Below are 55,486 nucleotides of genomic sequence, written 5' to 3'. Positions count from 1 at the left end.
CTGATGGCCAAACCATTGCCTTTATACACCATTTGAAGTCCAACTCCGATCCAGAGTTTCCTCAAGAGGCGATCCATGCCTTATGGATTGGTAATTGTCGTACCGGCAAGGCGCATCAACTGCGAGCGCCAACATCAGCAAACGATATATTCGCTTCTGTCGGTCATCCGGTCTTTTCACTTGAGGGCGGCTATGTGTATGTAAGTTTGGCGCCCGGCGGCGATAGCCTAATCATTCGACAGGTATCGGTATCGACCGGTCAGCAAAAATTCGTGGCGAATGCAGGGCTGGTGGGAGTGTTTCGTAACGGCCCTTATCGCGGTTATCTGCTGGCTACCCAGCACACAGACCTCACGGATGCACATGGTAATCATTTTGGCGGCTACCCTTATTATATTTTCAAACCTAATGGCCAGATAGTGACGCGTATCGCCGACAGTGAGACCTGGGATGATAAGACGCTTAAGGGCTGGCTAAGTCAAAAGGGCTGGCGTATCTGGTAATAATCAACTCTTAGCCTCTTCGATATGCAGGTCTTTTTCTCCGGCCTCGTCCGCACCGTCGCTCTTTTTCAGGCGACTGAAGACGAGCGCCGACAGAATGGTGAAGCCGCCAAGCACGAAGAAGGCCTTGTGCAGCCCGTCGATGATCAGAGCCGGCGCGGCGGTGGCTTCCGTCGGCAGGAAAAACACCGTCGTCAGGCCCGCCGCCGCTACGCCAAAGCTGACAGAAAGCTGCTGCGACGTGCTGGTGATGGTGCTGGCGCCGCTCGATTGGTCACGCGGTACATCGGCATAGGCCAGCGTGTTCATACTGGTGAATTGCAGCGACGTCAGTACGCCGTAACAAAGCGCCTGTACGATGATCAGCCAGATCGGCGTGGCGCGGCTGATGGTGCCGAACAGCATCAGCATGCCGCCGAGCGCCAGGGTGTTGCAGATCAGCACATTTCGGTAGCCGAAGCGCTCCAGCACGCGCGGCAGCAGGAATTTTGTGCTCATGGAGGCGAGCGCCTGCGGCATGATCAGCAGGCCCGATTGCACCGGCGTCAGGCCTAGACCGACCTGATAGAGCAGGGGCAGCAGGAAGGGCGCGCCGCCGATGCCCAGCCGGGTGACGAAACTGCCGCTGACACTGATGGCGAAGGTGCGGATGCGGAAGAGAGTCAGGTTCAGCAGCGGAAAGGCGGTGCGGGCGGCATGAAGGCCGTAGCCGACGATCAAAAGCAGCGAGATGGCCAGAAGTCCCAATATGTCGCCGGTGCCAAGGCGGTGCTCGCCGAAAATTTCCAGCACATAGGACAATAGCGCCACGCCGGAACTGAACAGGATGAGGCCCAGCACATCCAGCGGACGCGCGGCTTTTTCGTGGTAGTCCGGCATATTGAACCAGACGAGCAGAAAGCCCAGGATGCCGACCGGAATATTGACGAAGAAGATGACCCGCCAGTGCAGGTAGTCAACGATCAGGCCGCCGACCAGCGGCCCCAGCATCGGCGCGATCAGGGCGGGCACGGCGACGAAGCTCATGGCGCGCACCAGATCGGATTTGGCGAAGGTCCGTACCATGACCAGACGGCCGACCGGCGTCATCATGGCGCCGCCCATGCCCTGGAGGATGCGGCAGGCCACCAGCATGTGGATATTGGTTGATAGCCCGCACAAAAGCGATCCCAGGGTGAACAGGGCAATGGCGCCGGCGAAGACCCGGCGCGTGCCGAAGCGATCGGCCATCCAGCCGCTGATCGGAATGAAGACGGCGAGGCTAAGGGTGTAGCTCGAGAGCACGGCCTTCATGCTGAGGGCGGTGACATCGAGCGACTTGGCGATGGTCGGCACGCCGGTGTTGAGAATGGTGGTGTCGAGCGCTTCCATGAAGAAGGCGACGGCGACGAGCCAGGGCAGGATACGGCGGGTCGTTTCGGGGAGGCGGTCATCACTGGGTTCGGCAGGTGTCAATCCGGAAGTCCTGTAGTGGTATGCCCCGCGTCACTATGCACCGGCGGCTTTACCCGGGCAAGCCGTTGGGCAATTTTCAGGCAGATTTAAGGGGCAACACGGATGAGACACGGATACATAGGTCGGAAAGCTAAATATAATCGCGCGCAGTGTTGATCCACTCTGGCGCGCGACTTAAGAATAGAATTGTGAGGTTGACCTAACATTTTCACCATGTTAGGTATGCCTCACAATTTAACTACGGTGGGGGTCGGCATGCCAAAAGCGCAAGGGCGATACATCTTTCGAACACTCCTCTTTATGTCTGTCTATGTGGCGCTAAACGTCGCTGCCATTTTGGGCGCGTTCGATCGGCTGGACCCGTTGGGTATGTGGCTCGTTGCGGCTTCAGTTGCGGTCCCCGTCGCGTTGCAGATTTGGGCGGCTTTGGCCCAGATAAAGGAGAGCGACGAATTCATCAGGATGATGCTTATGAAGCAGTTTCTCATAGCTGCGGGCGCCGCGATATCCCTCTCGAGTGCATGGGGGTTTGCTGAAAGTTATGCGCACGCGCCGCACGCGCCTGGATGGTTGGTATACCTTTTATATAATGCCTGTTACGGTCTCACCGCCCCTTTCATCAGATCCACGCGTTTATGAGGAATCGCCTGAGAGAACTAAGGACAGAGCGGGGTTGGACCCAGGAAGAGCTCGGCAACAAGCTAGGCGTTTCGCGATACGCAGTGCTTGCCCTTGAGACCGATAAACACGACCCCTCTTTGGATCTCGCCTATCGCCTGTCATCTGTGTTCCGTCTTCCGTTGGAACAAATCTTCGATAACCCCTATTGGCAGGAATAGGGGGGCGCCGCTCCGGCCCCCTTTCGAACCGTAAGCAAAACCGCCGGTTATTGGTGTTCCCCTCTTTCCTCAATTCTTTCAAAACAAGCTCATCTGCGGATCGCCGCCGCGAAATTGCGAGAAATCCGATGGCACGCGCGGGCCGTCCAGCCCACAGCGCCGGACCGCTGCTGCGAAGCGCCGGTGGATCAGGTCGGCGATCGGGCCGGTGCCGGTCATGCGCGTGTTGAAAGCGGCGTTGTAGAGCTTGCCGCCGCGACACTGGCGGATATGGTTGAGCACCTTGTCGGCGCGATCGGGGAAATGGTTGCGCAGCCATTCCTCGAACAAAACCTGCACCTCGTGCGGCAGCCGGATTAGCACATGGCCAGCCGAGCGCGCGCCGGCCTCGGCCGAGGCCTTCAATATGTTTTCGATCTCATGACAGGTCAGGCCGGGTATAATCGGCGCCGCCATGACGCTGACCGGGATGCCGGCTGCGCTCAGCGCTCGCACCGTATCCAGACGCTTGCCGGGCGTGGCGGCGCGCGGCTCCATCACGCGGGCGAGATCGCGGTCCAGAGTGGTGATTGAGATCGAGGCCTTGAACAGCCGCAGGGCCGCCATCGGCGCCAGAATATCGAGATCGCGCTGGATCAGGGCCGACTTGGTGACGATATGGACCGGATGGCGGAACTCATAGAGCACTTCCAGAAGACTGCGCGTCAGTTTCTCGCTGCGTTCGGTCGGCTGGTAGGCGTCGGTATTGATGCCGAGCGCCAGAGGGGCGGGCTTGTAATTGCGCTCGGAAAGCTCGATGCGCAGTTGGCGGGCGGCATCGGGCTTGCGGAAGATGCGCGTCTCGAAATCCATACCGGGCGACAGGTCAAGATAGGCGTGGGTCGGGCGGGCAAAGCAGTAGATGCAGCCGTGTTCGCAGCCCTTGTAGGGGTTGATCGAGGTGTTGAAACCGACATCAGGCGAGGTATTGCGGCTGATGATCCGCCGCACCGTATCGATGCCCAGAATGGTATCGCGGCGGGCCCTGGCCCATTCGGCGCGTTCGTGATCGCTCCAGCCGTCGTCTATGTCGTAACGGTCGGGGTTTTCAAAACGGTGGCTCGGCCGGTTGGAGACGGCGCCGCGCCCTTTTCGCGGCAGGTCGGGCAGGCCTTCGGAGTCTTTTGTGCGGGTGTTGGGCGGTGGCGCGGGCATGGCCGCTACCGTAATCTCAATCGAGAACAAATCAAGAACATTATGTAAGAATCGCCACGCGGCGAGTCTTGTGTTAAATTACCGTATAAATGGGTGGTTCCATGAAATTTATAAAGCTTATCAAGTATTTGGCTATGGCTCCGATCGTGCTCGGCCTGACACAATGCGATCTGGTAGAAGCCATTCACAATCCGAAGCCCAAGGACGGGCCCTATGCCTACGATCTCATCCTCAAGACCTCGCCTAAGGCTGAGGCGGCGCTGAAAAGCTCTGAGGGCTGGTATGTTGATGCCTATTATTATGGTCACGCCAAGCCGGCCTTTATCAGCGAAGCCGACACGCTTCACCGCATCTATCTGGGTCGGGAAAGGTGGGGTTATGCGGCCACGTCGCGTCGGGTGCATCTGTATGCAGCCAAGATCGACACAAAAAAGCTGCCCCAGACCATCGAAGGCGAGACCTGGGTTGTGGTGACGGTGACTGGCGGTGGGATGGATGGCAAGGTCGTGGACTGCCATGCCTATATTGGCCCTATCCGTGAAGCGCATCAGCGCGCGCCGGAAATGCACTGCGAACTTGAAACAGAAAACTATTGGGAAGAGGTTGCGGCCAGTGCAGCGGAAGCCAGCGCCAGCCAATAGTCCTGATGTCGCGCCCCCTCTGAATATCAGGCGCCATCCAGCAGGAAAGTGATCGTAGCTTCGGCAATGCGGTGCAGGTCCGCATCCGATGCGCCGCCGCGACGTCGCAGATCGAGATTGGTGATGAGCGCCGTGGTCAACTGGCTGAGCGCCTGCGCATCGTGCGTGGCCGACAGGTGTCCCTCATCCTGCGCCCGCCGGAAGCAGGCCTCAAACTGGCTGTCCAGGCCGGTCAGACGGGCGTTGAGATCATCAAAGCCACCGTCCGACTCAATCAGGCGGGTGAAATAGAGCCTCAGCACATGGCCAAGCACAGCGCTGAGCGGCAGGCCCAAGACGGCTGCTCCGTTGTCGGGAAGGGCCTTGCCAATGATATAGGGGGTGAAGTGTGTCATGCGGGGCCTCCTTTGCGCAGGCCCCAATATGCCGGACGGACGGCCCTGCCGCCATACCCAAATCTCGGACCTTCTTGCCTGATCCTCCGGAATGTGGCCTTGCGCCTATGCCCATGCGGCCGCTATGATAGGGGCATATGATTCTCAAAGGTGTTGCCTTGCCTGCTCTCCATCCGTCACATGCGGTCGCCGACACCTGCCGCCAGCTTGGCGACGTCATTGCCTGTTACGCCGGGGCGCGGGGTGGTGACGGCCATTTTGACACGCCCGTGCCCGGCATGGCCTTCACGCAAAACTCGACCCCGCACCATATGGTCGGCAATATCGCCGATCCGGCGCTCGGCATCATCGTGCAGGGCAACAAGCGCGTCATGCTGGGTGACGAGATCTACACCTATGGCGCCGGCCAGCACATAGTCGTCTCGGTTGATCTGCCCCTGTGCGGCGCGGTGATCGACGCCACGGCCGCCAAGCCCTATCTCGGCTTCAAACTCAGTCTCGATCGCACCCTGTTGTGCGATCTGCTGCCGCTCAGCCGGCTGGCCGGCGCGCCAGCGCGGCCTTCCGGGCGCGGCATCTTCACCAGCGGCACCGATCCGCGCCTGCTGGAGAGCGTGCACCGGCTGGTGCGGCTGCTCGATACGCCGGAAGATATCCCGGCCCTGGCGCCGCTGATCATCCGCGAGATTCACTACCTGCTGCTCAATGGCGATCAGGGCGAGGCTGTGCGTCAGATGGCGGTCAACGGCTCGCCCATGAACCGCATCGCCGACGTGCTGCGCACCCTGCGCGAAGATTTCGCCAGGCCCCTGAGCGTGCCGGCCCTGGCCGAACAGGCGCGCATGAGCCCCTCCACCTTCCACCAGCATTTCAAACAGGTCACCAGCCTGAGCCCGCTGCAATACCAGAAGCAGTTACGGCTGGTCGAGGCGCGTCGGCTGATGCTCTCCGGCCATCTGAAGGCCGAAAGTGCTTCCTATACGGTGGGTTATGAAAGCCCGTCGCAGTTCAGCCGCGAATATGCTAGGCTCTTTGGCGCGCCGCCGATCACCGACATGGCCCGCCTGCGCGGCGCCGAGGACGTGTCGCTGGAACAGGTGTGACCCGATCACCAATTGTTAATTGTTAACTTTTGCGGCTGCGCGCCGATGTCCGCCGTGCTAGTGTCGCCAAGGCGTCGCGGTGCGGCAAAATGTCGGGATTGAAAAATTATCCCCAAAAACCACATACCATATGTAGATGTTAATCTGGCCTTAACCACAATTTGTGGTGATATAGGCCTGTCTCTTGGCTTTAGTAACGATTCGGGAATTTTTATGAGCTCACTGATTTTGTCCAAGTCCTCCGCAGGTCTCCTGACCCCGAGCCATTCCTACAAGCCGTTCCGCTATCCGTGGGCCTTTGAGTTCTGGCGCAAGCAGCAGCAGGTCCACTGGATCCCCGAAGAAGTGCCGCTCGGCGAGGATTGCAAGGACTGGGCGACCAAGCTCAGCGATTCCGAGCGCAACCTGCTGACGCAGATTTTTCGCTTCTTCACCCAGTCGGATATTGAGGTCCAGGACAACTATCTGGAACGTTACAGCCACGTCTTCAAGCCGACCGAAGTCAAGATGATGCTGTCGGCCTTCACCAATATGGAAACCGTGCACATCGCCGCCTATGCGCTGCTGCTGGAAACCATCGGCATGCCGGAAAGCGAGTTCGGCGCGTTCATGGATTATCAGGCCATGCGCGACAAGCACGACTATATGGGCACGTTCGGCGTCGAGACCGAAGCCGATGTCTGCCGCACGCTTGCCATGTTCGGCGGCTTCACCGAAGGCCTGCAACTGTTCGCCTCCTTCGCCATGCTGATGAACTTCCCGCGCTTCAACAAGATGAAGGGCATGGGCCAGATCGTGTCGTGGTCGGTGCGTGACGAAAGCCTGCACTGCGAGGGCATCATCAAGCTCTACCATACCTTCAACCGCGAAACGCGCGCCGTCACCAAGTCGGTGGCCGACGACATCATCGATTGCTGCAAGACCGTGGTGACGATGGAGGACAAGTTCATCGATCTGGCCTTCGAGCAGGGTCCGGTTCAGGGCATGACCCCGGAAGATATCAAGGCGTATATCCGCTACATCGCCGACTGGCGTCTGCGCCAACTGGAACTGCCGGAAATCTACGGCGGCGTGAAGGAAAACCCGCTGCCGTGGCTGCAGGTTCTGCTGTCGGGCGTTGAGCACGCCAACTTCTTCGAGGCCCGCGCCACCGAATATTCCAAGGCCGCCACCAAGGGGCAATGGACCGGCGAAGAGGGCGTGTGGGGGGCGTTCGATACCTTGCTCAAGAAGCGGTCGGAAGCGACCAAGGGTCCAATAAACGCTTAAAGTTATCGCGTAAGGAAAAGCCTCCGGAAACGGAGGCTTTTTTATGCCTGACGGGCGGCCGTTGCTGGGGACCGCGCCGCTCTCGCGGCGGGGTGGTGGGGTTTCTGACTTTAAAATGCACACGGGCCTTGCCTGCCCACAATAAGCGGCTGCTCGGCCTGCAGGGAAGAAAGCCATGAACCCCACCACCATGTCGCTTCGCGAAACTGCGTTTCGCTGCGCTCATGGTCCCCCTCCCTGACAAGTCGGGGAGGTATAAAGATGTGACTTTAGCGTTTGAAAGGGCGGATTTCAAACGGATCGGCCATTGTCTCTTTGGGATCACCAGCAGGCGCAGCAATATAGGTATTTCCCCAGCGATCAGAGAACAGACGCCGGCATTTTTCAGGATGCATTTCTGTCGTTACACAAACCATGCCTGAGCGAATGACATAATGTCCGCGAAAGAGCCCAATGCCGTAAAGTTCATAGGCGCCATCGCTATGGAACTGTTCTTCCATATCGCAACATTTGGGGCCGGCATAGACATCAGATAGACGAGCCTTGATTTCTGAATTGGTCAGAGGACGCAACGCATTGATCGGCTTCGCTGATGATTGGGGTTTCGCCTCTGCTGACGGAACAAAAAAGACCCAAAGGCACAACAGAAGGCATTTTTTCATGGCGACGAGCTCCACCGTCATGCGCAAGAGGCGGTGACGTTCACAATAGACTATCACGCAGCGCATTAGGATATGCACCATAAAAAAGAGCGGGTCTTGCGACCCGCTCTTTCCATTTTCAGCAGAAGGCTGAGGGGATGGATTAGAAATCCATACCGCCCATACCGCCCATGCCGCCGCCCATTTGCGGGGCTTGAGCGCCAGCGTCCTTCTTAGGAGCTTCGGCGACAGCGGCTTCCGTGGTGATCAGGATGCCAGCGACCGAAGCGGCGTCTTGCAGCGCCGTGCGGACAACCTTGGCCGGATCGATGACGCCGTCGGCGACCAGATCGACATACTGTTCGGTCTGGGCGTTGAAGCCGAAGGTGGCGCTGTCATTGGCCAGGATGGCGTTGACAACCACCGAGCCTTCAACACCGGAGTTCTCGGCGATCTGGCGCAGCGGCGCTTGAATCGCGCGACGGATGATGTTGATGCCGGCGGTTTGATCCGCATTGGCGCCTTCGATGCCCTTGAGGGCCTTCGAGGCCTTCAGGAGCGCCGTGCCGCCGCCCGGAACGATGCCTTCTTCAACGGCTGCACGCGTGGCGTTCAGCGCGTCGTCGACGCGGTCCTTCTTTTCCTTGACTTCCACTTCGGTGGAGCCACCGACGCGGATAACGGCGACGCCGCCGGCCAGCTTGGCCAGACGTTCTTGCAGCTTTTCCTTGTCGTAGTCGGACGTGGTTTCTTCGATCTGCTTCTTGATCTGGCCGATACGGGCTTCGATATCGGACTTTTCGCCAACGCCATCAACGATGGTGGTGTTTTCCTTGGTGATGGTCACCTTTTTGGCGCGGCCGAGTTGGTCGAGCGAGACGGTTTCCAGCTTGATGCCGAGGTCTTCGGAGATCACTTCGCCCTTGGTCAGGACGGCGATGTCTTCCAGCATGGCCTTGCGGCGATCGCCGAAGCCAGGCGCCTTGACGGCGGCAACGCGCAGGCCGCCACGCAGGCGGTTGACGACGAGGGTGGCAAGCGCTTCGCCTTCCACGTCTTCAGCGATGATCAGCAGCGGACGGCCCGATTGCACAACGGCTTCGAGGATCGGCAGCATGGGCTGGAGCGACGAGATCTTCTTGTCGAACACCAGGATGTAAGGGTCTTCGAGAACCACTTCCATCTTGTCGGGGTTGGTGATGAAGTAAGGCGACAGGTAGCCGCGGTCGAACTGCATGCCTTCGACGACGTCGAGTTCGGTTTCGGCGGTCTTGGCTTCTTCAACCGTGATGACGCCTTCATTGCCGACCTTTTCCATGGCCTTGGCGATCATTTCGCCGACTTCGGCGTCGCCGTTGGCGGAGATGGTGCCGACCTGGGCGATTTCAGCGTTGGTGGTGACCTTCTTCGACGACGCCTTGATTTCGGCGACGACGATGTGGACGGCCTTGTCGATGCCGCGCTTCAGGTCCATCGGGTTCATGCCGGCGGCAACCGACTTGAGGCCTTCCTGAACGATGGCTTGCGCCAGCACAGTGGCGGTGGTGGTGCCGTCACCGGCCTTGTCGTTGGTCTTGGAGGCGACTTCGCGGATCATCTGCGCGCCCATGTTTTCGAACTTGTCTTCCAGTTCGATTTCCTTGGCGACGGAGACGCCGTCCTTGGTCGAGCGCGGGGCGCCGAAGGACTTGTCGAGCACGACGTTGCGGCCCTTGGGGCCGAGGGTCACTTTTACAGCGTTGGCGAGGATGTTCACGCCGCGCAGCATTTTTTCGCGCGCGTCGGAACCGAACAGAACTTGTTTGGCAGCCATGATATGTAGTCCTATCTTTTGGCGTTAATTGGAAAGGTATTAGAGATGGGTGCTTGACCCGAAGCAAGATACCCCAACGCCGCATCTAGCCGCTTCGCGGCGTCGTGCGGTCCCCCTCCCCGGCAAGCGGGGAGGTACAGGTGGGGCAGACATTACTTCGTGATGACGCCCAGAACGTCGGATTCCTTCAGGATCAACAGGTCTTCGCCGTCGATCTTGACTTCCGTGCCGCCCCACTTGCCGAACAGGATGCGGTCGCCGGCCTTGACGTCGAGAGCGACTTGCTCGCCCTTGTCATTGCGCGCGCCGGGGCCGACCGAGACGACTTCGCCTTCTTGCGGCTTTTCCTTGGCGGTGTCGGGGATGATGATGCCACCCTTGGTCTTGGCTTCTTCTTCAACTCTCTTGACCAGAACGCGGTCGCCTAACGGGCGAAAGCTCATGGGATGTCTCCATTTCGTTAGATTGATTGCTTTGTTAGCAGTCTCACCGTGTGAGTGCCAATAGCGCGCTTGAAGTAGTGCCGGGGAGGGCTGGAGTCAAGGGTGGGCCCTCATGAAAAAATTACAATTCGGCGTGTAAACCACAGCGCTTCCCGACTCCGGACTCCGTAAATTAGCCCTCACATCATCCGTATCCGGAAGAGGACATCCCATGCCGAGCACCGACGCCATCAGCCTTTTGAAAGCCGACCACCGCCTCGTAAAGGACCTGTTTCGCCAGTTTGAAAAAGCTGATAACAAGCGTGACAAGGCCAAGATCGTCAAGGAGGCCGTCACCGAGCTGAAAATCCATACGGTGATCGAGGAAGAGATCTTCTATCCGGTGGTGCGCAAGGCGCTCAACAAGGCCATCGGCAAGAAAGACACCACCGAAATGATGGATGAGGCCGACGAAGAGCATCACGTCGCCAAACTGTTGATCGCCGAGCTTGACACCATGCAGGCGGGGGATGATCATTGGGAAGCCAAGTTCACCGTCCTGTCGGAAAACATCCTGCATCACGTCAAGGAAGAAGAAGGCGAGATGTTCCCGGAAGCCCGCAAGCTCGATATCGACTATGATGCCCTGGGCGCCGAAATGGCCGCGCGCAAGGACGCGCTCAAGGCGATGGCCGCCTTGCCGCCGTTCGCCGAGCAGGACCTGATCGCCAAGGGCGGCATAGCTGACTCGCCGGCCGAAAACGCCAAGACTTTCGCTTAAACCCACCTCGCAAAAAGGGAAATTACCATGTTATCTTCCAAAGCCAAGGCTGCCGCCGACAAGGTCAAATCGTTCGACGAGGAGGACGTCGAGTCCATCTCCGACATGATCCGCCATGAGGTCGAGCACGCCACCCACGTCCTGTCCGAACGCGCCAAGGAGGCTGAGGCCAAGCTGCGCGGTTTCGCCGATCACGCCAGCGATGATGTGAAGCGCTATAGCGGCCAGGCCAAGCACAAGATCGAGGAAAACCCGATCCCCTCGACTCTGATCGCGCTCGGCGTCGGCTTCGTGCTCGGCGCGCTGCTGATCCGCGGCGACCGTCGCTAGTCCTTCGATATAGAGATAGATGATGGGCGCTTCTGACCGGGTCAGGGGCGCCTATTTCTTTGTCAGTTTCACATCGGCGACGATGGGGAAGTGATCCGAGATCACCCGTCCGCCGAAGCTGTCGGTCAGCACGGCGAAGCGCGTCACCTTGAGGGCGCGATCGACAAAGATATGGTCGATGGCGTCCCCGTCGGTCTGGCGGATATCGAAATCGTTGAAGGTTCCGGTGGGCCCAAAGTCGATGGCGGTGCCTTTGCGGGCGTCCTTCAGGTTCAGCCCTGTCTCATCGCTCAGCAGCTTATAGGGGGCGCTGTCGGTGCCTGAGTTGAAATCCCCCATCACCATCACGGCCGCACCCGGCCAGCGCGGCAGGGCCTCGATCTGACGGGCGCAGTTTTCCCGCGCCACCACGCCGATATGATCGAAATGGGCGTTGCGGATATCGAGCAGGCGGCCGCTTTTGCGTTCCCGCAGGATCAGGCGCGTAAAGGTGCGCGGCAGGGCGGCATCGGCGTCCTTGCTGGGCACATCCGGTGTTTTCGAGCACCACTGGGTCTGGGCCTTCACCAGGGTAAAGCGGGCGCTGTTGTAGAACAGGGTGGTGGTTTCGCCGGCCTTGCCGTCGTCGCGGCCGATGCCGTAGTGGCCGTATACCGGCAGGCGGCTGGCGAGGTCAGCCACGGCGGGTTGGGTGGCTTCCTGAACGCCGAAGATATCCGGCCCGGTAAAGGCAATTTGCCTGGCCAATGGATCGCGACGCTCGGCCCAGCGCGGATTATCGCCTTCGACATCGACGCGGATATTGTAGCTCATCAGCCGCACCGTTTCGGCGCCGGCGGAGGTGGCCAGCAGCAACGTCAGGCCGGCGGTTATGGCTATACGCATCAGTCTTCACCCGTATTGAGATCGTTATCGTCCGGATCATATTCCACAATATCGGCCGGCTGGCACTCTAAAATCAGGCAAATCTTCGAGAGCGTCTCGAAACGCATCCCTTTCACCTTGCCGGTGCGCAGCAGGCTGAGCTGGGTTTCGGACAGGCCGATGCGCGCCGCCAGATCTTTGGCGCGCACCTTTCTTTTGGCCAGCATGACATCAAGTGTGACGCGAATGGGCATTAAACGATGTCATCCAGTTCGGAGCGTAATTTTTGGGCATTGGCGGCCAATGCGTTGCCGTTACGCGATATGGCGGCCAGGGCAAAGCCGATAATCATGAAGGGCAGGCCCGCGCCCGAATTGAACGGCAGAATTTCGGTGCCGATAAGCCGGCTTAGGATCGTTTCGAATCCCATGTACATCATGCCGCCGGCCGTCAGAAACAGGCCTGCGAGACGTAAAGGCTGTAAGGCCTTCGGCGTGAAATTGCCGGTCAGTGGGTCACGTCCGGCCATCGTGAAGAGGTTGAGCTGATAGATGGCGATGGCGATGAGCAGGGGCGCCAGACCATACACCAGCAGGATCGGCCGCGGCAGAAGAAGGTCGTAAAAATTGAAATGGTCGTCGGGCTTGGCCGCCATGATTTCGTTGGCCCTGAAGATCAGGGATACGGCAAGGTAGGCCAGGGCGACAAAGCCGGCGAAAAGGTTTTTCATGAGGCGAGGCATACGTGCTTCCTGGGTGCGATGCAGCCTGCTCAGCGGCAGGACAAGTCTCGCGTTAAGAGGTTAAGTTATTTATCTTGTGTGCATATAAATTTAAATAACACTTAAAGTCAAGCGTCCTGTTTCAGCTTTGAAATTGTCGGTTGTCGCTGCCATCTGAGACTGTTATCTGTATACCGTATACATGGAGGGGTTGATGAAAAAGCTTTTCGGTACGGCGTTACTCGCCCTGGCCCTGGCTCTGCCGTTGTCCGTCATGGCTCAGGATCATCCTGCGCCCGACAGCGCGGCGGCGGATGACGCGCCGGTCATTGTTCTTCAGGTCACCGAGGCCGCCAATCTGCGCGCCCTTGCCGATAAGGCCGGATACGATGGCCATTCGGCCGCCAGCTATGCCTTCGTCGTACCTCAGGACAAGAACGTGATGGGCAAACAGGGCGGCGGCACGGCGATTGATACCGGCGAATGGCCGGAGAACGCCTTCATCGCCCTGGTGGTCAAGGGCCACGTCTATGGCGGCGGCGGCAATGGCGCCGATGGTGGCGACACCCCGATGGTGCGCGACGGCGGACGCGGCGGCGATGCGATCTATGTCCGCGCACCTCTGGCCATCGTCATACAGCCGAAGGGCTCGATCAAGGCCGGCGGAGGCGGCGGTGCGGGCGCGGATGGCATCGGTTCGGGTGGCGGCGGTGGTTTCCCCAATGGCAAGGGCGGCGACGGCGGCAGCGCCTTGCAGGGCGACGGCGGCATCATCGTGGCCGGCAATCGCGGCTATTACGGCACCCCCGGCGGCGGCGGCAAGGGTGGTCAGCGCGGCACGCCCGGTGGTGACGGCGGCAATGCCGGTCAGGCAGGCCAATCCTTGTCACGTATGGGCGGCGGTGAGGGCTTCGCCATCCGCACCGACGAAAATCCGGTGACGCTGGATAATAAAGGTCAGCTTGTCGGGCAAGCGGGCTAAGCCATAGCTTATCCTCCCCTGATTTATCGGGGGAGGTGTCGCCGCGTAGTCGGCGACGGAGGGGGCGACCCGGAAGTCATTTAAAGAGGCCCCCTCCGGCGAGACAAGCTCGCCACCTCCCCCGCTTCGCAGGGGAGGATAAGATGCTTTAATCCACGCTCGCGCCAAACCACGCCCCATGCGGCTGGACCTCGACCGGCATGTCGAAAAGCTCGGTCAGGTGGGCGCTGTCGAGCAGGGCGGATTTGTCGCCCTCATGCAGCACGCGGCCATCGCGCAGCATGACGATATGACCGATCTCCGGCAGGATTTCCTCGATATGGTGGGTAACCAGAATAAGCGTCGTCCCGCCTTGAGCCAGTCTGCGCAAACCTTCCAGAAAGACCCGCCGCGCCGCCGGATCGAGTCCGGCGCACGGTTCATCGAGCAGCAGCGCCTTGGGCCGGTGCACCAGCGCCCGCGCGATCAGCACGCGCCGGGCCTCGCCGGTCGATAAGCTCGACATGTCGCGGCCGATCAGATGGCTGGCGCCGGTCTGTTCCAGCGCTTCCCGACTGCGGGCGCGCATATCGTCGCTGACCGCGTGCTGCTTCCAGAGCCCGCGGGCCGCGAAGAAGCCGGAGACGACGCAATCGAAGACCTCTAGCGGCGGATGGGCGTCGAAATCGAGCTGGATCGAGGAGGAGACAATGCCCATCAGGCTGCGCAGGTCGGTGACGTTCCAGCGCGCGTGGCCGAACAGCGACACGTAGCCGCCGGCCAGCGGATAAAGCTGGCGCGTGATCAGCTTGACGAGGGTGGACTTGCCCGAACCGTTGGGGCCGAGAATGGCGGTGTGCTGACCGGTGTTGAGCGTCAGGCTGAGCCCGTCGAGCAGCACGCGCTGACCGCGCACTACATGGGCGTTTCGTATCGTCAGCAGGGGCGGGGCGGTGTCATCGGCTGGCAACATGGCACTTCGCTTAACAAATTGGAGTGTGTTCCAGCAAGCCGATGGTGCACGGAACTCGCAAGAAACCTGGTGGTTGGAGGCGGATCCGAACCGCCGACCTGTGGGTTATGAATCCACCGCTCTAACCAACTGAGCTACCCAACCAAACCAGGGTCTTGTCGTGGCGCCGGCGCTTGAAAAGCGTGGCGCGATCCGCAAGCGTGTCGCGGAGCGCACGCCTATAGCCAATAAGCCGGCGGGGTTCAAGCCTCGGCGGAGAAAATTGCGCAATTTCTCCTGAGCTATCCACGAAACGCTGTTTTAACGCACCGCGCGCGAAGGATTTCGCCTTAAAAAGCGCACACGGCGGACAAATTTGCAGATAGGGATGGAATTTTCGCAAAATGTCGTCACTACTGGCCGCGCGGTGTAATTTCTGGCGTTCCGGGGTAAATTTTGTCTGATCTGATCGATGAGCTCGATGCGCGTATTCTGAACCTGATCCAGGAAGACGCCTCCCTTTCCGTGGCCGATCTGGCCGAGCGCGTGGGGCTGTCGCCTTCACCGTGCTGGCGTCGCATCAAGCGGCTGGAAGACCTAGGCGTGATCCTCAAGCGCGTCACCGTGCTCGATCCTGACCGGCTGGGCCTTGGTTTCGAGGTGTATGTCTCGGTGAAACTCTCCCTGCCGTCGCGCGCCAATCTGGAGGCCTTCGAGGCGCGGCTGGAAAACTGGCCCGAGGTCGTCAGTTGCCAGACCGTCACCGGCCACGAGGACTATATGCTGCGCGTGATGACGCGTGACATGCACGCTTATGATGATTTTCTGCGCGACAAGTTGCTGGCCTCCGATCTGGTGTCCGGAGTTGAATCGCGTATCATCATGCGCAGCGTCCGCCAGACCACGGCGGTGCCGATCAGCCTGGTGCTCGATAAGGACGCGCCAAAAGAGACAAAAGCGGCCGGAGGAAAGTAATGCGTCATGTCGTGAAGCTTGCGCTGGCGGGGCTCTGGCTCGCCTCTGGCGCGCACGCCCAGACGGTCGATCCGGCCTCCGATCTCGGCCAGTTCCGCACCCTGCGGGGTGACGGCATGACCGCGCTGCAGCAGGGCGACGCCGCGAAGGCGCTGGAAATCTTCGACAAGGCGCGCGCTATCCTGCCGGATTCGCCGTCGATCGCGCTGTTGCAGGCGCAGGTCTATATGCAGCAAAAGCGCACCGATGACGCCAAGGCGGTGCTGACTGATTATCTCAAGCGCGGCAATGTGCTCGATCTGGCCAAAAGCAGCGATTTCACCACCCTCTGGGACAGCGCGCTGGAGGACCAGCTTCAGGCCAATGAGGCGCCGTTTGGCGCTATCCGCGTGGCGGCGGCCCTGCCGGATTTCGTCATCGCCGAGGCGCTGGCCTATGAGCCGCACAATGCGCAGGTGGTCTATGTCAGCGGCATCCGCGGCGGCAATATCCTGGCCGAAGCTCCGGGCGGCGAGCGCCAGGTCATCAAATTCCGACCGGGCGTGGCCGCCTTTGGTCTGGGGCTGCATGATGGCAAGCTGTGGGCCTCCACGGCGCAAAGCCGCCAGACCGAAGGTTATGACGCTTCCAAGCCGGTGACGTCGAAGATCGTCGCTATTAATCCGGCCGATGGCGCGGTGATCTCCACGATGACGGACGCCAAGGTGGCACGCGAGTTCGGGCACCTGCTGGCGGGCAAGGACGATCTCTACGTCATCGACAACAACCACGGCGAAGTGCTGCGCCTGACCGGCTATGGCGCAACGCTCGAAGTGCTGGTGCCCGAAGGCTATATGGATTCACCGCAAGGCCTGGCCGAAAACGAGGACGGATCGCTTTTGATTGTCAGCGATTTCACCTCCGGGCTTTACCGCGTCGACCTCAAGGCCGGCAGCATGACGCGCCTGCTGGCGCCGGCCGATGGCAATCTGCTCGGTCTGTCGTCGATCGCGCGTTATGGCCATGACCTGATCGCCATCCAGAACGGCTTCAAGCCCAATCGCGTGCTGCGCATCCGTATGTCAGCGGACTGGACGCAGGCGGAATCGGTCGAGACGCTGCTGCGCTCGGAAAAGCTGCTGGCCCAGCCGTCGCAAGGGCTGGTGGCCGATGATTTCTTTGTGTTCGTCGCCAAGAGCCAGTGGAGCCATCTCGATGATCAGGGCAATCCGCGCGCGGAGACGGTCGAGCCGGCTCTGGTGGGTGTGATCAAGCTGACGCCGTAGGGGGCTTCTCCGCCATGCCCCTCAGGCGCCGCGTCTCTCGCTGATGATTGTAGGTGCCGATCGCCAGACAGATCAGCAGGCCATAGCCGCCCCAGATCCCCAGAACGACCACATAGGCCCACTGGCTGAAGCCGGAAAGGACCTGCGACATGTGCGAGGCGATGGTGTCGAGCTGGCAGGCGGCGGCAAAAAGCGTCCAGGGCTTGCGCGATTGCACCGAGAGATGAACGAGGGCGGCCAGCAGAAGAATGTCGATGATGTCGACCCACACGCCGGGGCCACTGGCTTGATGGGACTGGAAAGCCACCGACAAAAGCCAGGCGGTCAGAATATAGATGGCGCCGCGACGTTCCGCAGGACCGCCGCAACGCCAGGCCCAGACACAGCAAACGATAGCGATAAGGGTGCCGCTGATTTGCCATGCCTGGTTTAGGGTCATACCTTAAGCCGCTGTCCTTGTGCCGCCCACGATGGAAACGTGCGGGGCGGGTTTGCTCTCGCCCTTGTCGAGCGTGCCGGCCGCGACGGCGCCGCAGCCGATCTGGGTTTTCACGCCGTTCAGGTGTTCATGCGCGTCCACCATCTTGCCGCGTGCGTTCGACAACAGCGTAACAGACTCAACCAGGGTGGCAATCGCTTCCTGACCTAAGACCGGGGACAGATTGGAGTCCAGGCGCATCCGGCCAAGCTGGCTCAGCAGGGTGGACACCTCGACAAGCGCCGTTTCAACCGCATTTTCGGCAACAGTAAGCTGTTGGGCGCCATGGCGCACCATTTCGATTCTTTTCATGTTGATATTCCTTGGCCGAACGTGTGGCCGATGATCGCTCGACGGGGACGGTTACCCGGCGGAAGCGTGTAAAGTCTGGAAGACACTGAGCGCGTTCGTAGCGGCCTGGACCAGTATGCCCAGCATCAGCGGGAAAAGTATGCTGACGACGATGATCAGGCCGAGCCACTGCGGCAGGCTGAGTGTCTTTAACCGTCCTGTGAACCCGTCCCATCGTCCGCCAGCCAGGCTGTCGTTACCAGCAAGGTATGCAGCGCCTTCATGGGGCTGCACGATTTGCTCAACAGGCGTACGGTTTCCACCGCGTCCCTGATGTCGTTGTACTTGTTGTGAGTCGCCAGCATTTCCCAGACTGTTTCCAGTTCCTGAAAGCTGATCGTCATGTAATGGTCGCGGGGGAGAAAGGGCTTGTTCATGCCCCCATACAGACGCCTCCGATGGCGATGGCGGCATCCCCATTGCGGGGGGAGGCTCGTCAAGGGGGAGGCCTGCGCCCCCTTCATATTCCGCCAAAAGCCGCGCCGCCTGACGGCTGGTCGGTACGTCGAGACGCCGGCGCGCTTCGTCGGTGTGGGTCTTGACCGTATGCTCGCTGATATTGAGAAGCCGCGCGATTTCCTTGGCCTGGTAGTGCTTCGCCACCAGACGCAGAATTTCCTTCTGTCGATCAGATAACAGCTCGACGCTCTGCAAACCCACCGGCATCATTATTGTCTCCCCCTCAAGATCCGCGACCCGTTTCCAAGGGTAACGAAAATATCGGCAATAGGCCAGAGGCAGGATTTAGGAGGGGCTGCGTTCGTCGGCCAGTATGGCACGGACCAGACTCATAACGCCCTTGCGCTTGGCGGGCGTCAGTTTCACGAAGGCATTGGCCAGCGACTGTCCTTCGACACTGGCGAGGAAAGCGTCGGTATTGCCTTCTTGAAAGGGCGCGCGAACCTCTTCGTCAGAGGACAGGCCATCGAAGAAATAAGCGATGGGTATGTTGAGAAAATGCGCGATCTCATACAGCTTTGACGCCGAAATGCGATTCGAGCCGCGCTCGTATTTTTGAATTTGCTGAAAGGTCAGCCCCACGGCCTTCGCCAGTTCGGCCTGGCTGAATTTCAGTTCCTTGCGGCGCTTCCTGACAACGTCTCCGACGTGCAGGTCTGTGGCATGGGGCATGTTCGCGGTTTTAACGTCTTCATCGGTCATGAAGGAGAATTTACATACCCTTCGCAAAATGACAAGCCCAACGGCATGCTTCTGCGGGTTTTGCTCTGGTTCTTTCTGCTGCTCACAGCCCATCAAGCTATTGTGACGAAATGGCGCTTGCTATTTCGACAATGCGAATTATTCTCAATCAATATAAATTGTGGAGTCGCAGATGGTTTTACTGAGTCTTGGGTCGCAAGCCCTTATCGCCCTGCTGCAAACGGGCTGTACCAGCACGGCCGGCGATCGTCCGCATCCGGCTGCACCAGACCTGTCCTGGCTGTTATATGGCCCGGAAAGCGTTATGCGTCTACCGGCCGACGAGGGGAGCGCTTATGACTTTTCCCCGACTTTACAATCATCTAAATAGTTAACAAAATATTATTGTCATAATCGCCCGCCTGTGGCAATGCTGGCATCGGCCTTGCGTGAAGAGTACGCAAAAGGCGCCAGGATGTCCTGAAAGGACACAACCTCGCCCTTCAAGCCAATATAAGGGTAGGATGATGATGGTACGGGCTTATGTTCTGGGTGTGCTGGGGGCGCTGATCGCGCTGGGTGGTGTGGCGATTTCAACCCTGGCAAATGCCTCGACTCTGACGCCCGATCTCAGCCGGCCTTCCCTGACCGATCAGACCGTCTCGCGCGACGGCGATTTCGATGGCGATGGCCGCCGTGATGACCTTTATCTGGTGAGCGAAGCCGATACCGGGCGCATTGCTGTCCATGTTCACCTCAATACGGTCAATGGCACGCAGGATATCCGCGTCACGGCCTTCGATGGCGGCGACGGCGCGCCGGATCTGCGCGTGGTCAAGGCCGGCCGCTATCAGGCCGAATGCGGCACCTTCACCTCCGATTGCGCCACGGCCGGCATCAGCGCCGCGCATGACAGCCTTATGCTCGGCATGGATGGCGCCACCAGCCTTCTCCTGCACTGGCAGGGCGATCACTTCGAGCAGGATTTCGTGCGCAGCGACGAAGCGGCTATGGTGCACGCTTTCTCGGCGCTTTACGCCCTCAACCGTTAAGCCTTTTTCGTAAGACTTTCTGAAGGTTTTATGCGGCATGACAACGGCTCCCTTGCAGGGATGCGTTTGGGTATTGACGTGCCGCATTAAACTTTTGCAATATCTTGCATTGTGCATATCTTGTTAAAATCTTTTTGCGTAGCCTGCGGATAGTGATGGCGGTCAAAGACCGCTTCGACATAAAAAACAAGAGTGTTACGACGATGGGCCGATCAGCAGACTACAGTAAAGAAAAGTGCGCCATTGCGGCGAGTTTGGATATTATCGGCGAGCCCTGGACGCTCCTGATTATCCGCGACGCCTTCTCGGGCCTTTGCCGCTTCGAACAGTGGCAGGAAGCGCTGGGGCTGGCGCGCAATGTGCTGGCCGCGCGGCTCAAGCACCTGGTGGCGCACGGCGTCTTCGAGCAAAGTCTCTATTGCGAGCGCCCCCGGCGCTATGAATATCTGCTGACCGACAAGGGCCGCGAACTGCGCCCTATGATCCTCTTCATGCAGGACTGGGGCCAGAAGCATGTCTATGGTGAGGAGCGCGCGATTTACGAGACGATCCATACCTGTGGCCATAGTCTGTCGCCGGTGACGCATTGCGCGCACTGCGAGCAGCGCGTGCAGATGGGGGAGCTGGGCGTGCAGGAGAACCCGGACGCCATATCGTTGGCGGAACTGGTCAAGCGCCGGTTTATTGCCGAAGAGGTGGATTAGAGCATGTTACGATCTGCTTGCATCAGATCGGTGTTCTATTTTTTTTGTTTTTAAGCACTTTTCGGGAAGCGCTCTAAGTAAGTTTCCACGCCTCCTCTTTAAAAAGGGGAGGCGTTTCCACATCGGCCAAAAGCACCAGCGGCCACGCCTGATCTCTCAGGCGTGGCCGCTCATGAATCTGGTATCCAGCCCTGCCTTAAGTAAGACTGGTTTAGCGGTAAGACTGGATTCTCGTGGTGCGCAGGCCGGCCATGCCATGATTCTCAATGGCCTTTTGCCAACCCAGGAACTCTTCCGAGGTAATGTTGTAGCGTTCGCACGCATCGTCAAAGGTCAGGAGACCGCCGCGCACGGCTGCCACCACCTCTGCCTTGCGGCGTATGACCCAACGTTCCGTGCCGGCTGGCGGCAGGTCGTTGAGCGTCAGTTTTGCCCCGGTAGGACCAATCACGTATTTTTCGCCTTTGTTATCGCGGCGTTGCTCTTGAAGCATGGCGTTTTGCCTTTGTTACCATCACATACCAGCATCCTATACGCCTTCCTTAAACATCAGCTTAATTGCCATAGTAAATATATGGTAAAATTTGCGATAAGGTATCGTTAATGCTTCGTTTAATATGTGTTAGCTTTTCGCTTTCAAGTTCAGGCCGTATTAATAATTCAGTTATGTTTGAGTATAAAGCGAGGGTGGCCAATAAATACTTAGTTAACTGGCCGGCGTCGCCTTATTAGCGCTTGATGGCCAGAAGTTCCTGCAGCATTTCATCTGCGGTGGTGACAATCTTCGAGGCCGCCGAATAGGCGCGCTGGGTGGTAATGAGGCCGGTGAATTCCTGCGCCAGGTCAACGGTGGAGGCTTCAAGCGTATCGGCTTCCAGGGTGCCGGAGCCGGTCTGGCCAGGCATCTTGAGCAGGAAGGCGCCCGATTCTGTCGACACCGCGTAAGCATTGCCGGTGACGGGCGTCAGGCCGTTGGCGTTCAGGAAGGTGGCCAGGGCCACCTGCGCCAGGGTACGCGAGTTGCCGTTGTTGTAGATCGCCTTGACGATGCCGTCCTTGCCGATCTCGACCTTGGCCAAGGTGCCGAATTCTGTACCGTTGGCCTTGACCGAGTCGGTGGTGGAATCCCCCGTGATCTGGGTCAGCGAGCTGGCATTGTTGGTGACGCTGTTGACATCATAGCCGAAGGTCAGCGACGGCAGGGCCTGAGCCCCGACGCTGTCAGCCCAGCGGACAGTGGCTGCGGTATCACCCGAGGCGCCGACCACATTCAGGGTCGGGTCCATCAGGCCGCCGGTTGAGGGCGACGCGACGCTGTTGGCCGCGTCGCCGATATCAAGCGTGCCGTCCTGCTTGAAGAACAGCGAGCCGGTCGAAATCTGGTGCAGGTCGGGCGTGCCGCCGCTGATAATGTCCTTGGATGAGACTTCGTAGGCCCATTCAGTTTCACCCACGGTCGGCGCCGTGGCGCTGATGCCCTTCTTGATCAGCGAGATCGTGATATTATGCTGCTGGCCGAGCGAATCTGAAATCGTGCTCGATATGGTCGAATCCGGCTTGGTGCCGGTGCCGGTTGCGGCGTCATAGGTCGACATGGCGAGGGCCGGATCGGTCGCGTCATAGTTGGCGACCAGATCGGAAACCTTAGTTTCAGCGTTCAGGTTGGCCTTGAAGGTCACCTTGGTGGTGGCTTCGATAGCCTTGGAGAGCGCGGCCACGTTGATGGGCGCCAGCATATTGATATCGGTAGCGGAGGTGTTGATATTGCCGCTCGAATCGGCCGGCCAGCCTTCGAGATAGAACCCGCCGGCGTTGACGAGGTTGCCCTTGGTGTCGGTCGTGAAGGAACCATCGCGCGTGAACAGAAGCGAGCTGCCGGAGGTCAGGTCTTCAGCCGAATCCGACACCACGAAGAAGCCTTGGCCGTCGATGCCCAGGCTGTAGCCCGAGGTGTTGTTGTTGAGTTCGCCCTGATTGGTCGTGGTCTGGCGATTGACTGCCACAACGCCGCCTGACGAGAACGACGACTTGCTGGCCGAACCTGACACCAGATCGGTGAAGTTGGTCAGGATGCGCTTGTAGCCGGTGGTGTTGGAGTTGGCGATGTTGTTCGAGATGGTGGCGAGTGCGGTCGAGTTGGCGGCCAGGGCGGTGACGCCCGATTGCATGGCGCTGTTGATACTCATGGTGTGAAACTCCTGATACGTGCGGCGTTAAACGTGAAAAGACAAAAGAACGGAAAGTTAGGAAACGGAGGTAACGGCGGTCAGATCGACCGAGGTGTTACCGACCTTAAGAAGAATGGTGCCATCGGCATTAGCGGCTGAGGTGACGATGCCCGTGATGCCGGCAGCAGCCTGGACATCACCGCCCGCGTTGCTGGCCTTGATGCTGAGTTTGTATTGTCCGTCGGGGACGGCCTTGCCGCTGCTGTCCTTGCCATTCCAGGTGAAGGCGTGACTGCCTGACGTCAGGTCGGGGGCGTTGCCGCTCCAGACAACCGCACCGTCGGAATCTTCAATGGTCATCGTCGCCTTGTTGGCGGTGGCGCCCAGCGCATATTGCCACTCGGCCTTGCCGTCCTTGAGGGCAGCCACATCCTGATCGGCGGTGACGGTCTTGCCGATATAGCTGACGGCGGCGTTCATGTTGCTCTGGGTGCCCTGCTTAGTGAGCGCCTCAAGATACTGATTGCCCTTCAGTTGCTGCTCGACCGAGGAATACTGCACGAGTTGATTGGTCCATGCCGTGGTGTCCATCGGTGACAGCGGGTCCTGGTTCTTGATCTGGGCAGTCAGCAGATTGAGGAAGGTTGTGTAGTTGGTGGTCACTGACGACGAGCCGGAGCCGGTCTTCGTGTTGGCGGCCGTGTTGGCAGTCGCGCTGGGGGTGTTGTTTACGGTGTTGACCATGACGGATGTCCTAGACGATCAGATTGAGCGCGAGGCGCGCATCGGGTTGACGGTAGTTCAGGCTGGCCATGGCCGCGTCGAGTGTCGCGTCCATGTCGCTGTCGGCGGCCATCTGTTCGGCTTGAGCGAGGGCGCGCGCTGCCTGTTGGGCATTGTGGCGGTTCTGGCCCTGCTGGTCGTTGAGCAGAGCCTGCTGTTGCTGTTGCTGCGAATTCTGTTGCGAATTGGCGTTCTGTTGCGACAGGCTGTCCTGAGCGCGCGCATCCTGCGGCGCTGGCTGGCCATTCTGGTTCTGGTTCTGCGTGGCGTTCTGGCTTTGCGCGGCAACCACGGTGGCTTCCGGCTTGGCACGCGAAGAGAAGGTCAGGGCGTCGTCGGCGAGGGCCAGACCGGTCGCGCTGAGGGACTTGCGCAGCTCGGCTTCGTGCGCGCTGAAGGTCTCGGCGGTGACGGCGCTGTCGAAGCTCATATGCGCCGTCAGCTTGCCGTCCTTGGCAATCGTCAGCGCCACATCAACGCGGCCAAGATCGGCCGGATGCAGTTCCATGGTGAACTTGGTGGCGCCTTCGGCGTGACGCTTGTTGATCTGCACGCTGAGCGCGTTGAGGTTATCGACCGCTGTCTGCGACAAGGCGGATTGCATCACGACCGTCGCTGCGGCCGGGCTGGCGGCATAGGTCGATTGCCCTTGCGTCTGCGCCGAGATCAGCGTGAAGGCCGGGGAGGTCTCCGAAGCGGCGACGGGCGTGGCGACGACGGCGCTCTCGGCCTGGGCGCTGGCGATGGCCGCTTGGGCCTCGACCGATGGCTTTACCTGGGCCTGAGGCTGGGATTCCGGCGCTTTTGCGTTCACCGGCGCCGTGGCCGTTGTCGGCGCATGGGTCGTCAACAGGCTGACAAAATCAGCCGCCTTGGCGTTTGTCGGCTGGACAGGTGCTGCGGCAGCATCGTCCGGCAGTTTGGCTTGCGGCGTGTTCTGAGCACCCGGCAGACTGGCCTCATCCTGCGGCGCTTGCGGCGCGGCGGGCGGCGAAAACTGGGGTGGTGCGGAAGCCTGCGCTGACGCGGTCGGCAGCGGTGTCGCGGCAGGCGTGGCCAGCGGGGCTGGCTGGGCCTGAGCGACCAGACTGGCCATCAGGTCCGGGGCAGCGGTGAGATCCGAAGTCTTGTCGGCCGTTATCTTGCTGTCGGCCGTCGTGTCGTCGCTGGCCTTCGTCGCCTTGACCGGCTTGGCGGCGGCGTGCTGGACGACCATCGGCGTCACGGTCGTTGCAATACCCGTCGCCACGATCTCCGCAGGGGCGGTTTGCGGTTGCTGAGGCGCCGGGGCTACAGCGATGACCGGTGCCGCAGGCGCTGGGACGTTCGTGAGTATCGTCGTGGCAGCCGGCGTTTCAACGGGCGCTGCGACTTGCGTCTCAACGGGCTTCGGCGCTTTGATCGTTTCGGTTTTGGGGGCCGCCGCCGGGGTGGCCTCGGTTTGGGCGATAACGACGTGCGGTGCGTCCGTCAAAAGGTGTGACGATGTCTCGAGCGGCGTTTCTGATGTCGTTTCTGGCTGCGTTTCTGACGACGTTTTTGGCCAGGCTTGTGGCGCCGGCTGGGTGGCAGGCGCTGCCACGGTCGTGGTGGGCGTGTCAGTGGCAGAAGCAGAAGTTTGCGGCTGGACCACAGTCGGCTCGACCTCGACCACAGGCTGGGGCTGAACCTCTGCCAAAACCGGCGCCAAAACCGGCGCTTGCATCTGATCCGGCGTTGGCTGGGCAATCGTTTCGGTCTGTACCGTGACCGGGGTCTGGGTGACGTCCGGCGCCACGATGTCGGCTGCCGTGACCGTTGTCTGCGCGGCCATCAGAGTGGCGGCGGCATCGCCCTGGGTGGTTATGACCTGGGCGGTTGCGACTTGGGGCGCCATAACCTGCGGTAAGGACGTGTCCTGAGCCGATGCATCGCCGGTGAGCGCCGTCAGAAGGCTCTGGAACGAAACCGTGCCCCTCTCAGAGCCTTGGCCATCCGACGCAGCCTCGCCAACGGCGAGTGTCATCGCTTGGCTCGCGGTCGTGCCGGAGGCTGTCGTCAGCAAAGAGGTGAGGTCGAGGGACATGCGTATCCGCGAAAAACCAGCCGATCGGCCCGATGCATCTTGCGGCGGGCAGGTCACAAACGAGGTCAACGCATTTTGCGCATCCAATCGAGAAGCTTATGCAATCCACGGGCCAACACATAAAGTATTGAAATATTTGACTTTAAGTGAGTTTAGTTGATGGCGAAATTGCCGCCCCTACCGGCTTTCAGGGCGAAATTTGCCTAGTCTGACGGCGTTTTGGTGGCGGTTTTGGCCGGGCGGTCGCCATCGCGTGCGCCTCATACGCAGGAGCGCGCGCCCCCTGTGCACGTCTGGGCGCATACGCGCGCGAACTATCTGGCACGCGACTTGAAACGGGTAAGGGGAATTACGACCAACCCCGCCATGAGCAAAACGCTAAGTTTATGAAAAACATAAATTTTTTAGAATCAGTTTGTCAGATAACCCGGTCATTTTTGCCGGGTTGCCTGCAGGCTTTGCCGGATAAGCGGCAGAATGCGCGCGCACAGGCAGAAGTGGAAACCGCCCCATGTCACTAACCTCGATCATGAATATCGGCGTTTCGGGCCTGATGACCGCGCAGGATCAGTTGCGCGTCGTCTCCGACAACATGTCGAACATCAACACGCCGGGTTATATCCGCAAGGTCGCGCATCAGTCGAGCATCGTCACCGCCGGCGTCGGCATGGGGGTGCGCTCCGACCAGGCGACCCTGGCCGCCGACAAATATCTGCAGGCCGCGGCGCTCAAGGCTACCTCGACCTCGGCGCGCTCGGATGTCAGCTATGAACTGCTCGATCAGATCCAGGCGCAGTTTGGCGATATCACCGACAGCAACAACCTGTTCAATCAGGCAAGCGCCGCCCTGTCGTCGTTCGCCCAGATCGGCGAAGACCCGACCTCCAGCGCCGGTCGCCAGCAGGCCCTGAGCTATCTGTCGAGTTTCCTGTCGGAAGGCGACCGCATCTCCAAAAAGATCCAGACCGTGCGCGGCGACGCTGACGCCCGCATTGGTTCGGACGTCAATTCGGTCAACGACCTACTCAAGAGCATCAGCGAACTCAACGCCTCTATCTCGACCGCCACCGTCACCGGCGATGACGCCACGGGCTCGCAGACCACTCAGCTTGCCTATATCGACCAGCTTTCCAAACTGGTCGACGTCAGTGTGACGCAAAATACCAACGGCGGCGTCACGGTGCGCACCCAGTCGGGTATGTTGCTGGCCAATGACACAAACTACGCCACCCTGAGCTACAAGCCGACCACCGGCGTCGATGCCAGCACGAGCTTCGGTCCCATCAGCGTCACCGGCGTCACCGGCGAAACGCGCGACCTGACCGACAGCCTGACCTCCGGCGAGATCAAGGGGCTGCTCGATATCCGCGACAAGACGTCGGTAGCGGTCAATGCCCAGCTTAATGAATACGTCACGCAGTTTTCGGCCCAGATCAACGCCGCGCACAATGCCTCCAGCGCTGTGCCGGCCCCTGCCATCCTGACCGGCAAGAACACCAGCCTGACGGAAGGCGAGGCTATCAAGGGCTTCACCGGCGAGACGAACATCGTCACGCTCGATAGCGCCGGTAATATTGCCCACACCATGAAGATTACCTTCGACGCCGATGGCAGCGGCAATGGCGGCTACGCCGTCGATGGTGGTGGTGGTGGCACGATCGGCTTCAGCGCGTCCAGCTTTGTCAGCGATATCAATGCCGGGCTGGTCGGTGCGCAGCTCGATTTCACCGACGGCGTGATGACGCTGAAAACCAACGGCACCACCGGTAATGACGGTGTCGCCATCGTCGATTCCGCCGCAAACACCGGTACCGGCACCACGCCATCAAGCAAGTTCGGCCAGGGCTTCTCGCAGTTCTTCGGCATGAACGACGTCATCACCTCGCCGAATCCGACCAATTACAAGACCGGCCTGTCGGCAGGCGATGCTAACGGCTTCACCACCGGCACGGTCGGCTTCTCGCTGAAATCGGCGGCCGGCGCCACGGTCACCACGGTCAATGTCAGCATGACCGGCGGCGACATGACCAGCATGGTGACCTCGCTCAACGACACCTCCACCGGGCTTGGCCGCTATGGCACCTTCTCGCTCGACAGCAGCGGCACTTTGAGTTTCAAGGGCTTCGGCAACCCCGCCAATACCCTGGCGGTGAATTCGGACGACACCTCGCGCAACGGCACCGGCGCGTCCTTCAGCAAATTCTTCGGCCTGGGCGACGGCGCGGGCTCGATCGCCAGCAGTCTGTCGATCGCCGACCGGATCAACAAGGATCCGAAAGAGATGGCGCTGGCGCAGGTCAACCTCAACGCCGCCTCCGGCCTCAATGCGCTCAATGCCGGTGACGGCAAGGGGGCTCTGGCCATGGCGGCGGTGGGCAGCAAACCCACCACCTTCAATTCGGCCGGCCTCAATTCGGGCGGCCTCTCCACGCTTGAGCGCTATGCCTCTGATCTCGCCGGCCAGGTCGGCAATCTTGCCGCCAACGCCAAGACGAACAAGGAGAGCAATGCCGCTCTCCTCTCCGAAGCCGGCTCGCGCCGCGACGCCTATCAGGGCGTCAATCTCGACGAAGAACTTGTCAATCTCACCACCTACCAGCAGGCTTACAGCGCCGCCGGTCGCCTCGTTCAGGCGGCCAAGGACATGTATGACGTCCTGCTGAACATGGTCTAAAAGGTCCGTACCCATGCGTATTTCGACATCCGAAACCTGGTCAAACGCCCTCAGCAACCTGATGCTGGCGCAGGAGCGTCAGAACACAGCCAACACCCAGCTCTCGACCCAGAAGGTCGCCACCGACCTGATGGGCTACGGGCGGACCTCCGAGATCATCGCGTCCTACCAATCCTCGTTGTCGCGCACCAACGCCTATATCGACGTCACCCAGACGGTCAGCGATCGCCTCGACAGCCAGAACATCGCGCTCACCACCACGGGTGACGCCATCACCGGTGCCAAGGACCAGATCATGAGCGCCCTGGCCAATGCCGATGGCACCACCATCATGGTTGATATGCAGGGCTCCTTCGCCGCCACACTTTCGGGCCTCAACTTCCAGCATAATGGCCAGTTCCTCTTCGCCGGCGGCAGCGATAACGGCGCGCCCGTGGCGACCAGGAGCCTGGCGGAACTGGGCGGCCTGACCTCGGTCAGCGATGCCTTCACCAACGGCACGGTCAAGAAAAGCTCGCAGATCGACGCCAACACCAACATCCAGACCGGCATGCTGGCCTCGGATATCGGCACAAAGGTGATGACGATCTTCAAGGACATCCAGAACTATAACGACGACCCGGCCACCGGTCCTTTCGGCGCCAGCCTGACCGATTCGCAAAAGGCTTTCCTGTCGACCAAATCGCAGGAATTCTCAGCCGCCTATGACGATATCCTGCAGCAAACGTCGCTCAATGGCACCATGCAGACGCGTGTTGATAATACACAGACGTCGCTGAAGGGGCAGTCCAGTTCGCTCAGCAATCTGGTCGAGAGCCGTACGGCCGCCGATATGTCCAAGGCCTATACCGACATGCAGCAGGCCCAGGTGGCTGTGCAGGCATCGGCGCAGGTGCTGTCTAATCTGTCGTCATCAAGCCTGCTCAACCTGCTGAAATAGGCGGGACAAAGCCGGCGCCTTGTCCCGACAAACCCACATTTATAATTTATATCTATTACGGCTAACTGTACGGGCAGCATAATTTTCGACGGTTCTTTCTTTCTCTATGCCCCTGCTTGACGTCCTTCGCCACCACACCCGACAGCAGCACGAGGCGCTCCACCAGCATCCGCTTCTTCTGGGTCTGTCAAATCCGATCACGCTGGCGGACTTTCACCGCATCGTTCTGGCTTTCGACGCCTACTATACCCACGCCGAGGCGGCGTGCCTGGCCGACTGGCCCGAAGATGTGCCGAACGCCCCCGTGCTGGCGTGGCTGGCCAGCGACATGGCGCAGCAGGGTCTGGAAAGCTGGAGTGACCGCTTCGATTTCCATCATGCGCCGCTCGATACGCCGTCGAAACTGGCCGGCTATCTTTACACCAAGCAGGGTTCTACCCTTGGCGGCCACGTCATCAGCAAGCATCTCGAACGGCAACTGGCGCTGATACCCCATCTCGACCAGTGGTTCTTCGCCGGCTATCACGACAACGGCGCGCAGTGGAAACAGTTCGTTGTCATGCTGGAGACCTCGGGTCTTGATGAGGACGAGGCGGTAACCTCCGCCCAGCAATCTTTTGAAAATATTTGCTATTTTTGCGACGCCATGACCCTGCTTAGGCCATCGCCGATTGAGATCGCTCATGAAGCTTGAACCGAGGCAGGAGCTGACAGAGACGGAACTGGAAGAGGCGCTCAAAGAATGCGCCAAAGAGCCTATCCATATACCAGGCTCGATTCAGCCCTATGGCATGCTGTTCGTTCTCGAAGGCGCCGATCATCGCATCATCCAGGTCAGCGACAATGTCGGGCAATGGCTGCCGCAACAAACCTTTGAAGGCGTGCTCGGCAAGACTCTGGCGGACATCATCGGCGGCGAACAGGCTGAGCAGATCCGTTTCATCGTGGTCGAACGCGGCCTCATGCCGATGCGCTCGACCATCATCCGGATCGATGACCATTGGTTCGACGCCGTCGCGCACCGCGTCGACGAGAATGTCGTGGTTGAGCTTGAGATCATCGACGACAAGAAAGCGCTCGTGCGCGATTTCTTTTATGACGAACTGCGCGACTTCGCGGTCGGTCTGCGCAACGCCACCACCCTGCCGGACCTGTTCGATTTTGTGACGGCCAAAATCCGCGACATCACCGGCTTTGATCGAGTCAAGCTGTACCGGTTCGATGTGAACTGGAACGGTGAGGTAGTCGGCGAAAATAAAGCGGAATACATGCCGTCGTATCGCGGCCTGCATTTCCCGGCGTCCGACATCCCCGAACAGGCGCGCAAACTTTACACCACCAACTATATCCGCCAGATCGCCGATGTGAAATACGCGCCGGTGCCGATCATGCCGCCGTGTCACCCGGATACGCATAAGCCGCTCGACATGTCCCTGAGCGTGCTGCGCAGCGTCTCGCCCATCCACGTCCAGTATCTCGTCAATATGGGCGTTCACGCCTCGATGTCGATTTCCATTATTCAGGATGGCAAGCTGTGGGGGCTGGTCGCCTGCCACCACAATGTCGGCTACCATGTGCCCTATCGCGTCCGTATGGTCTCCGAGATCATGGGCCATATCTTTTCGGCGCAGTTGTCCTCGATGGAAGGCCTGCGCGATAAGGAGGAGCAGGAAAAGCGCAATCTGATCGTCGAGCGCCTGTCGGCCGGTTTAAAGGCCAACTTCAATCTGGCCGAACTTTTGTCGGGCCGTCAGGGTCTGGCGCTCAGCGCTATGGATTCTCAGGGTCTGGCGGTGATGACGCGCAAACGGACCCTGAGCTTTGGCGCCACGCCGCCTGAAAAGACGATAAGGCGTCTGATTGCCTGGTTGTCAGAGCATAGTTCCGGCATTTTCAGCACCCAGGAAAGCGACGTGACCTTCTCGGGCGTTGAAGGGCTTGAAGACCTGACGGGTGGTTTGCTGGCGGCGCCGGTCAGCCACACCCGGAACGACTATATGATCTGGTTCCGCACCAGCGTGCGCCAGCAGGTCAACTGGGCCGGAGCGCCTGAAAAAGTGCCTGAGCAGACCAAGGCCGGCTATCGCCTGATGCCGCGCAGTTCGTTCAAACTGTGGAAGGAAACCGTCAGGAACCGCTGTCGGCCATGGACGCGCGAAGACAACGAAACAGCACAAGACATCGTGCAGGTCGTGCTTGAAGGCGAACGCCTGACGGCCGAGCAGGCTAATGTGGCCAAGAGCGAGTTTCTCGCCAATATGAGCCACGAACTGCGCACGCCGATGAATGCCATCACCGGCATTGTCAGCCTGCTCGATCGCGGATCGCCGCTCGATGAACGTCAGAAAAAACTGCTCAGCGTGTTGCGTCTGTCGTCCGACTCGCTGCTCAACCTGATCAACGATCTGCTCGATGTCGCGAAGATCGAAAGCCACGAACTTGTGCTTGAATCGCATGCGCTCAATATCGCGGACATAGTCTCCGAGGTCGGCTCGATCATGAGCGTGCGCGCGGCCGAAAAGAACCTGATGCTCAATATCAAGTGCGCCGCCCGCACCGAACTGAACATTATGGGCGACGCCATGCGCCTGCAACAGATCATCACTAATCTGGTTAGCAACGCGGTCAAGTTCACCGACGAGGGCTTTGTCAATATTCTGGTCAAGGCCGAAGCCCTGCCGGATGCGGGCCGTCAGGTGGTCATCGACGTGGTGGATTCCGGCATCGGCATGAGCCGCGCACAGACCGAACGCATCTTCGACAAGTTCATCCAGGCCGATCCCAGCATATCGCGCCGTTTCGGCGGCACCGGGCTTGGTCTGGCCATCACGAAGCAACTGACAGAACTGATGGGCGGCACCCTTGCCGTTTCCAGCCGCGAAGGGCTGGGCAGCCGGTTTACCGTCACCTTGCCGGTCGAGAACGCCGCGCACGACGACCTGCCGCCGGAGATCGAACCGATCGCAGCCCCCAGAACGGATGCGCGCGGTCATATTCTGCTGGCCGAGGATTACGAGGGCAATATCATCGTGGCCCAGGCCATGCTGGAGGAGCAGGGCTATGACGTTATCGTGGCCCGCACCGGCAAGGCGGCGCTTGAGGCTTTCCGTGCCGGCGGGTTCGATCTGGTGCTGATGGACGTTCAGATGCCGGAAATGGATGGCTATGAAGCGACGCGCCTGATCCGTGAGTCTGAGGCGTCTGGCCAGGGCGGGCACATCCCGATCATCGGCGTGACGGCCAATGCGCTGGTCGGGGACCGTGAAAAATGCCTGGCGGCGGGGATGGATGACTATATGTCCAAGCCGTTCAATCCGGCTCAGCTTGAACACCTGATCGGCAAATATATGCCTGCGTTGAAAGCGTAACCCTGTTTTTATTCCCTTTTTGGGTTTAATCGGCTCCGCGCGCTTGCTATGCTGCGTCATCAGCCGTTTATCTGCGGCTGCTACGGGGGATATCGCGTTGTCATTATGTGGCGCATCCATGAAGGTCCTTTCTCAGGTCCGCTTATGGGAGGAGTTCTGCCCTTGATCAGTCTTTTGGCCAGTTTTGTGGTCGCCGCCAGCACGGCCACGACGTCGGCGCCTGCGGGCCTTTCGGGCCTTGATACCGTCGCGTGCGAAGGCGAAGGCGACGCCCGTCGTCTGGCGCGGCAAAACGCCATCACCCAGCTTCTGGCGCGTTATCCGATCGTTATGGATGTCGCCGATTTCAGCGCACCGCCCGTGCCGCTGGCGCAGCGCGTGGCGCAGGCTTGCGCCGACGAAGCCTGCCAAACCGACGGTAGTCTGGCGGCGCTCAACCGCGCCGTCGCCGCCATGCTGGCGACGCGCGATGATGGCCGTCTGCATCTGAGCTGGGCCGGTCAGGGAGCGGAGCCCGCCACACGCCCCGAGCAGATCGCCGCTTTCTTTGACCTGTCACGCGATACCTACGTCCTGCAATGCCGGACGCCGCCACCGCCGCCGCCCGTTATCGCCACGGCGCCCGCTGTTCCGGAGGTCGCGCCAGAGGTCATGCCAAAGGAAAAGACCGGCCTGCGCCGCGTCGTTTCACACTGGCGAATCGCCTCGAGTGTCAACGAGACGGAGAAGAACGACTACACCAGCCGCGATCCGGCCCGCCTGTCTTATGTCGATAACGCCTCTGACAGCGCGCCGGTGATTTCGGCCAAGGGGGTGATCGCCGCACCGGCCATCCTGACCTGGGGCGATCAGAAGGTGGCCACCGAAGGCTTCGGCGATATCCGTCCCTTCGTCGGCTATGAACGCATTTCGAGCCTCTATATCGGCAATGAGGTCAACAATCTCGACATCGGCCTGCGCGGCCACTTCCGCTTTGCCCGCGACGACGGGAAGGAGGCCTATATCGGCGGCCTGACCGCGGCCTACGAGACCGACGACCGCCTGCAATCCTCCCTCACCCGCTTCGAGGCTTCGCTCGGCCTGCCGCTCAAGGCCTGGACCGACCGCACCTTCCCAGGCAATGCGTCGGCTGAATGTGTACTCTGCCAGACGGCCAACATGACCCTCGTCAGCGATTATGTCGATGTCAGCGATCCCGGCGCCAAGCTGGCTCTGCTGTATCTGCCGCAATATGCCCGCCTTGGTTTCGACGCGAGCTGGGATGTCCGCCTCAACCGCGGCAAGGATAAGCCCGGCTTTGGCCTCAACCTGCAATACAGCCGCCGTGATGATCTGAGCCACGAAGGCGCCACCGCCACCCGCCTGATCTCGCGCGCCGCCTATTACCCGACGCCGAAGAGCCACTATGTCTTCGCGCTCGAATACGACAAGGGCAAGGATCTGACCTCGCTCAGCGCCATCGACCGCTGGATGCTCACCTGGGGCTACCGGCAGTAACGCCACTTCATCCTCCCCTGATGTATCGGGGAGGTGAAAAAGTGACTCTTCATACCCTAGCAATTTACTCGGTTTTGCCCTATTTAGCGGCTTTATGCGCTCAGAGGCCGCGCAGGCTCCTCGCAAAAGCTCGGACGGGCACTTGCCCTTGCCGGGATGCGACGAGCTATCATCACATCCGGAAACCATGACCGTCTGCGCAGTTCCCCTTATCCAATCGGCTGATCTTGATGCCGCCATCGAAGCCACCCGCAAGAGCGTGGGGCTGCCGCAGGGCGCGCGCGTGGTCGCCGCCATGTCGGGCGGGGTCGATTCCACCGTGGTCGCCGCCCTGCTGCATCAGGCCGGCTACGAAGTCATCGGAGTCACGCTCCAGCTTTACGATCATGGCGCTGCGTTGAAAAAGACCGGCGCCTGCTGTGCTGGCCAGGATATCCACGACGCCCGCATGGCCGCCGAAAAGATCGGTATCGCCCACTACGTGCTCGATTATGAAAGCCGTTTCCGCGACTCGGTGATCGAGGAATTCGCCGACAGCTATCTGCGCGGCGAAACCCCGGTGCCGTGCATCCGCTGCAATCAAAGCGTCAAGTTCCATGATCTGCTCGATGTCGCCCGCGATCTCGGTGCCCTTGCCATGGCCACCGGTCACTATGTCGAGCGCTCCGAGGAGGGCCAGTTGCGCCGCGCCGCCGATCAATCCCGCGACCAAAGCTACTTCCTTTTCGCCACGACGCGGGCGCAGCTCGATTTTCTGCGTTTTCCGCTGGCCGGTATCCCGAAGCCGCAGGTCCGCGATATCGCCGTGCAACTTGGGCTGAAAATCGCCCACAAGCCGGACAGCCAGGACATCTGCTTCGTGCCGGAAGGCAAGTACACCACCCTGATCGACCGCCTGCGGCCGCAAGGGCGAGAAAAGGGCGATATCCGCCATATCGATGGCAGGGTGCTGGGTCAGCATGACGGCATCACCGGCTACACCATCGGCCAGCGCCGCGGCCTGAATATCGCCGTCGGTGAGCCCCTGTTCGTCACCCGCATCGACGCCGACGCCCGCGAAGTGATCGTAGGTCCGCGTGAGGCCCTCTTGACCCGCGCCCTGACCCTAAAAGAAACCAACTGGCTTGGTGATGAAAGCGAGTTGCTTGATGCCGCCCGCGCGCACAAGCCGGTGCTGGCGCGTGTGCGCTCGACCCGCCCGCCGGTACTGGCCCGTCTGGTCGTTGCTGAGGACCGCATCGAGGTCGAGTTTGATGGCGCCGAAGAGGGCGTGGCGCCCGGTCAGGCCTGTGTGCTGTATGATGTCGCCGATGACGGCCGCGTGCTGGGCGGCGGTTTTATCGCCAGCACCCGCGCCTTCTAGAGGTACGGCCTCAGTATACCGTCGCGCAATTCACGCGCTGCGGGAAAAAGTGCGGGTATCGCCTTCGCCCCTCAGGCGTAAAACTTGCGTCCGTTAGCAAATTCTGCTAGCCTCAATCTCTGTAAAATAAGGCGCTTGCGCACCGTCTGTGGATAAAAGCCCGACAATTTACCTCATCCATTAATGCCAAATTAACCCCGCACTGGGAAATTACTGCCTAGTGAGGCAGGTGGCGCGTCGGAACAAGGCGCGCCACCCGCCGTTAAGGTGATGGGGCGTCGGCGCGTGGATTCATTTTTTGCAGGTTTACAGAAGTTCGGCGTCGGCCGGCTGACGGCTATTCTGGGCGCCGCCGCTGGCGCGGCCGCCGTGATGGCGGCCATCATTCTGAACATCTCGGCCCAGCCGCAATCGCTGCTCTACTCGAATCTCGACCTCAAAGAGGCTGCGCAAGTCACCCAGGCGCTCGACCAGGCCGGCGTGAAGTACGAGGTCAAGGGCGATGGCTCGACCATCATGGTCGACCGCGACAAGGTGGCTTCCACCCGCCTTTTGGTATCCGGCAAGGGGCTGGTAACCAGCGGTTCAGTCGGTTACGAGCTGTTCGACACCGCGCCGGTGCTGGGCCAGACCGAATCCGTGCAAAACCTTAACAACAAGCGCGCCCTCGAAGGCGAACTGGCCCGAACCATCAGTTCGCTCAAAGGTATTTCCTCGACGCGCGTCCATCTGGTCATGCCTGATCGCGCCCTGTTCAGCGATACCGCCCAGTCGCCGACCGCTTCGGTGGTGGTGGGCCTGTCCGGTTCCGACCTTGGCCCCGATCAGATCCGCGCCATCCGTAATCTGGTGGCCAGCGCCGTACCCAATCTGAAGCCTGACAACGTCACCCTGGTCGATGACCGCAACCACCTGCTGGCGGCCGGAGGTGAGGGCGAAGACAGCCTGAACGGCATGGGCTCGGCGCGCAAGAGCGAGGTCGAGGACACGCTGCGCAAGCGCATCACCGATATCGTCGAAGGCGTCGTCGGGCAAGGCGCCGCGCGCGTCACCGTCACCGCCGACCTCGACCAGACCTCAACGACGAAAGAGCAGGTCGAATACAATCCTGATGGCCAGGTCGTGCGCTCCAGCCGCACCGATGAAGGCAACGAGCAGACGTCCGATCCCAATTCGGCCGGCGCCACCACGGCCTCGGCCAATATCCCCAATGGCACCCAGCAGGCGCCGTCGCTCAGCACCGCCGGCAATTCGAGCAAGACGAACTCGGAAGTTACCAATTACGAAATCTCGACCACCAAGACGACCTCGGTCACCACACCGGGCGAGGTCAAGAAACTGGCCGTGGCCGTCGTGGTTGATGGTGTGCTGACGCCCTCCAAGGACGGCAAGGCGCCGCCGGCCTATGCGCCGCGTTCGGCCGAGGACATGCAGAAGATCGAGGAACTGGTGCGCGCCGCCGTCGGCATCACCGATACGCGCGGCGATCAGATCAAGGTGACCAATATCCGGTTCAACCACGGCGCGCTCGATGTCGCCGGCACTGAGGCCAAGGCGTCGATGTTCGATTTCGACAAGAACGACATCATGCGTGCCGCTGAAGTCGGCGTGCTCCTGCTCGTGGCGCTCCTCGTCATCTTCCTGGTGGCGCGTCCGCTGGTCAAGTTCATTAACGGCACACCCAACTATCTGGTGGCGGCCAATGGCGGCATGGTGGCCGGTCCGGGCGGCATGGCACTGGCCGGCGCCGGCGGAACGCCCGGTGTGGCCGGGCCGGATGGTAATTTCCCGCAGATCGCCGGCGGCAGCGGTGGTGGCATGGTGCCTTCGGTCACCGAGACTTCGGGCATCGATATCGCCCGCATCGAAGGTCAGGTGAAAGCCTCCTCGGTCAAGAAGGTGTCGGAATTTGTCGATCGCCACCCGGAAGAGTCGGTGTCGATCCTGCGTAGTTGGTTGCACGATAGCTAAATGGCCAAGAGTAAAAACACCATCGATGATCCGAAGCGCCTCAGCGGGGTAGAAAAAGCCGCGGTCGTGTTACTGGCCCTGGGCGAGGATCACCTCCAGCTCTGGCAGGCGCTGGATGAGGAAGAGATCAAGGAAATTTCCCAGGCCATGTCGGCGCTCGGCACGGTGTCGTCGAACGTGGTCGAAGACCTGCTGATCGAGTTCGTATCCGGCATGAGCAATTCCGGCACCATCATGGGCTCGTTCGAGCAGACCCAGCGCCTGCTTGGCAACTTCCTGCCGGCCGACAAGGTCGAGGCCCTGATGGAAGAAATCCGCGGCCCGGCCGGCCGCACCATGTGGGACAAGCTCGGCAACGTCAACGAGGCGGTGCTGGCCAACTACCTGAAGAACGAATATCCGCAGACCGTCGCCGTCGTCCTGTCCAAGATCAAGGCCGATCACGCCGCCCGCGTGCTGTCGTCACTGCCGGAAGATTTCGCGCTCGAATGCGTGCAGCGCATGTTGCGCATGGAGCCGGTGCAGCGCGAAATCCTCGACAAGATCGAGCAGACCCTGCGCGTCGAATTCATGTCGAACCTGGCGCGCACCTCCAAGCGCGACTCGCACGAACTGATGGCCGAAATCTTCAACAATTTCGACCGCCAGACCGAGAGCCGCTTCGTGGCGGCGCTGGAAGAGCGCAACCGCGAATCCGCCGAACGCATCCGCGCCCTGATGTTCGTCTTCGAGGACTTGAACAAGCTCGATCCGGGCGGGGTCCAGACCCTGCTGCGCGCGGTCGAAAAGGATCAACTGGCCTTGGCGCTCAAGGGCTCTTCGGACGGCCTGCGAGATATGTTCATGTCCAACATGTCGGAACGCGCCGCCAAGATCATGCGCGACGATATGGACTCGATGGGGCCGGTGCGCCTCAAGGATGTCGATACGGCGCAGATGGCCATGGTGCAGGTCGCCAAGGATCTGGCTGCCAAGGGCGAAATCATGCTGGCCGGTCAAGGGGGCGATGATGAGCTTATTTATTAAGGGTTTTTGTAAGCAAGATACCCCACCACCAGGCGCTTCGCTCATGGTCCGCACGATGCGCGTCAGCGCTAGATGCGGTGGTGGGGTATCTTACTTGCTTTCAGGAGCCTGCGCATGACCCAAACCGTTCACAAGCGCTTCGAGTTCGGCACCGTCTTTGGCGACACAGGCAACATCGTCTCCAGACCCGCGCCGGCGGCCAAGAAGTTCTTCACCCCCGAAGAGGTCGAGGAGGTCCGCAAGGCCGCCCATGCCGCCGGTGAGAACTCGGCCATGGCGCGCGCCCAGATGGCGCAGTCCGCCGCCCTGCAAGCCCTGGCCGACGCCGCGCAGCAAGGGCTCGGCGCCCTGACCGACTCGATCCACGCCAACAAGGAAGCCGGCGTCAAACTGGCCCTGGTCTGCGCGCAGAAGATCGCCGCCGAAGCGCTGGAGCTTTTCCCGCAGGCGCCCTTGATGGCCGCGCTCGATGCGCTCGGTCAGGAAATCGAACAGACGACGCGGCTGGTGCTCCACGTCAGCAACCCGAGCGACGAGCTCAAAGCCGCCGCTCAGGAAGCCGCCATGATGGCTGGCTTCACCGGCGCCATCCAGTTCCGCGACAACCCCTCGATGCCCACGGGCGCCTTCGAGGTGGTGTGGAGCGATGGCCGCGCCGACTACAATCCGCAGCACGTTTTCGATGTGCTCGAACAAGCCCTGGCCGAGGCGATGGACGCCGAGGTCTTCCACAATTCCCGCGCCCGTGATCATGACGGGCATTAGACAGACGTTTCGCGCTACAGCGCAGGTAAGGAGGCCAACAGATGGCCGAAAATGATTTAGGTTTGGAAGATTTCGGCGAGAACATGCCGGGACATACGATCGAGGACGAGGGCGATAAGTCCGCCGCCGATCTCGCCCCCGTATTTGATGTTCCGGTCAATATTTCGGCCGTGCTGGGCAAGAGCTACATGTCGGTGTCGCAGTTGTTGAAACTGGGGCAGGGCAGCGTGCTCGAACTCGACCGAAAGGTTGGGGAAGCCATTGATATTTATGTGAATAACCGCCTTGTCGCGCGTGGCGAAGTGGTGGTGGTCGATGATCGTCTGGGTGTGACCATGACGGAAATCATCAAGTCCGAAGACGCAGGGAACTAGTCAGATGAGATTACTCGTTGTTGGAAAATTGAGCGGGCAGCTCTCGGTCGCGGTCAAGATGGCGATGGAAACCGGCGCCAAGGTGGCGCATGTCGAGACCTGCACCGCCGCCACCGCAGCACTTCTGAAAGGTCAGGGCGCCGATCTTTTGATGGTCGATTACGAACTCGATATCAAATCGCTGATCGAGGCCAACGAGCGCGAGCATATCTTCGTCACGGTCGTCGCCTGCGGCGTGAATCCCGATCCGCGCAAGGCCGCCTTCGCCATCAATCAGGGCGCCAAAGAGTTTATCCCCCTGCCGCCCGATGCCGAGCTGATCGCCGCCGTCCTGGCTGCCGTTTCCGACGACGCGCGCCCGCTCGTCACCGTCGATCCGTCGATGCAGGCGGTGCTGAAACTGGCCGATCAGGTGGCGGCCTCCGATGCCTCCATCCTGATCACCGGTGAGAGCGGTGTCGGTAAGGAAGTGATGGCGCGCTACCTGCACGAAAAGTCGAAGCGCGCGCAAAAGCCGTTCATTTCGGTCAACTGCGCCGCCATCCCCGATAACCTGCTCGAATCCGAACTGTTCGGCCACGAGAAGGGCGCTTTCACCGGCGCTATGGCGCGCCGCATCGGTAAGTTCGAAGAGGCCGATGGCGGCACGCTACTGCTCGATGAAATCTCGGAAATGGATACCCGCCTGCAAGCCAAGCTGCTGCGCGCCTTGCAGGAACGCGTCATCGATCGCGTCGGCGGCGCGCGCCCCGTGCCGGTCAATATCCGCGTGCTGGCCACCTCCAACCGTAATCTGGTGCAGGCCGTGAAAGAGGGCGCCTTCCGCGAGGATCTGCTCTATCGCCTCAACGTCATCAACCTGGCCCTGCCGCCTCTGCGTGAACGGCCGGCTGATATTCTGGCGCTCTCCGAGCACTTCGCCAAGAAATACTCCGAGGCCAACGCCATCGCGCTGAAGCCGATCTCGCTCGAAGCCAAGCGCCGTTTGCAGGCCCATCCGTGGCCGGGCAATGTGCGTGAGCTGGAAAACGCCATGCACCGCGCCGTGCTGCTGTCGTCGGGGTCTGAAATCGACGCCGAGGCCATTCGTTTGCCCGATGGCCAGCCGCTCAATCCGGTGGCCCCGATCGGTTCGGACTATGTCGGCCGCATCTCTCTGGCGGCGGAATCGGCCGCGCGCACTTTTGTCGGCTCCACGGTCGCCGAGGTCGAGCAAAAGCTGATCCTCGATACGCTGAGCCACTGCTTTGGCAACCGCACCCACGCCGCCAATATCCTCGGTATTTCGATCCGCACCCTGCGCAACAAGCTGAAAGAATATGGCGACGCCGGCGTGATGGTGCCCGCCCCGCAGAGCGGTGCCAACGCGGCGTAAGCAAATTGATCCTCCCCTGCGAAACAGGGGAGGATGAAGTTAGCTCGACTTTTCTCTGCGCAAGCTCTCAACCAGCAGGGCCGCTAAAGCCCCCGCCACATAGGCCGCCAGATCCTTCACATCGAAATAGCCGCCAAGGATAAAACCGGCGACGCGATTGCCGCGCAGACCAAGCCGGTCGATCAGATGGAACATCTGGCCGAATTCGATGGCGAAGGCGAACACCAGCGCACCGGCCAGGGCCTGAAGCACCGACATAGGCGTCACCGCGCGCAAACTTAAGTAAACCAGAATGACCGCGAGGCTGTCGCCGATATAGGGACGGATCACCGCGTCATGCACGTACAGTGCGATGCCGATTTCGGTGACGAAAACGACCAGCGCCGCCAGCGCGTAAGGAAGACGCAAGCGCACTATGGCCCCACCGTCGCCGCGCCGGTCTGACGATAGACCACACCACCCTTCATGACGAAATCGACCTGCGCAAACTGCGCCGGATCAGCCAGCGGATCGCCTTTGGTGGCGACGATATCGGCATAATGCCCGGTTTGGATCGCACCGATATCCGGGCTGCCGATCAGGTCGGCGGCATTGCGCGTGGCGGCGAAGAGGGCGTCCGCCGGCTTCATGCCTTCGCTGATCATCAGGCCGAATTCCATGGCGTGATCGCCTTCGCCGAGATCGGTGCCATAGGCGATCTTCACGCCCGATTTGAGGGCGCGCGGGAAGTTCTGTTTCGGCAGCAGATCGTTGGCCAGTTCCTTTTCCGCCGTGCCGGGCGTTAGCAGTTCCGGATGATCGTGCGCCACGCGGTAAAACACCTCGTAGACCGTCAGGGTCGGCACGAGATATGTGCCGTGCGCCTTCATCTTGGCAAAGGTCTGGTCGGTGGCGAAGGAGCCGTGCTCGACCGAATCGACCCCGGCGTCAACGGCGGCCTCGATGGCGCCGGCGGGGTAGATATGGGCGGCGACTTTCATGCCGAGTGCGTGGGCGGTGGTCACCACGGTTCGCATTTCATCATCGGTCATCAGTTGCTGGCGCGGATCGTCACCGGTCGAGGCGATGCCGCCTGACGGCATGATCTTGACGAGGTCGGCGCCGCGGCGCTTGTGTTCGCGCACCCGTATGCGCGCCTGATCGACCGTATCGACGATGCCATTGTCCCAGCCGGGATGGCTGAGCGCCGGATCAAGCCCGCTGCGGCCATCGCCATGACCGGCGGTGGGGCCGAGCGGTTCCAGCGCCACCCACAGGCGCGGGCCGGAAATCTTGCCGGCCTCGATGGCGTTTCTCACCGCCACCGTGTCATCGCCGCCGCCGACATCGCGCGCACTGGTGAAGCCCTGCTGCAGCATCTGGCGGCTGTAGAGCGCGCCATCGAAGGCGCGGTCGATATCGGAATGGGTGAAGGCGTATTCGGTCGCGTTGGTGCGGCTGGGCAGGTTGGCGGCGATGTGGACGTGGCAGTCGATAAAGCCGGGCATGACCGTCTGCGTCGTCATGTCGATGACCTCGGCGCCGGCGTGTGTTATGTAGCCTGCTTTGATGCCGGTGATGCGGTCATCGTGGATCAGGATCGACACCTGCTTCTGCGGCGTGGCCGAGACGCCATCGAGCAGGGTGCCGGCGTGGATCACAATATCCTTCGCGGACGCGCTTCCCGCGAGCGCCATCATCAGAGCGAGCGTCGCCACACCATATTTTATTGTCATATTCATCCCCTTCCACACACAAAGTCAGGTGAGGCTATGCCGCCCTCAGGTTTCTGACAAGGTGTTATGGCAATAAACGCAAAGACACCTATCTTGGCAGGCATGACAGTTTTTATCGATGACATGTACAGGTACGCGATCGGCCAGTTTCGCGGTATGCAGATGTCGCATATGATCGCCGATACCGACGCTGAGCTACACGCCCTGGCGACCCTTATCGGCATGAAACACGAATGGTATCAGGGCGATCATTACGATGTGCCCGTGGCGCGTCGCGATCAGGCCTTGGTATTCGGCGCTGTGGCTGTGACCTGGCGCCAGTGCGGGGCGATGCGCCGCCGCCGGCAGGTCGAAGGCCGGTGTGGCGCGCCGGAAGAGGCTGTGCGCTGGTATGCCGGCTGGCGGCGTGCGCAAAAGATTTCAACAGGAGAGACCTGAAATGACCGCCTATGTCATCTTGATCCGCGACCGGATCACCAACCCCGAAGAAATGGCCATCTATGCCGAGATGGCCAAAAAGGCGCGTGGCGACCATCCACCGCGTCCGTTGGCTTTTTACGGGGATAAGGTGGCTTTGGAAGGCCCCGAGGCCGATGGCATCGTTATCCTGGAATTCGACGATATGGATCATGCCCGCAAATGGCACAGCTCACCGGCCTATCAGGCGGCGATGCAGCACCGCCATCTGGGCGCCGACTACCGCGTCCTGCTGGTCGATGGCGTCAAGCCGGCTTAAGGACTATACTTATCTAGGTTGCGTCGGGCGAGTGCATATGGACAGAATTGCTCTTTCTCCTCCTCCCTACGCAGTGGGGAGGAGAACGTTGCTGTGGCCTTCCAGTCCCAGCAAATAAGCCTTCGCTTCAAGGCCGCCGGCGAAGCCCGTCAGCTTGCCATTGCCGCCGATAACGCGGTGGCAGGGCGCAATGATCGAGATCGGATTCTTGCCGTTGGCGGCCCCGACCGCACGCGAGGCGGAGGGTTTGCCGAGTTGTGCCGCCAGTTGGCCATAGGTGCGGGTTTCGCCGAACGGGATCGCCAGCAGGGCCTGCCAGACCTGTTTCTGGAAGTCGGTGCCGTTGAAGGCCAGCGGCAGGGAAAAGATCGTGCGCCGGCCGGCGAAATAGTCATCCAGTTGCTGCGCGGTTTCCCGCAGGATCGTGTGGTTGGCATCTTCCGCAGTCTCGCCGAGGCGCACGCGATTGGGATCGTCGTTTTCCCATAGAATGGCCATCAGACCGTGTTGGCTGGCCACCAGCTTGAGCCGGCCGACAGGCGAGGAATAATGCAGATGGGCGATGGTCGTCATAGGGGGCTTTAGTCTCAGATTTCCAGGCAGGCGAGATATTTTATGGCAGCAAGCAGACGTAAAAGTAAGACGCCCCACCACCGCATCTGGCGCTGACGCGCATCGTGCGGTTCCCCTCCCCATCAGAGATGGGGAGGTATAAGGCTTTCTTATTGTCCCCATTTGCGGCCTGTGAGCTATCAAATCTCCCTAGCTCTTAACACACCTATTAACCACTTCTTCACCAGACAGAGGGTAATTTTTGCCTAGTTCCGGCGGGCGGAGCTATGCCCAGACGGCAGTGCGTTTTAGTATCCGGAGCGTCTCTTGGCCACTGCAGCGGCAGCGATTCCTATTCCCTTCAAGGCCAGTGAGATCTTTGGCTGGCTGAAGCGTGGTGAAGTGGTGATGGCGCTCGGCGTCATCCTGATCATCGTCTTCCTGATCATCCCGATTCCCAGCATGTTGCTCGATGTTCTGCTGTCGCTGTCGATCATGACCGCCATCCTGATCCTGATGACCGCCCTGCTGATCAAGAAGCCGCTCGAATTTTCGGCCTTCCCGACCGTCCTGCTTGTCACCACCATGTTCCGCCTGTCGCTGAACGTGGCCTCGACGCGCCTGATCCTCAACCATGGTCACGAAGGTGAGGCCGCCGCCGGCGCCACCATCAAGGCCTTCGGTAATCTGCTGATGCAGGGCAATTTCATCATCGGGCTGGTGCTGTTCGCCATCTTCATCCTGATCAACTTCGTGGTCATCACCAAGGGTTCGGGCCGCATCGCCGAAGTGGCGGCGCGCTTCACCCTCGATTCGATGCCGGGCAAGCAGATGGCCATCGACGCCGACCTGTCGTCCGGCCTGATCGATGTCGATACCGCCAAGCTGCGGCGCAAGGAGGTCGAACAGGAGTCGGGCTTCTTCGGCGCCATGGACGGTGCCTCGAAGTTCGTGCGCGGCGATGCCGTGGCCGGTCTCGTCATCACCGCGATCAATATCGTCGGCGGTATCCTGATCGGCATGTTCAGCCACCAGCTTCCGATCGGTGAAGCCGCCAGCAAATATATCGAACTGACGGTCGGCGACGGCCTGGTGACGCAGATCCCCGCCCTGATCATCTCGATGGCCGCCGGTTTCCTGGTGTCGAAGGCCGGCGTCGATGGTTCGGCCGACAAGGCGCTTGTGGCGCAACTGGCCACCAATCCGGTCGCGCTCGGCATGGTCTCGGCCGCCGCCGGCGTGCTCGGTCTGGTGCCTGGCATGCCGATCATCCCCTTCGCCGTCATTTCGCTGGCTGCGGGCGCCCTGGCCTGGAAGATCGGCCGCGCCCCGCTGCCGCCCACGGCCGCGCAGGTCGCCGCCATGACGCCGGTCGAGCCGGTCGATGAGCCAATCTCGGCAGCGCTGGCCATTGATGACGTCAAGATCGAGCTGGGCCTTGGCCTGCTCGGCCTGATCAACGATCTCGACGGCCGCAAGCTGACCGACCAGATCAAGGCGCTGCGCCGCACCCTGGCGCAGGAGTATGGCTTCATCATGCCGTCGGTGCGTATCCTCGATAACATGCGACTCAATAATCAGGGCTATGCCGTCCGCATCAAGGAAATGGAAGCCGGTGAGGGCGAGGTCCGCATTGGCTCGCTGATGGCCATGGACCCGACCGGCCGTCAGGTCGAGCTGCCGGGCGAGCACATGAAGGAGCCGGCGTTTGGTTTGCCGGCCACCTGGATCGACAATGCCCTGCGCGAGGAGGCCACCTTCCTCGGCTACACCATCGTCGATCCGGCCACGGTCATCACCACCCACCTGACCGAAATCCTCAAGGACAATATGGCCGACCTGCTCAGCTATTCGGAGCTGTCGAAGCTGCTGCGCGACCTGCCGTCCGATGAGAAGAAGCTGGTCGATGATCTGATCCCGCAGGTGGTCTCGACCGCCACCCTGCAACGCGTGCTTCAGGCCCTGCTGAAGGAGCGCGTGTCGATCCGCGATCTGCCGGCGATTCTGGAAGCCCTCGGCGAAGCGGCCGGCCACACCAAGTCGATCACCCAGATGGTCGAGCACGTTCGCTCGCGGCTGGCGCGGCAACTGTGCTGGCAGAACCGTTCGGATGATGGCAGCTTGCCGATCGTCACCCTGTCGCACGACTGGGAAAACGCCTTCTCGTCATCATTGGTGGGGCAGGGCGAGGACCGCCAGCTCACCATGGCGCCGTCGGCCTTGCAGGAGTTCATCCGTGGTGTGCGCGATACCTTTGAGCGCGTATCGATGAATGGCGAAGTGGCGGTGCTTTTGACCTCGCCCAATATCCGCCCGTTCGTGCGCTCGATCATCGAACGCTTCCGCGCCAACACGGTGGTGATGAGCCAGAACGAAATCCACCCGAAGGTGAAGCTCAAGACCGTGGGGCAGGTTTAGCGGCTTGCTCTTAACCACGCCTGCCAAGAAGCACTTGACAACATAGGCCTAAACGCCTTTTAGCTAGGGCACGGAGCGCGAAATTCGTCCATCGGGCGAGTCTTTTTCGGGGAAGTGCCATGAAGCGTATCATCAGACAGGTATTCGGCACCACGCGCCCCAAGGAAATCTGGGGCGACCTGCTGACCTTCGAACGTCTGGTCACCAAGCCTATCGTCCATATCGTCTACTGGGTTGGCCTGGGCCTGCTCATCATCGCCGCTTTCGCCGTGGCGGGTATCACGGTCGGCACGGTGATCAAGGAAGGCCTGCCCTGGGGCGTGCTGCTGGCCCTGCCGTTTTTCATCGTCGGCATGCTGTCGATTCTGGTCGGTGTGCTTTTGTGGCGGGGTTTTTGCGAATTCTATCTGGCGGTCATGAGCATCGCCGACGATCTGCGCCATCTGCGCCAGTATCAGGAAAAGCTCGTCCAGCCCGAGCCGCGCGCCTATGCGGCGTCGGAAACGCCTGAGGCGGCGGCACCGGAAGCGGCAGCACCGGTGGCTGATGCGCCGTCACCGACCGTCAGCGATCCGGAAAAGAACCTGCTCGAAGACCCGTTCTTCCGTCCACGTTTTGAAAAGCGCGAGTTTTAAAGTCTTTATCCTCCCCTGTAGCGAAGAGTTCGGGGGAGGTGTCAGCGCGAAGTCCGAAGGGCTGGCATCGCTGACGGAGGGGGCGACTTCGAAGTAAATAATATGCCCCCTCCGTCGCCGACTACGCGGCGACACCTCCCCCGCTTCGCAAGGGAGGATAAGGCTTACTTCACTGCGTTCACAAACGCCTGCGCCAGCGGTTTCGGACGCCCCAGGCGATCAAACAGCACCGGCTCGTCCGGTATCAGCGACTTCCCACCCTGTGGTGTATTCAGCCACGAATCGGAATCGCGCAAGGCCCACATCGTCAGGCCGTAGCGCTGGTTGGCCGGCACATCTTGATAGGCCTCCAGCAGTTCATTCAGCGTCCGCACCTGATCGATGCGCGGTTGCGCCACAGGCGTAGGATGATCTTCGCGCAAGGAGATATCCAGCTCGGAAATATGCACTTTCAAACCCAGTGAAGCGATATCGGCGATCGCGCTCCTGATCAAACCAGGCGTGATCCCGGCGTCGATATGGGTCTGGGTGCCGATGCCGTGCAGCGGGGCGCCGTTCTTCAGTAGGGTCTCGATCAGCTTCAGGAAGGTGGCGCGCTTTTTCGGCGTCAGTTCGAGATTGTAATCATTGATGAACAAAAGGGCCTGCGGATCGGCGCGGTGCGCCGCTTCCAGCGCCAGACCGATATAATCGTCACCCAGCACCTTTTGCCACAGACACGGACGCAAACCGCGGCCGTCGTTCCAGATGGGCTCATTGACCACATCCCAGCTTGGAATAACCCCCTTGTAGCGTCCCATCACGCCGGCGATATAATCGACATAGGCGTTGAGAAAGGCGTCGGGCTTGGCGCTCAGCTTCTGGAAATATTCGCCGTCCTGCGCATACCAGATCAGGGTGTGGCCGTGCACGGTCATGCCGTTGCGCCGGGCGAAAGCGACCATTTTATCGGCGCGATCAAGCTTCAGTGAGCCGTCCGCTTGCAGGACGTACTCCATCTTCATTTCCCATTCCGCCGTCAGGCGCGAGAATTGCCGCGCTGCCAGGGCCGACCATGCGGGATCGGAGACCTTGGTGGCGCTGGTGGCGACGCCGAGGGGATAGGGGGTAACGGATTTGAGCGGCGGAATATCGCCATAGGCCGCCTCGGCATCGGCGGGCAGGCTCTGGCTCAGGGCCAGGGCCGCACCACCCGCCAGCACACCGCGACGATGCACGTTTAAGCCGGGCGCTTCATGCGCAGCGCCGCTTCGTCGAGCGCCGCGTCTTCCAGACGTTTGTCATTGGCGACGCGCTTGAGGTGGGTCACCTCGGCGACGTGTTCGAATTTCTTGAGGTCTTCAAAGGCCATGCCGAGTGAATCGCGCACGCCTTCTTCTTCCTGCACGATCAGATCGAGATCGCTCACCACGGCCTCGCGGCGCATCTGGAAGCCGCGCTTATAGGCGGTCAGGCTCTGCGACATCATCGGATCTTGCGAGGCGCGCACACATTCCAGCTCGTATTCAGCATCGAGCGTGGCCAGCTTCATTTCGGCGTGGGTGCGGCGGGTGACCACTTCGGCCAGGCGCTTTTGCAGGGTCTCGACCTCGAAGGTGGACAGACGGATTAGTGATTTTGCCCATTTGGTCATTTCGTTGCACTCCATTCCATTTTTACTTGGCGTTCAAGCGCCACGCAGGCTTTACGCGCAAACGTGCGCGGCGGCCGGTCGGCCTTGCCGAAAGCCATGCTTTCGGAGAACCGGTTACATGCTTCAGGCTGAGAGTCAGCCCCCACCGAGAATCTCTGCCAAAAGGGTAAAGGACTCGTCAAGAGGGGTGTATTCATCCTTATTCTGACGCAAAAATTGTTCGATATCAGGGTTGAGGATAATGGCGCGATCGACATCGGGATCGGCGCCGGAACGATAGGCGCCAATGCGAATCAATTCTTCCATGTTCGAGTAGCTGGCCATCACCTTGCGCGCCTGCCTGACGACCTCGCGTTCCGGTATCGACTGGCATTCCGGCATGGTCCGGCTGATCGATTTCAGCACGTCAATGGCGGGGAAGCGACCGCGTTCGGCGATGCTCCGGCTCATGACGATATGGCCGTCCAGAATACCGCGTACGGCATCGGCGATTGGTTCGTTATGATCGTCGCCATCGACCAGCACGGTGAACAGGCCGGTGATCGGCCCGCCTTGCGTGCCGTCTTCGCGCACCGGGCCGGGGCCGGCACGTTCGAGCAGTTTGGGCAATTCAGCGAAGCAGGTCGGGGTGTAGCCCTTGGTCGTCGGCGGCTCGCCGGTGGCCAGGCCGATCTCGCGCTGGGCCATGGCGAAGCGCGTCACCGAATCCATCAGGCACAGCACTTCCAGCCCCTGATCGCGCAGGAATTCCGATAAGGCCAGCGTCATATAGGCAGCCTGACGGCGCTTCAGCGCCGGCTCATCCGAGGTGGCGACCACGACAATGGCGCGTTTCAGGCCCTCGGGTCCGAGCGTTTCTTCAATAAATTCGCGCACTTCGCGGCCGCGTTCGCCGATCAGCCCCACCACGACGGCATCGCAGGTGGCCTCTCTAGCCAGCATCGACAGCAGCACCGACTTGCCGACGCCGGAGCCGGCGAAGACGCCGAGACGCTGACCGCGGCAACAGGTGGTGAAAACGTCCATGGCGCGGACGCCGAGATTAAGCCGCTCACCGACACGGGCGCGCTTGTGTGCCGACGGTGGGGCGGCCTTGAGCAGATAGCCTTCCTTGCCTTGCGGCAGGGGGCCGAATTCATCAATGGCCTGACCGAAACTATCGACGATGCGGCCGAGCCAGGCGGTGGTGGGGTAGACCTTGGCACCTTCGGCGGAAATGCGGATTTCCGCGCCGGGGGTCACGCCTTCGACCGGCCCGAACGGCATCATCAGCGCGCGGTCTTCACGGAAGCCGACGACTTCAACGGGCAGGGGGGTATCATGGCGACGGATGATCTCGCAGCGCGCCCCAACCTGCATGTAACTTAGGCCACCCTTGGCCTCGATCAACAGGCCATTGACCACCGCCACGCGCCCGTAAACGCGCAAGGGTTCGATATTTTTCACCATGTCGACGAGATCTTGCATGGCGGCGAGTATGGTAAATGAGAGCTTAAGAAAGGTTAACGGGCACGTTAAGAAAGCAAGAAACCCCAGCACCATTTTGCGAACGCTTCGCTTTTTGGGAGGTATAAGGATCTTGTACCCACCCGGCTTTAGTGGGGAGGGGGACCGACGCGCGTCAGCGCGTTGGTGGTGGGGTATCTTGCTTTCTACACGACTTGACCGCCTGCATTGCACCTGGTCTAAATGCGCAGGGGGATGGAATGCGCGCCTATTATACCGCTGACCGGACGAAATTTTTCAGTGACACGGATGCGCATATCATCTTGAACTGACCTTGCGCCATCGCCATGATCTTGAAGAGAACCAAAAAGGCGTGTGGTTGCAGCAGATCAATATCCTGCGTGGGGCCCTGAAAGACGCACCGGATTTCACCCTCTATTTCGAGTTCTCCATCCCGCGCATGGGCAAGCGCGCCGATGCCGTGGTGGTGATTGGCGACTGTATCTTCGTTATCGAGTTCAAGGTTGGCGGCGCCACCTTCGATCGCCACGCTATCGAGCAGGTCGAGGACTATGCGCTCGATCAGGTGGCAGCCCCCCTCTGTCTGGCGGTGACAGATCTCGGCGCGGTGATCCGCATGATCGCGGCTCATCACAAGACACCGTTCGATGCGAACCAATGGGCGGCCAGCGGTTATCGGCCAACGCCAACGATTATCGAAGCGGCGCGGGCGCTCTATGCCCGTCATGAGGTGGCCGATATCACCCGCTCGGACGCCGATGCCATTAATCTTGGCCGCACGCAGGATATCATCGCCGGCGTGATCGAGGGCGCCAAGGTTGGTCACCGTAAGGCGATCTGTTTCGTCACCGGCGTGCCGGGCGCCGGCAAAACTCTGGCGGGTTTGAATATCGCCGCCCAGCGCAGCGAAAGCCACGCCGACGAACATGCGGTATTTCTCTCCGGCAATGGCCCTTGGTCGATGTGCTGCGCGAGGCCCTGACTCGCGATCAGGCCAGCCGCACCGGCCAGTCGAAAGCCCATGTCGAACGCAAGGTGCGCACCTTTATCCAGAACATCCATAAGTTCCGCGATGAATATGTCCATACGACGGACGCGCCGGTCGAGCATGTGGTGGTGTTTGACGAGGCCCAGCGCGCCTGGACGAAACATCAGGCGTCGAAATTCATGCAGTCGAAACGCGGTGTCGCCGATTTCGACATGTCCGAGCCGGAATTCCTGCTCAGCGTCATGGACCGTCACGCCGACTGGTGCTCGGTGGTCTGCCTGATCGGCGGGGGCCAAGAGATCAATACCGGCGAGGCGGGCTTGTCTGAATGGATGGCGGCGATCCGCGATCGCTTCCCGCATTGGCAGGTCCACGCCTCGGCGCAGATCGTCCAGCCAGATTACGATCTGAACCGCGAGACGAAGCGTTTTATCGCCACCGAGCAGGTCAATATGCACGATGATCTGCATCTCGGCGTTTCAATGCGCTCCTTCCGCGCCGAAACCCTGTCGGACTTTATCTCTCACCTGCTCAACGGCGATGCGGCCTCGGCGCGTCAGGCGCACGAAAAGCTCGAAAGCTACCCTATCTTTCTGACGCGCGATCTGGCCGCTGCCCGGGCCTGGCTGCGCCATCAGGCGCGCGGGTCTGAGCGTTATGGTCTGGTGGCGTCATCGGGTGCGGCCGGAGGGTATCTATATCAAGGCGGCGATCGATCCGCCCAACTGGTTTCTGAATGATCGCAGCGATGTGCGCTCGTCCTTCTATCTGGAGGAGGTTGCCAGCGAATTCGACGTGCAGGGGCTGGAACTGGATTTCACCGGTGTGTGTTGGGACGCTGACTGGCGCTATGTCGACGATGGCTGGCAGGCGTGGAATTTCAAGGGCACGAAGTGGCAGAAGGTGAGCGCCGATATGCGCCGGCTCTATCTGAAAAATGCCTATCGCGTCCTGCTCACCCGCGCACGGCAGGGCATGGTGATCTTTGTGCCGCCGGGCGATGACGCCGATCCGACCCGCCCCAAAAGCTTCTATGATGAGACATGGGCGTTCCTGCAAAGCTGCGGTTTGCAAGCTTTAGGCGTATGATCTAATATTATTTGATCATAAAATAAACGTGTGAGGTTGCCATGCCGTCGATGAGTGTATCCCTGTCCGACAAGATGCGCGGCTTTATCAAATCGCGTGTTGAAGGCGGCGATTATCATAATGAGAGCGAATATATCCGAGATCTGGTGCGCCGCGATCAGGAGCGCCTGAAGCATGAGGATGCTTTGGAAGCCGAACTGGACGCTGCTGAAGCCAGCGGGATCAGTGATAGAACGCTGCCGGATATTATGAAAGCCGTCAAAGAAAGACTAAAAGCCAATGGCCGTCTATAAACTGGCCTAGGCGGCGGATATCAAGCTTGAACGGATCTATGAATATTCCCTGCTGAAATTTGGCGCTCAGCAAGCTGATGCCTACTATAAGGCTTTACACGAAACCTTTGATTTGCTTGCCGCCATGCCATTAATGGGGCGAGAGTTTCGCGGTCGTCGCCGTCATGAACATGCTGAACATATCATTTTTTATCGTCCCACCCGTGACGGCATCTTAATCGTTCAACTCTTGCATAAGAGTGAGAATGTGGCCTCAAAGATGAGGTAGGGGCGTTCCCAAAATATTGATCAGGCGGTTAGTGGCCTCTCATGCTATAATCCCAGTCCGAGGCGGGGTTTTTGAGGAGTCCTGACCATGTTCTTTATGAAAGATGCGGCGTCACAGGTATTGGATATCAATGTTGGCCGCGTGCTGGAGATGTTTCGCAGCGGCATTCTGGATCGTGAGCAGGCCCGCGAAGGGCTGACGCGCTATTTTGAAGGCGCCGCCCGCCACGATTCATCCGATCTGTCGGTTTATCTGACGCGCATCATCGAACGGGTCGATACCGGCGCGCTGGAACCCAAGGAAGCGCGGATGCGACTGGTCAAGGCGGCCCTGGCGTCGGAAAAGAACGATCTGCGCTATGCCGATATCCTCCACAGCATGGCCGAGACCGTTTAATCCCGTTGGAGTCCGCGCAATGTGCGATGCGGGCGTGAGATGCACAGCCGCCTCAATACCGCATTTTTATTTTCCGGACTCTTTCGTGCCCGGATTTCCTCTCAGTGTGTGATTCAAATGACTCACTCACTAAAAAGGACCGTGAAAATCCTGTGCATAAAGAGAATCGTTGACTCGCGACTCTTGTGCCCGATTCGCAAATCACCCTAGGCCTTTAGACTTAGTTTTAAACTGAGTTGTTAAGCTTAACGAATCTTAAGGGATTTCCTGTTTAGCATGAAGGTTAACGGTGTCCGCATATCGCGGCCGCTCTTTCGTTACCCACAAGCCGGGAGGGGCTTATATGCGCGTACTATTGATTGAAGACGACAGCGCGACAGCGCAAAGCATCGAGCTGATGCTGAAGTCGGAAGGCTTTAACGTCTATACGACCGATCTCGGCGAAGAGGGTATCGATCTCGGCAAGATCTACGATTACGATCTGATCCTGCTCGACCTGAGCCTGCCGGACATGTCCGGTCTGGAAGTGCTGCGCCAGTTGCGCGTCGGCAAGATCAACACCCCGATCATGATCCTGTCGGGCACGTCGGAAATCGACACCAAGGTCAAGACGCTCGGCTCCGGCGCTGACGACTACATGACCAAGCCTTTCCACAAGGACGAACTGATCGCGCGCATTCACGCCGTTGTCCGTCGTTCCAAGGGCCACGCCCAATCGGTTATCCGCACCGGCGACATCGTCGTCAACCTGGATGCCAAGACCGTTGAAGTTTCCGGCAACCGCGTCCACCTGACCGGCAAGGAATACGAAATGCTTGAGCTTCTGAGCCTGCGCAAGGGCACGACGCTCACCAAGGAAATGTTCCTCAACCACCTTTACGGCGGTATGGACGAGCCCGAACTGAAGATCATCGACGTGTTCATCTGCAAGCTGCGCAAGAAGCTGGCCGTGGCCGCCGATGGCAATCACTACATCGAAACCGTCTGGGGCCGTGGCTACGTGTTGCGCGATCCGCACGAACAAGGCTCGACGGTCGCCGCTTAATCCGCGCGCCGCGTCTTTACGAGTATCGAAAAAGCCTGCCGACCTCTCTCGGCAGGCTTTTTTTTGCGCTTTTCATGGCCCGCCATTTGGGGTCAGTTTTTATTATCAGTTCATTCACCCATTTCGTAAATTCAAGAATAAACAATAGGTGGTAGCCTGATTTTGTATCGAAGCCGCCAGTATGTCGCTGGCCGCTTCCTGCGCTGGGGCTGGCTATGACGACAGGTTTTCGCACATTCAACGTTCTCTTCCTTAGCGCGCATAATGCCGCGCGCTCCATCCTCGCCGAGGCGCTGCTCAACCGACTGGGCGCCGGCCGTTTTGAAGCGCGCTCGGCCGGTTTTGATCCGGCGCCGGACATCAGTCCTTACGCGCTGGCGCTGCTGAGCAAGATCAACTATCAGGCCGATCGCCTGTCCGCCAAGGCGATGCCGGCCGTGATCGGCGCAGAGGATCCCGGCTATGATTTTGTTATCCGCCTGTCGCCCGATCGCCGCACCCGCCAAGACGGGCAGCGTCGTATGCCGCAGTTCCTCGGCCAGCCGGTCATGATCGATTGGCACATGCCCGATCCGTCCGACATGATGGGCTCGTCCGGCGCCATCGCTGCTGCCTATTCCGATATTTTCAATCACCTGGCGGCACGCCTCGACGCCATGGCCAATTTGCCGATCGAGATGCTGGAAAGCGCCGGTATCACGCAGCGCCTCGAACGCATGGGCGGAGAGGCCTTACGCTTCGCCGCTTGATTTAGCTCGTCGGCCGTGAAAAATGCTCAATATATTGAATTATATTGATAAAATGGTGTTTTCATGTATATTGAATCGCAAGGTTTCGGCTGTTTTGCGCCAAAAGCTTGCGAAATCCTCCGTGGTTTTGATTTGGGATTTCCGGTTCTGAGTGGCCGTGCTTGTATGTGGTTCTGTTATCCGTGAGGGCCGTCCATGCTTCCCAAGCCGCCAGCCAAACCCAGTGGTGCTGACCTATTTCGCTCTGAGCTGGATCAGATCCTTGATCCTGACCATGAGTTGGT

General features: G+C 60.2%; 58 protein-coding genes, 1 tRNA gene and 1 pseudogene (1 of these 60 cut by a window edge). 34 read left to right on the top strand and 26 right to left on the bottom strand.

Annotated features, from left to right (window positions below):
* Positions 1 to 503: the 3' portion of a hypothetical protein gene (locus B060_RS0103660; protein ID WP_018080396.1), read on the top strand. 163 nt of this gene lie to the left of the window's left edge; the window shows 503 of its 666 coding nt (coding positions 164–666); its start codon lies beyond the left edge, outside the window; it ends in the stop codon at positions 501 to 503.
* Between the two features lie 3 nt (positions 504 to 506).
* On the opposite strand, the gene B060_RS0103655 is transcribed toward B060_RS0103660, so the two are convergent.
* On the bottom strand, positions 507 to 1,958 hold the full coding sequence (locus tag B060_RS0103655) for a DHA2 family efflux MFS transporter permease subunit (protein WP_018080395.1): 1,452 nt from the start codon (positions 1,956 to 1,958) through the stop codon (positions 507 to 509).
* 635 nt (positions 1,959 to 2,593) lie between these two features.
* On the opposite strand from B060_RS0103655, the gene B060_RS0103645 reads away from it, so the two are divergent.
* Positions 2,594 to 2,797 carry a helix-turn-helix transcriptional regulator gene (locus B060_RS0103645; protein WP_018080393.1) on the top strand — a complete coding sequence of 68 codons (204 nt, stop codon included), beginning with the start codon at positions 2,594 to 2,596 and terminating at the stop codon, positions 2,795 to 2,797.
* Between the two features lie 78 nt (positions 2,798 to 2,875).
* Here B060_RS0103645 and B060_RS0103640 read toward each other — a convergent pair whose 3' ends face one another.
* Positions 2,876 to 3,991, bottom strand: a complete 1,116-nt coding sequence (locus B060_RS0103640) for a PA0069 family radical SAM protein (RefSeq protein ID WP_018080392.1) — start codon at positions 3,989 to 3,991, stop codon at positions 2,876 to 2,878.
* 101 nt (positions 3,992 to 4,092) lie between these two features.
* Between B060_RS0103640 and B060_RS0103635 the strand changes: the two genes are divergently transcribed.
* Positions 4,093 to 4,632 carry a hypothetical protein gene (locus B060_RS0103635; RefSeq protein WP_155847797.1) on the top strand — a complete coding sequence of 180 codons (540 nt, stop codon included), beginning with the start codon at positions 4,093 to 4,095 and terminating at the stop codon, positions 4,630 to 4,632.
* 26 nt (positions 4,633 to 4,658) lie between these two features.
* On the opposite strand, the gene B060_RS0103630 is transcribed toward B060_RS0103635, so the two are convergent.
* Positions 4,659 to 5,027 carry a hypothetical protein gene (locus tag B060_RS0103630; protein WP_018080390.1) on the bottom strand — a complete coding sequence of 123 codons (369 nt, stop codon included), beginning with the start codon at positions 5,025 to 5,027 and terminating at the stop codon, positions 4,659 to 4,661.
* 137 nt (positions 5,028 to 5,164) lie between these two features.
* On the opposite strand from B060_RS0103630, the gene B060_RS0103625 reads away from it, so the two are divergent.
* Both B060_RS0103625 and B060_RS0103620 read left to right on the top strand, forming a co-directional pair.
* Positions 5,165 to 6,130, top strand: coding sequence for an AraC family transcriptional regulator (locus B060_RS0103625; protein ID WP_018080389.1), 966 nt, complete (start codon positions 5,165 to 5,167; stop codon positions 6,128 to 6,130).
* Positions 6,131 to 6,343: 213 nt separating this feature from the next.
* Positions 6,344 to 7,399 (top strand): ribonucleotide-diphosphate reductase subunit beta, encoded by a 1,056-nt coding sequence (locus B060_RS0103620; RefSeq protein WP_018080388.1) that lies wholly within the window; start codon positions 6,344 to 6,346, stop codon positions 7,397 to 7,399.
* 269 nt (positions 7,400 to 7,668) lie between these two features.
* Here B060_RS0103620 and B060_RS0103615 read toward each other — a convergent pair whose 3' ends face one another.
* The 3 genes from B060_RS0103615 to groES all read right to left on the bottom strand — a co-directional run bounded on the left by B060_RS0103615 (position 7,669) and on the right by groES (position 10,296).
* Positions 7,669 to 8,061, bottom strand: a complete 393-nt coding sequence (locus B060_RS0103615; RefSeq protein WP_155847796.1) for a hypothetical protein — start codon at positions 8,059 to 8,061, stop codon at positions 7,669 to 7,671.
* Between the two features lie 142 nt (positions 8,062 to 8,203).
* The gene (groL, locus tag B060_RS0103610; protein ID WP_018080386.1) at positions 8,204 to 9,853 is read right to left on the bottom strand and encodes a chaperonin GroEL; all 1,650 of its coding nucleotides are present in this window, start codon (positions 9,851 to 9,853) and stop codon (positions 8,204 to 8,206) included.
* 152 nt (positions 9,854 to 10,005) lie between these two features.
* Positions 10,006 to 10,296 (bottom strand): co-chaperone GroES, encoded by a 291-nt coding sequence (gene groES / locus B060_RS0103605; protein WP_018080385.1) that lies wholly within the window; start codon positions 10,294 to 10,296, stop codon positions 10,006 to 10,008.
* A 211-nt stretch (positions 10,297 to 10,507) separates the two neighbouring features.
* On the opposite strand from groES, the gene B060_RS0103600 reads away from it, so the two are divergent.
* Together B060_RS0103600 and B060_RS0103595 are read left to right on the top strand one after the other, a co-directional pair.
* A complete protein-coding gene (locus tag B060_RS0103600; RefSeq protein WP_018080384.1) occupies positions 10,508 to 11,056 on the top strand; it encodes a hemerythrin domain-containing protein in 549 nt (182 codons plus the stop codon).
* Between the two features lie 27 nt (positions 11,057 to 11,083).
* Positions 11,084 to 11,386: an ElaB/YgaM/YqjD family protein gene (locus B060_RS0103595; RefSeq protein WP_018080383.1), complete on the top strand. Its 303-nt coding sequence runs from the start codon at positions 11,084 to 11,086 to the stop codon at positions 11,384 to 11,386.
* 51 nt (positions 11,387 to 11,437) lie between these two features.
* On the opposite strand, the gene B060_RS0103590 is transcribed toward B060_RS0103595, so the two are convergent.
* Genes B060_RS0103590 through B060_RS0103580 form a run of 3 tightly spaced genes read right to left on the bottom strand, consistent with a single transcriptional unit; the run spans position 11,438 to position 12,992 of the window.
* Entirely contained in the window at positions 11,438 to 12,271 is an 834-nt protein-coding gene (locus B060_RS0103590) for an endonuclease/exonuclease/phosphatase family protein (RefSeq protein WP_018080382.1), read from the bottom strand.
* Positions 12,271 to 12,504 (bottom strand): helix-turn-helix domain-containing protein, encoded by a 234-nt coding sequence (locus tag B060_RS0103585; RefSeq protein WP_018080381.1) that lies wholly within the window; start codon positions 12,502 to 12,504, stop codon positions 12,271 to 12,273. Before B060_RS0103585 ends, B060_RS0103590 begins: the two co-directional genes overlap by 1 nt.
* Complete coding sequence (locus B060_RS0103580; RefSeq protein WP_018080380.1) at positions 12,504 to 12,992, bottom strand: hypothetical protein; 489 nt, start codon at positions 12,990 to 12,992, stop codon at positions 12,504 to 12,506. The genes B060_RS0103585 and B060_RS0103580 overlap by 1 nt, the downstream gene beginning before the upstream one ends.
* A 193-nt stretch (positions 12,993 to 13,185) precedes the next feature.
* On the opposite strand from B060_RS0103580, the gene B060_RS28185 reads away from it, so the two are divergent.
* Entirely contained in the window at positions 13,186 to 13,953 is a 768-nt protein-coding gene (locus B060_RS28185; RefSeq protein WP_040401715.1) for a hypothetical protein, read from the top strand.
* Between the two features lie 148 nt (positions 13,954 to 14,101).
* On the opposite strand, the gene B060_RS0103570 is transcribed toward B060_RS28185, so the two are convergent.
* Both B060_RS0103570 and B060_RS0103565 read right to left on the bottom strand, forming a co-directional pair.
* Positions 14,102 to 14,905: an ABC transporter ATP-binding protein gene (locus tag B060_RS0103570; protein ID WP_018080379.1), complete on the bottom strand. Its 804-nt coding sequence runs from the start codon at positions 14,903 to 14,905 to the stop codon at positions 14,102 to 14,104.
* Positions 14,906 to 14,972: 67 nt separating this feature from the next.
* Positions 14,973 to 15,049: transfer RNA gene (locus tag B060_RS0103565), tRNA-Met, on the bottom strand.
* A 291-nt stretch (positions 15,050 to 15,340) separates the two neighbouring features.
* On the opposite strand from B060_RS0103565, the gene B060_RS0103560 reads away from it, so the two are divergent.
* Both B060_RS0103560 and B060_RS0103555 read left to right on the top strand, forming a co-directional pair.
* The gene (locus B060_RS0103560) at positions 15,341 to 15,859 is read left to right on the top strand and encodes an Lrp/AsnC family transcriptional regulator (RefSeq protein WP_018080378.1); all 519 of its coding nucleotides are present in this window, start codon (positions 15,341 to 15,343) and stop codon (positions 15,857 to 15,859) included.
* Positions 15,859 to 17,124, top strand: a complete 1,266-nt coding sequence (locus tag B060_RS0103555) for a tetratricopeptide repeat protein (RefSeq protein WP_018080377.1) — start codon at positions 15,859 to 15,861, stop codon at positions 17,122 to 17,124. The genes B060_RS0103560 and B060_RS0103555 overlap by 1 nt, the downstream gene beginning before the upstream one ends.
* Here B060_RS0103555 and B060_RS0103550 read toward each other — a convergent pair.
* The 4 genes from B060_RS0103550 to B060_RS0103535 form a co-directional block, all read right to left on the bottom strand.
* Positions 17,108 to 17,563, bottom strand: a complete 456-nt coding sequence (locus tag B060_RS0103550) for a hypothetical protein (protein WP_018080376.1) — start codon at positions 17,561 to 17,563, stop codon at positions 17,108 to 17,110. The two genes, B060_RS0103555 and B060_RS0103550, sit on opposite strands and share 17 nt — an antisense overlap.
* A gap of 3 nt (positions 17,564 to 17,566) precedes the next feature.
* Complete coding sequence (locus B060_RS23825) at positions 17,567 to 17,914, bottom strand: hypothetical protein (protein ID WP_155847925.1); 348 nt, start codon at positions 17,912 to 17,914, stop codon at positions 17,567 to 17,569.
* Between the two features lie 51 nt (positions 17,915 to 17,965).
* Complete coding sequence (locus B060_RS25975; RefSeq protein ID WP_018080374.1) at positions 17,966 to 18,622, bottom strand: response regulator transcription factor; 657 nt, start codon at positions 18,620 to 18,622, stop codon at positions 17,966 to 17,968.
* Positions 18,623 to 18,697: 75 nt separating this feature from the next.
* Positions 18,698 to 19,114 carry a helix-turn-helix domain-containing protein gene (locus tag B060_RS0103535; protein WP_018080373.1) on the bottom strand — a complete coding sequence of 139 codons (417 nt, stop codon included), beginning with the start codon at positions 19,112 to 19,114 and terminating at the stop codon, positions 18,698 to 18,700.
* A gap of 506 nt (positions 19,115 to 19,620) precedes the next feature.
* Between B060_RS0103535 and B060_RS0103530 the strand changes: the two genes are divergently transcribed.
* A complete protein-coding gene (locus B060_RS0103530) occupies positions 19,621 to 20,145 on the top strand; it encodes a hypothetical protein (protein ID WP_018080372.1) in 525 nt (174 codons plus the stop codon).
* Between the two features lie 155 nt (positions 20,146 to 20,300).
* Entirely contained in the window at positions 20,301 to 20,849 is a 549-nt protein-coding gene (locus B060_RS0103525; protein WP_018080371.1) for a winged helix-turn-helix transcriptional regulator, read from the top strand.
* Between the two features lie 211 nt (positions 20,850 to 21,060).
* Here the strand turns inward: B060_RS0103525 and sciP are convergent, their stop codons facing one another.
* The 4 genes from sciP to B060_RS0103505 all read right to left on the bottom strand — a co-directional run bounded on the left by sciP (position 21,061) and on the right by B060_RS0103505 (position 25,865).
* A complete protein-coding gene (sciP, locus tag B060_RS0103520) occupies positions 21,061 to 21,342 on the bottom strand; it encodes a CtrA inhibitor SciP (protein ID WP_018080370.1) in 282 nt (93 codons plus the stop codon).
* Between the two features lie 235 nt (positions 21,343 to 21,577).
* A complete protein-coding gene (locus B060_RS0103515) occupies positions 21,578 to 23,035 on the bottom strand; it encodes a flagellar hook protein FlgE (RefSeq protein WP_018080369.1) in 1,458 nt (485 codons plus the stop codon).
* 57 nt (positions 23,036 to 23,092) lie between these two features.
* A complete protein-coding gene (locus tag B060_RS0103510) occupies positions 23,093 to 23,761 on the bottom strand; it encodes a flagellar hook assembly protein FlgD (RefSeq protein ID WP_018080368.1) in 669 nt (222 codons plus the stop codon).
* Between the two features lie 10 nt (positions 23,762 to 23,771).
* Positions 23,772 to 25,865 (bottom strand): flagellar hook-length control protein FliK, encoded by a 2,094-nt coding sequence (locus B060_RS0103505; protein WP_026172566.1) that lies wholly within the window; start codon positions 25,863 to 25,865, stop codon positions 23,772 to 23,774.
* Between the two features lie 511 nt (positions 25,866 to 26,376).
* On the opposite strand from B060_RS0103505, the gene flgK reads away from it, so the two are divergent.
* The 11 genes from flgK (at position 26,377) to flbD (ending at position 41,218) form a co-directional block, all read left to right on the top strand.
* Positions 26,377 to 28,539: a flagellar hook-associated protein FlgK gene (gene flgK / locus B060_RS0103500; RefSeq protein ID WP_026172565.1), complete on the top strand. Its 2,163-nt coding sequence runs from the start codon at positions 26,377 to 26,379 to the stop codon at positions 28,537 to 28,539.
* Between the two features lie 13 nt (positions 28,540 to 28,552).
* Positions 28,553 to 29,479, top strand: a complete 927-nt coding sequence (locus tag B060_RS0103495) for a flagellin (RefSeq protein ID WP_018080365.1) — start codon at positions 28,553 to 28,555, stop codon at positions 29,477 to 29,479.
* A 106-nt stretch (positions 29,480 to 29,585) separates the two neighbouring features.
* Positions 29,586 to 30,173 (top strand): biliverdin-producing heme oxygenase, encoded by a 588-nt coding sequence (locus B060_RS25970; protein WP_018080364.1) that lies wholly within the window; start codon positions 29,586 to 29,588, stop codon positions 30,171 to 30,173.
* Positions 30,163 to 32,847 (top strand): ATP-binding protein, encoded by a 2,685-nt coding sequence (locus tag B060_RS0103485; RefSeq protein WP_018080363.1) that lies wholly within the window; start codon positions 30,163 to 30,165, stop codon positions 32,845 to 32,847. The genes B060_RS25970 and B060_RS0103485 overlap by 11 nt, the downstream gene beginning before the upstream one ends.
* A 162-nt stretch (positions 32,848 to 33,009) precedes the next feature.
* Positions 33,010 to 34,344: a hypothetical protein gene (locus B060_RS0103480; protein WP_155847924.1), complete on the top strand. Its 1,335-nt coding sequence runs from the start codon at positions 33,010 to 33,012 to the stop codon at positions 34,342 to 34,344.
* A 187-nt stretch (positions 34,345 to 34,531) separates the two neighbouring features.
* Complete coding sequence (gene mnmA, locus B060_RS0103475; protein WP_018080361.1) at positions 34,532 to 35,707, top strand: tRNA 2-thiouridine(34) synthase MnmA; 1,176 nt, start codon at positions 34,532 to 34,534, stop codon at positions 35,705 to 35,707.
* A 270-nt stretch (positions 35,708 to 35,977) separates the two neighbouring features.
* On the top strand, positions 35,978 to 37,678 hold the full coding sequence (gene fliF / locus B060_RS0103470) for a flagellar basal-body MS-ring/collar protein FliF (RefSeq protein ID WP_018080360.1): 1,701 nt from the start codon (positions 35,978 to 35,980) through the stop codon (positions 37,676 to 37,678).
* Entirely contained in the window at positions 37,679 to 38,704 is a 1,026-nt protein-coding gene (gene fliG, locus B060_RS0103465; protein ID WP_018080359.1) for a flagellar motor switch protein FliG, read from the top strand. It abuts the gene before it with no gap.
* A 114-nt stretch (positions 38,705 to 38,818) separates the two neighbouring features.
* Positions 38,819 to 39,469: a FliH/SctL family protein gene (locus B060_RS0103460; protein ID WP_018080358.1), complete on the top strand. Its 651-nt coding sequence runs from the start codon at positions 38,819 to 38,821 to the stop codon at positions 39,467 to 39,469.
* 41 nt (positions 39,470 to 39,510) lie between these two features.
* On the top strand, positions 39,511 to 39,843 hold the full coding sequence (fliN, locus tag B060_RS0103455) for a flagellar motor switch protein FliN (RefSeq protein ID WP_018080357.1): 333 nt from the start codon (positions 39,511 to 39,513) through the stop codon (positions 39,841 to 39,843).
* Positions 39,844 to 39,847: 4 nt separating this feature from the next.
* Positions 39,848 to 41,218, top strand: coding sequence for a sigma-54-dependent transcriptional regulator FlbD (gene flbD / locus B060_RS0103450; protein WP_026172563.1), 1,371 nt, complete (start codon positions 39,848 to 39,850; stop codon positions 41,216 to 41,218).
* 39 nt (positions 41,219 to 41,257) lie between these two features.
* On the opposite strand, the gene B060_RS0103445 is transcribed toward flbD, so the two are convergent.
* Positions 41,258 to 41,632 (bottom strand): ribosomal maturation YjgA family protein, encoded by a 375-nt coding sequence (locus tag B060_RS0103445; RefSeq protein ID WP_018080355.1) that lies wholly within the window; start codon positions 41,630 to 41,632, stop codon positions 41,258 to 41,260.
* Complete coding sequence (locus B060_RS0103440) at positions 41,632 to 42,933, bottom strand: metal-dependent hydrolase family protein (RefSeq protein WP_026172562.1); 1,302 nt, start codon at positions 42,931 to 42,933, stop codon at positions 41,632 to 41,634. Before B060_RS0103440 ends, B060_RS0103445 begins: the two co-directional genes overlap by 1 nt.
* 102 nt (positions 42,934 to 43,035) lie before the next feature.
* Here B060_RS0103440 and B060_RS0103435 point away from each other — a divergent pair, with 102 nt between their 5' ends.
* Positions 43,036 to 43,371 (top strand): DUF4031 domain-containing protein, encoded by a 336-nt coding sequence (locus tag B060_RS0103435; protein WP_018080353.1) that lies wholly within the window; start codon positions 43,036 to 43,038, stop codon positions 43,369 to 43,371.
* 1 nt (position 43,372) lies between these two features.
* Positions 43,373 to 43,669 carry a DUF1330 domain-containing protein gene (locus tag B060_RS0103430; protein WP_018080352.1) on the top strand — a complete coding sequence of 99 codons (297 nt, stop codon included), beginning with the start codon at positions 43,373 to 43,375 and terminating at the stop codon, positions 43,667 to 43,669.
* A gap of 66 nt (positions 43,670 to 43,735) precedes the next feature.
* Here the strand turns inward: B060_RS0103430 and B060_RS0103425 are convergent, their stop codons facing one another.
* Positions 43,736 to 44,242, bottom strand: a complete 507-nt coding sequence (locus tag B060_RS0103425; RefSeq protein WP_018080351.1) for a methylated-DNA--[protein]-cysteine S-methyltransferase — start codon at positions 44,240 to 44,242, stop codon at positions 43,736 to 43,738.
* Positions 44,243 to 44,548: 306 nt separating this feature from the next.
* Between B060_RS0103425 and flhA the strand changes: the two genes are divergently transcribed.
* Both flhA and B060_RS0103415 read left to right on the top strand, forming a co-directional pair.
* A complete protein-coding gene (flhA, locus tag B060_RS0103420; RefSeq protein ID WP_018080350.1) occupies positions 44,549 to 46,639 on the top strand; it encodes a flagellar biosynthesis protein FlhA in 2,091 nt (696 codons plus the stop codon).
* Positions 46,640 to 46,758: 119 nt separating this feature from the next.
* Positions 46,759 to 47,274: a DUF4282 domain-containing protein gene (locus B060_RS0103415; protein ID WP_018080349.1), complete on the top strand. Its 516-nt coding sequence runs from the start codon at positions 46,759 to 46,761 to the stop codon at positions 47,272 to 47,274.
* Positions 47,275 to 47,438: 164 nt separating this feature from the next.
* Here the strand turns inward: B060_RS0103415 and B060_RS23810 are convergent, their stop codons facing one another.
* From B060_RS23810 to fliI, 3 genes are all read right to left on the bottom strand, one after another.
* A complete protein-coding gene (locus tag B060_RS23810; protein WP_236621691.1) occupies positions 47,439 to 48,491 on the bottom strand; it encodes an endo-1,4-beta-xylanase in 1,053 nt (350 codons plus the stop codon).
* A 2-nt stretch (positions 48,492 to 48,493) separates the two neighbouring features.
* The gene (locus tag B060_RS0103405; RefSeq protein ID WP_026172561.1) at positions 48,494 to 48,907 is read right to left on the bottom strand and encodes a flagellar export protein FliJ; all 414 of its coding nucleotides are present in this window, start codon (positions 48,905 to 48,907) and stop codon (positions 48,494 to 48,496) included.
* Positions 48,908 to 49,042: 135 nt separating this feature from the next.
* Positions 49,043 to 50,374, bottom strand: a complete 1,332-nt coding sequence (fliI, locus tag B060_RS0103400) for a flagellar protein export ATPase FliI (protein ID WP_018080346.1) — start codon at positions 50,372 to 50,374, stop codon at positions 49,043 to 49,045.
* A 439-nt stretch (positions 50,375 to 50,813) separates the two neighbouring features.
* Between fliI and B060_RS28395 the strand changes: the two are divergent.
* The 7 genes and pseudogenes from B060_RS28395 to B060_RS0103375 all read left to right on the top strand — a co-directional run bounded on the left by B060_RS28395 (position 50,814) and on the right by B060_RS0103375 (position 55,202).
* A pseudogene (locus tag B060_RS28395) lies at positions 50,814 to 52,102 on the top strand (DNA/RNA helicase domain-containing protein).
* A complete protein-coding gene (locus tag B060_RS27690; protein WP_018080345.1) occupies positions 52,041 to 52,451 on the top strand; it encodes a DNA/RNA helicase domain-containing protein in 411 nt (136 codons plus the stop codon). Before B060_RS28395 ends, B060_RS27690 begins: the two are co-directional and overlap by 62 nt.
* 41 nt (positions 52,452 to 52,492) lie before the next feature.
* A complete protein-coding gene (locus B060_RS0103390; RefSeq protein ID WP_018080344.1) occupies positions 52,493 to 52,744 on the top strand; it encodes a type II toxin-antitoxin system ParD family antitoxin in 252 nt (83 codons plus the stop codon).
* A gap of 19 nt (positions 52,745 to 52,763) precedes the next feature.
* The gene (locus B060_RS28390) at positions 52,764 to 53,012 is read left to right on the top strand and encodes a type II toxin-antitoxin system RelE/ParE family toxin (protein WP_081606788.1); all 249 of its coding nucleotides are present in this window, start codon (positions 52,764 to 52,766) and stop codon (positions 53,010 to 53,012) included.
* Positions 53,013 to 53,099: 87 nt separating this feature from the next.
* Positions 53,100 to 53,408, top strand: coding sequence for a hypothetical protein (locus B060_RS0103385; RefSeq protein ID WP_018080343.1), 309 nt, complete (start codon positions 53,100 to 53,102; stop codon positions 53,406 to 53,408).
* A gap of 343 nt (positions 53,409 to 53,751) precedes the next feature.
* Positions 53,752 to 54,453, top strand: coding sequence for a response regulator transcription factor CtrA (ctrA, locus tag B060_RS0103380; RefSeq protein ID WP_023447480.1), 702 nt, complete (start codon positions 53,752 to 53,754; stop codon positions 54,451 to 54,453).
* 215 nt (positions 54,454 to 54,668) lie between these two features.
* Positions 54,669 to 55,202 (top strand): arsenate reductase/protein-tyrosine-phosphatase family protein, encoded by a 534-nt coding sequence (locus tag B060_RS0103375; RefSeq protein WP_018080341.1) that lies wholly within the window; start codon positions 54,669 to 54,671, stop codon positions 55,200 to 55,202.
* A 61-nt stretch (positions 55,203 to 55,263) separates the two neighbouring features.
* Here B060_RS0103375 and B060_RS27685 read toward each other — a convergent pair.
* Positions 55,264 to 55,486, bottom strand: a 223-nt coding sequence (locus B060_RS27685) for a hypothetical protein (RefSeq protein WP_211210473.1), incomplete at its 5' end; no start/stop codon positions are given.

This window comes from Asticcacaulis benevestitus DSM 16100 = ATCC BAA-896, assembly GCF_000376105.1.
In the GTDB taxonomy this organism is placed as follows: domain Bacteria; phylum Pseudomonadota; class Alphaproteobacteria; order Caulobacterales; family Caulobacteraceae; genus Asticcacaulis; species Asticcacaulis benevestitus.
The sequence above is the reverse complement of the archived record's forward strand: the minus strand, read 5'-3'. Positions and strand labels throughout refer to the sequence as shown.

Coding starts and splice junctions, on each gene's coding strand:
- B060_RS0103625 (WP_018080389.1), top strand. CDS start 5,165: ATGATTCTCAAAGGTGTTGCCTTGCCTGCTCTCCATCCGTCACATGCG.
- B060_RS0103635 (WP_155847797.1), top strand. CDS start 4,093: ATGAAATTTATAAAGCTTATCAAGTATTTGGCTATGGCTCCGATCGTG.
- groES (WP_018080385.1), bottom strand. CDS start 10,296: ATGAGCTTTCGCCCGTTAGGCGACCGCGTTCTGGTCAAGAGAGTTGAA.
- flgK (WP_026172565.1), top strand. CDS start 26,377: ATGTCACTAACCTCGATCATGAATATCGGCGTTTCGGGCCTGATGACC.
- B060_RS0103550 (WP_018080376.1), bottom strand. CDS start 17,563: ATGACCCTAAACCAGGCATGGCAAATCAGCGGCACCCTTATCGCTATC.
- B060_RS0103570 (WP_018080379.1), bottom strand. CDS start 14,905: ATGTTGCCAGCCGATGACACCGCCCCGCCCCTGCTGACGATACGAAAC.
- B060_RS0103515 (WP_018080369.1), bottom strand. CDS start 23,035: ATGAGTATCAACAGCGCCATGCAATCGGGCGTCACCGCCCTGGCCGCC.
- B060_RS0103585 (WP_018080381.1), bottom strand. CDS start 12,504: ATGCCCATTCGCGTCACACTTGATGTCATGCTGGCCAAAAGAAAGGTG.
- B060_RS0103385 (WP_018080343.1), top strand. CDS start 53,100: ATGTTCTTTATGAAAGATGCGGCGTCACAGGTATTGGATATCAATGTT.
- mnmA (WP_018080361.1), top strand. CDS start 34,532: ATGACCGTCTGCGCAGTTCCCCTTATCCAATCGGCTGATCTTGATGCC.
- B060_RS0103640 (WP_018080392.1), bottom strand. CDS start 3,991: ATGCCCGCGCCACCGCCCAACACCCGCACAAAAGACTCCGAAGGCCTG.
- B060_RS0103620 (WP_018080388.1), top strand. CDS start 6,344: ATGAGCTCACTGATTTTGTCCAAGTCCTCCGCAGGTCTCCTGACCCCG.
- fliI (WP_018080346.1), bottom strand. CDS start 50,374: ATGCAAGATCTCGTCGACATGGTGAAAAATATCGAACCCTTGCGCGTT.
- B060_RS0103555 (WP_018080377.1), top strand. CDS start 15,859: ATGCGTCATGTCGTGAAGCTTGCGCTGGCGGGGCTCTGGCTCGCCTCT.
- B060_RS0103405 (WP_026172561.1), bottom strand. CDS start 48,907: ATGACCAAATGGGCAAAATCACTAATCCGTCTGTCCACCTTCGAGGTC.
- B060_RS0103530 (WP_018080372.1), top strand. CDS start 19,621: ATGATGGTACGGGCTTATGTTCTGGGTGTGCTGGGGGCGCTGATCGCG.
- B060_RS0103460 (WP_018080358.1), top strand. CDS start 38,819: ATGACCCAAACCGTTCACAAGCGCTTCGAGTTCGGCACCGTCTTTGGC.
- fliN (WP_018080357.1), top strand. CDS start 39,511: ATGGCCGAAAATGATTTAGGTTTGGAAGATTTCGGCGAGAACATGCCG.
- B060_RS0103595 (WP_018080383.1), top strand. CDS start 11,084: ATGTTATCTTCCAAAGCCAAGGCTGCCGCCGACAAGGTCAAATCGTTC.
- fliF (WP_018080360.1), top strand. CDS start 35,978: ATGGGGCGTCGGCGCGTGGATTCATTTTTTGCAGGTTTACAGAAGTTC.
- ctrA (WP_023447480.1), top strand. CDS start 53,752: ATGCGCGTACTATTGATTGAAGACGACAGCGCGACAGCGCAAAGCATC.
- B060_RS0103425 (WP_018080351.1), bottom strand. CDS start 44,242: ATGACGACCATCGCCCATCTGCATTATTCCTCGCCTGTCGGCCGGCTC.
- B060_RS0103435 (WP_018080353.1), top strand. CDS start 43,036: ATGACAGTTTTTATCGATGACATGTACAGGTACGCGATCGGCCAGTTT.
- B060_RS0103430 (WP_018080352.1), top strand. CDS start 43,373: ATGACCGCCTATGTCATCTTGATCCGCGACCGGATCACCAACCCCGAA.
- B060_RS0103615 (WP_155847796.1), bottom strand. CDS start 8,061: ATGAAAAAATGCCTTCTGTTGTGCCTTTGGGTCTTTTTTGTTCCGTCA.
- B060_RS0103525 (WP_018080371.1), top strand. CDS start 20,301: ATGGCGGTCAAAGACCGCTTCGACATAAAAAACAAGAGTGTTACGACG.
- B060_RS0103630 (WP_018080390.1), bottom strand. CDS start 5,027: ATGACACACTTCACCCCCTATATCATTGGCAAGGCCCTTCCCGACAAC.
- B060_RS0103375 (WP_018080341.1), top strand. CDS start 54,669: ATGACGACAGGTTTTCGCACATTCAACGTTCTCTTCCTTAGCGCGCAT.
- B060_RS0103390 (WP_018080344.1), top strand. CDS start 52,493: ATGCCGTCGATGAGTGTATCCCTGTCCGACAAGATGCGCGGCTTTATC.
- groL (WP_018080386.1), bottom strand. CDS start 9,853: ATGGCTGCCAAACAAGTTCTGTTCGGTTCCGACGCGCGCGAAAAAATG.
- B060_RS0103485 (WP_018080363.1), top strand. CDS start 30,163: ATGAAGCTTGAACCGAGGCAGGAGCTGACAGAGACGGAACTGGAAGAG.
- B060_RS0103590 (WP_018080382.1), bottom strand. CDS start 12,271: ATGCGTATAGCCATAACCGCCGGCCTGACGTTGCTGCTGGCCACCTCC.
- fliG (WP_018080359.1), top strand. CDS start 37,679: ATGGCCAAGAGTAAAAACACCATCGATGATCCGAAGCGCCTCAGCGGG.
- B060_RS0103495 (WP_018080365.1), top strand. CDS start 28,553: ATGCGTATTTCGACATCCGAAACCTGGTCAAACGCCCTCAGCAACCTG.
- B060_RS25975 (WP_018080374.1), bottom strand. CDS start 18,622: ATGATGCCGGTGGGTTTGCAGAGCGTCGAGCTGTTATCTGATCGACAG.
- B060_RS0103600 (WP_018080384.1), top strand. CDS start 10,508: ATGCCGAGCACCGACGCCATCAGCCTTTTGAAAGCCGACCACCGCCTC.
- flbD (WP_026172563.1), top strand. CDS start 39,848: ATGAGATTACTCGTTGTTGGAAAATTGAGCGGGCAGCTCTCGGTCGCG.
- B060_RS28185 (WP_040401715.1), top strand. CDS start 13,186: ATGAAAAAGCTTTTCGGTACGGCGTTACTCGCCCTGGCCCTGGCTCTG.
- B060_RS0103580 (WP_018080380.1), bottom strand. CDS start 12,992: ATGCCTCGCCTCATGAAAAACCTTTTCGCCGGCTTTGTCGCCCTGGCC.
- B060_RS0103505 (WP_026172566.1), bottom strand. CDS start 25,865: ATGTCCCTCGACCTCACCTCTTTGCTGACGACAGCCTCCGGCACGACC.
- B060_RS0103645 (WP_018080393.1), top strand. CDS start 2,594: ATGAGGAATCGCCTGAGAGAACTAAGGACAGAGCGGGGTTGGACCCAG.
- B060_RS0103510 (WP_018080368.1), bottom strand. CDS start 23,761: ATGGTCAACACCGTAAACAACACCCCCAGCGCGACTGCCAACACGGCC.
- B060_RS0103535 (WP_018080373.1), bottom strand. CDS start 19,114: ATGACCGATGAAGACGTTAAAACCGCGAACATGCCCCATGCCACAGAC.
- sciP (WP_018080370.1), bottom strand. CDS start 21,342: ATGCTTCAAGAGCAACGCCGCGATAACAAAGGCGAAAAATACGTGATT.
- B060_RS23825 (WP_155847925.1), bottom strand. CDS start 17,914: ATGAAAAGAATCGAAATGGTGCGCCATGGCGCCCAACAGCTTACTGTT.
- B060_RS25970 (WP_018080364.1), top strand. CDS start 29,586: ATGCCCCTGCTTGACGTCCTTCGCCACCACACCCGACAGCAGCACGAG.
- B060_RS0103415 (WP_018080349.1), top strand. CDS start 46,759: ATGAAGCGTATCATCAGACAGGTATTCGGCACCACGCGCCCCAAGGAA.
- B060_RS0103440 (WP_026172562.1), bottom strand. CDS start 42,933: ATGACAATAAAATATGGTGTGGCGACGCTCGCTCTGATGATGGCGCTC.